Annotated in this window: 34 protein-coding genes, 2 tRNA genes and 1 pseudogene; 19 read left to right on the top strand and 18 right to left on the bottom strand. The window is 63.1% G+C overall.

Annotated elements, in window-relative coordinates; translation table 11 throughout:
• Positions 1 to 143: 143 nt before the first annotated feature.
• A complete protein-coding gene (locus tag NKJ67_RS33500) occupies positions 144 to 1,808 on the bottom strand; it encodes a type 2 periplasmic-binding domain-containing protein (RefSeq protein WP_352585621.1) in 1,665 nt (554 codons plus the stop codon).
• Between the two features lie 289 nt (positions 1,809 to 2,097).
• Here NKJ67_RS33500 and NKJ67_RS33495 point away from each other — a divergent pair, with 289 nt between their 5' ends.
• From NKJ67_RS33495 to rbsK, 3 genes are read left to right on the top strand one after another with little or no spacing between them, the layout of a single operon-like run.
• Positions 2,098 to 3,156, top strand: coding sequence for an ABC transporter ATP-binding protein (locus NKJ67_RS33495; RefSeq protein WP_127322988.1), 1,059 nt, complete (start codon positions 2,098 to 2,100; stop codon positions 3,154 to 3,156).
• A gap of 21 nt (positions 3,157 to 3,177) precedes the next feature.
• Positions 3,178 to 3,630, top strand: coding sequence for an RbsD/FucU family protein (locus NKJ67_RS33490; protein WP_127266590.1), 453 nt, complete (start codon positions 3,178 to 3,180; stop codon positions 3,628 to 3,630).
• A 4-nt stretch (positions 3,631 to 3,634) separates the two neighbouring features.
• A complete protein-coding gene (gene rbsK, locus NKJ67_RS33485; RefSeq protein ID WP_352585619.1) occupies positions 3,635 to 4,579 on the top strand; it encodes a ribokinase in 945 nt (314 codons plus the stop codon).
• Positions 4,580 to 4,708: 129 nt separating this feature from the next.
• Here the strand turns inward: rbsK and NKJ67_RS33480 are convergent.
• Positions 4,709 to 4,785: transfer RNA gene (locus NKJ67_RS33480), tRNA-Asp, on the bottom strand.
• A 216-nt stretch (positions 4,786 to 5,001) separates the two neighbouring features.
• Between NKJ67_RS33480 and NKJ67_RS33475 the strand changes: the two genes are divergently transcribed.
• A tRNA-Val gene (locus tag NKJ67_RS33475) sits at positions 5,002 to 5,077 on the top strand.
• 63 nt (positions 5,078 to 5,140) lie between these two features.
• Here NKJ67_RS33475 and NKJ67_RS33470 read toward each other — a convergent pair.
• The 5 genes from NKJ67_RS33470 to NKJ67_RS33450 all read right to left on the bottom strand — a co-directional run bounded on the left by NKJ67_RS33470 (position 5,141) and on the right by NKJ67_RS33450 (position 10,076).
• Positions 5,141 to 5,911, bottom strand: a complete 771-nt coding sequence (locus NKJ67_RS33470) for an SDR family NAD(P)-dependent oxidoreductase (RefSeq protein ID WP_352585617.1) — start codon at positions 5,909 to 5,911, stop codon at positions 5,141 to 5,143.
• 13 nt (positions 5,912 to 5,924) lie between these two features.
• Positions 5,925 to 6,920 (bottom strand): ABC transporter permease, encoded by a 996-nt coding sequence (locus NKJ67_RS33465; RefSeq protein WP_164898763.1) that lies wholly within the window; start codon positions 6,918 to 6,920, stop codon positions 5,925 to 5,927.
• 148 nt (positions 6,921 to 7,068) lie between these two features.
• Positions 7,069 to 8,109 (bottom strand): sugar ABC transporter substrate-binding protein, encoded by a 1,041-nt coding sequence (locus tag NKJ67_RS33460; protein ID WP_127381265.1) that lies wholly within the window; start codon positions 8,107 to 8,109, stop codon positions 7,069 to 7,071.
• A 39-nt stretch (positions 8,110 to 8,148) separates the two neighbouring features.
• On the bottom strand, positions 8,149 to 8,913 hold the full coding sequence (locus tag NKJ67_RS33455) for an ATP-binding cassette domain-containing protein (protein ID WP_127268132.1): 765 nt from the start codon (positions 8,911 to 8,913) through the stop codon (positions 8,149 to 8,151).
• Positions 8,910 to 10,076, bottom strand: coding sequence for an ROK family transcriptional regulator (locus NKJ67_RS33450; RefSeq protein WP_352585614.1), 1,167 nt, complete (start codon positions 10,074 to 10,076; stop codon positions 8,910 to 8,912). The genes NKJ67_RS33455 and NKJ67_RS33450 overlap by 4 nt, the downstream gene beginning before the upstream one ends.
• A 218-nt stretch (positions 10,077 to 10,294) precedes the next feature.
• Between NKJ67_RS33450 and NKJ67_RS33445 the strand changes: the two genes are divergently transcribed.
• Together NKJ67_RS33445 and NKJ67_RS33440 are read left to right on the top strand one after the other, a co-directional pair.
• Positions 10,295 to 11,473, top strand: coding sequence for a M24 family metallopeptidase (locus NKJ67_RS33445; RefSeq protein WP_352585612.1), 1,179 nt, complete (start codon positions 10,295 to 10,297; stop codon positions 11,471 to 11,473).
• The gene (locus NKJ67_RS33440; protein ID WP_352585610.1) at positions 11,460 to 12,689 is read left to right on the top strand and encodes a M20 metallopeptidase family protein; all 1,230 of its coding nucleotides are present in this window, start codon (positions 11,460 to 11,462) and stop codon (positions 12,687 to 12,689) included. The genes NKJ67_RS33445 and NKJ67_RS33440 overlap by 14 nt, the downstream gene beginning before the upstream one ends.
• 49 nt (positions 12,690 to 12,738) lie before the next feature.
• On the opposite strand, the gene NKJ67_RS33435 is transcribed toward NKJ67_RS33440, so the two are convergent.
• Positions 12,739 to 14,043 carry a M23 family metallopeptidase gene (locus NKJ67_RS33435; RefSeq protein ID WP_127268135.1) on the bottom strand — a complete coding sequence of 435 codons (1,305 nt, stop codon included), beginning with the start codon at positions 14,041 to 14,043 and terminating at the stop codon, positions 12,739 to 12,741.
• A gap of 151 nt (positions 14,044 to 14,194) precedes the next feature.
• Positions 14,195 to 14,662, bottom strand: coding sequence for a peroxiredoxin (locus NKJ67_RS33430; RefSeq protein ID WP_127258257.1), 468 nt, complete (start codon positions 14,660 to 14,662; stop codon positions 14,195 to 14,197).
• A gap of 95 nt (positions 14,663 to 14,757) precedes the next feature.
• Between NKJ67_RS33430 and NKJ67_RS33425 the strand changes: the two genes are divergently transcribed.
• Positions 14,758 to 18,138, top strand: a complete 3,381-nt coding sequence (locus NKJ67_RS33425) for a hypothetical protein (RefSeq protein WP_352585607.1) — start codon at positions 14,758 to 14,760, stop codon at positions 18,136 to 18,138.
• An 81-nt stretch (positions 18,139 to 18,219) separates the two neighbouring features.
• Here the strand turns inward: NKJ67_RS33425 and NKJ67_RS33420 are convergent, their stop codons facing one another.
• From NKJ67_RS33420 to tyrS, 4 genes are all read right to left on the bottom strand, one after another.
• Positions 18,220 to 19,521, bottom strand: coding sequence for a hypothetical protein (locus NKJ67_RS33420; RefSeq protein ID WP_352585605.1), 1,302 nt, complete (start codon positions 19,519 to 19,521; stop codon positions 18,220 to 18,222).
• 190 nt (positions 19,522 to 19,711) lie between these two features.
• A complete protein-coding gene (locus NKJ67_RS33415; RefSeq protein WP_352585603.1) occupies positions 19,712 to 19,861 on the bottom strand; it encodes a helix-turn-helix domain-containing protein in 150 nt (49 codons plus the stop codon).
• Between the two features lie 23 nt (positions 19,862 to 19,884).
• Positions 19,885 to 20,832, bottom strand: coding sequence for a PAS domain-containing protein (locus NKJ67_RS33410; RefSeq protein WP_352585601.1), 948 nt, complete (start codon positions 20,830 to 20,832; stop codon positions 19,885 to 19,887).
• A gap of 200 nt (positions 20,833 to 21,032) precedes the next feature.
• Positions 21,033 to 22,286, bottom strand: a complete 1,254-nt coding sequence (tyrS, locus tag NKJ67_RS33405; protein WP_352585599.1) for a tyrosine--tRNA ligase — start codon at positions 22,284 to 22,286, stop codon at positions 21,033 to 21,035.
• Between the two features lie 230 nt (positions 22,287 to 22,516).
• Here tyrS and NKJ67_RS33400 point away from each other — a divergent pair, with 230 nt between their 5' ends.
• Positions 22,517 to 24,160 (top strand): ArnT family glycosyltransferase, encoded by a 1,644-nt coding sequence (locus NKJ67_RS33400; RefSeq protein ID WP_352585597.1) that lies wholly within the window; start codon positions 22,517 to 22,519, stop codon positions 24,158 to 24,160.
• Between the two features lie 45 nt (positions 24,161 to 24,205).
• On the top strand, positions 24,206 to 25,036 hold the full coding sequence (locus NKJ67_RS33395) for a phosphatase PAP2 family protein (protein WP_352585595.1): 831 nt from the start codon (positions 24,206 to 24,208) through the stop codon (positions 25,034 to 25,036).
• Positions 25,037 to 25,047: 11 nt separating this feature from the next.
• On the opposite strand, the gene NKJ67_RS33390 is transcribed toward NKJ67_RS33395, so the two are convergent.
• On the bottom strand, positions 25,048 to 25,698 hold the full coding sequence (locus NKJ67_RS33390) for an FMN-binding negative transcriptional regulator (protein WP_352585593.1): 651 nt from the start codon (positions 25,696 to 25,698) through the stop codon (positions 25,048 to 25,050).
• Positions 25,699 to 25,719: 21 nt separating this feature from the next.
• Positions 25,720 to 26,394, bottom strand: a complete 675-nt coding sequence (locus NKJ67_RS33385; RefSeq protein WP_023669128.1) for an alpha/beta hydrolase — start codon at positions 26,392 to 26,394, stop codon at positions 25,720 to 25,722.
• A 236-nt stretch (positions 26,395 to 26,630) separates the two neighbouring features.
• Between NKJ67_RS33385 and NKJ67_RS33380 the strand changes: the two are divergent.
• The 7 genes and pseudogenes from NKJ67_RS33380 to sufA all read left to right on the top strand — a co-directional run bounded on the left by NKJ67_RS33380 (position 26,631) and on the right by sufA (position 33,713).
• A pseudogene (locus tag NKJ67_RS33380) lies at positions 26,631 to 27,793 on the top strand (cysteine desulfurase family protein).
• Between the two features lie 187 nt (positions 27,794 to 27,980).
• Positions 27,981 to 29,498, top strand: coding sequence for a Fe-S cluster assembly protein SufB (gene sufB / locus NKJ67_RS33375; protein ID WP_027037002.1), 1,518 nt, complete (start codon positions 27,981 to 27,983; stop codon positions 29,496 to 29,498).
• Positions 29,499 to 29,525: 27 nt separating this feature from the next.
• Entirely contained in the window at positions 29,526 to 30,281 is a 756-nt protein-coding gene (sufC, locus tag NKJ67_RS33370) for a Fe-S cluster assembly ATPase SufC (RefSeq protein WP_023810312.1), read from the top strand.
• A 19-nt stretch (positions 30,282 to 30,300) separates the two neighbouring features.
• Entirely contained in the window at positions 30,301 to 31,569 is a 1,269-nt protein-coding gene (gene sufD / locus NKJ67_RS33365) for a Fe-S cluster assembly protein SufD (RefSeq protein ID WP_352585591.1), read from the top strand.
• Positions 31,570 to 31,573: 4 nt separating this feature from the next.
• Positions 31,574 to 32,818 carry a cysteine desulfurase gene (locus NKJ67_RS33360; protein WP_352585589.1) on the top strand — a complete coding sequence of 415 codons (1,245 nt, stop codon included), beginning with the start codon at positions 31,574 to 31,576 and terminating at the stop codon, positions 32,816 to 32,818.
• A gap of 21 nt (positions 32,819 to 32,839) precedes the next feature.
• Positions 32,840 to 33,232 (top strand): SUF system Fe-S cluster assembly protein, encoded by a 393-nt coding sequence (locus NKJ67_RS33355; protein WP_127329623.1) that lies wholly within the window; start codon positions 32,840 to 32,842, stop codon positions 33,230 to 33,232.
• A 103-nt stretch (positions 33,233 to 33,335) separates the two neighbouring features.
• A complete protein-coding gene (gene sufA, locus NKJ67_RS33350) occupies positions 33,336 to 33,713 on the top strand; it encodes a Fe-S cluster assembly scaffold SufA (RefSeq protein WP_127329621.1) in 378 nt (125 codons plus the stop codon).
• Between the two features lie 185 nt (positions 33,714 to 33,898).
• Here sufA and NKJ67_RS33345 read toward each other — a convergent pair whose 3' ends face one another.
• On the bottom strand, positions 33,899 to 34,396 hold the full coding sequence (locus NKJ67_RS33345) for a GFA family protein (protein WP_127329619.1): 498 nt from the start codon (positions 34,394 to 34,396) through the stop codon (positions 33,899 to 33,901).
• A gap of 91 nt (positions 34,397 to 34,487) precedes the next feature.
• Between NKJ67_RS33345 and NKJ67_RS33340 the strand changes: the two genes are divergently transcribed.
• Positions 34,488 to 34,811, top strand: a complete 324-nt coding sequence (locus NKJ67_RS33340) for a TfoX/Sxy family protein (RefSeq protein WP_024504570.1) — start codon at positions 34,488 to 34,490, stop codon at positions 34,809 to 34,811.
• Between the two features lie 187 nt (positions 34,812 to 34,998).
• Here the strand turns inward: NKJ67_RS33340 and NKJ67_RS33335 are convergent, their stop codons facing one another.
• Positions 34,999 to 35,916, bottom strand: coding sequence for a pseudouridine-5'-phosphate glycosidase (locus tag NKJ67_RS33335; RefSeq protein WP_352585586.1), 918 nt, complete (start codon positions 35,914 to 35,916; stop codon positions 34,999 to 35,001).
• A gap of 75 nt (positions 35,917 to 35,991) precedes the next feature.
• Positions 35,992 to 36,936 (bottom strand): carbohydrate kinase family protein, encoded by a 945-nt coding sequence (locus NKJ67_RS33330; RefSeq protein ID WP_352585584.1) that lies wholly within the window; start codon positions 36,934 to 36,936, stop codon positions 35,992 to 35,994.
• A 277-nt stretch (positions 36,937 to 37,213) separates the two neighbouring features.
• On the opposite strand from NKJ67_RS33330, the gene recA reads away from it, so the two are divergent.
• Positions 37,214 to 38,314, top strand: coding sequence for a recombinase RecA (gene recA, locus NKJ67_RS33325; protein WP_027036993.1), 1,101 nt, complete (start codon positions 37,214 to 37,216; stop codon positions 38,312 to 38,314).
• 297 nt (positions 38,315 to 38,611) lie between these two features.
• Entirely contained in the window at positions 38,612 to 41,278 is a 2,667-nt protein-coding gene (gene alaS, locus NKJ67_RS33320) for an alanine--tRNA ligase (protein WP_352585581.1), read from the top strand.
• Positions 41,279 to 41,540: the final 262 nt, after the last annotated feature.

Genomic DNA, 41,540 nt, shown 5'->3' with positions numbered 1-41,540 from the left:
CGCCCGGGCGGCCCCCGGCGGCCCTGTTTTTCGGGGTCCTTCGCGGTCCTCCATATACACGCGGAGGTTGGGCGGCAGCCTCTGCGGGGTCGCCGCGAAATGTGGGTCCGGGTGCGGGGGGGCCCCACGGTTCATAGGCCAGCCTACATGCCGAGCGAAGCTTTGTAGAGCTTGATCTGGTTGTCGCGGCCGATCTGATCGGTCAGCTTCTCCCAGGCCGCCGCGATGGCGTCGGCGCCTTCTTGCGCCTTCATCTTGCCGGCGAAAGTGTTGGCCAGGATGTCCTCGGCGGCGCTGTAGTACTGGAAGATGCCGGGGATGCGTGGCTCGATCGCCGCGTTCGGATGGTTGTAGCTGTCTGATTCCGACTTGAGGTAGGAGGTGATGAAGGCCTCGTCGTAGCCGGCCGCCACCCATTCGGGAATGTCGAAATGCGAGTTGCGGTAGGGCTGGAAGCCCGACGGATACATCGCCGTCCAGATCGACAGGTCCTTGCCGCCGAGATGGGCGGCGGCGGACCATGCCGCCTTCTTCCTCTTTTCGTCGGCATCGACGCGGGCCATGACATAGACGCCCCAGCCGAGATAGGCGCAGTTGGGCGCATAGTTCGGGCCGCTGGCGAGCTTGTCCCAGGCGCCGGTCTTCGCATTATAGACATCGTCGGAGCCCGGCAGGATCGAGAAGCCGGTGACGTCGCCGACGACGGAAGAGTCGTTGGTCTTGACGTTGGAGCCGACGTCGCCCCACCAAGTGACCATCGAGCCGGTGCCGGCCAGGAACTGCTGGAAGGCGGTCGTGTTCGGATCGGCATTGATCTGGTCGGCGGGCTCGGACGGCAGCGCGTCGATGACGTCCTGGATGGCGCGCACCCAGGCCGGATTGTTGACGCGCGGCTTCATCGTGTCGGCGTCGAACAGCCAGGCCTTGTCGTCGGGGTGCTTGGCATAAGCGGTGGCGCGACTGCCGAGGAAATAGAAGCCGAAGCCGCCCCAGGGCTTTGGCGCGTCGAGATAGCCATAGACGTCCTGGTCCTTGAGCTTCTTGCCCTTGAGGAACTTGGTCACCGCCTGAACCTGCTGCCAGGTCTTCGGTACGCCCCATTCACCTTCGCCGCCGCCATCCTTCCAGGCCTTGGCGAGGTCGGCATCGGCGAACACGTCGGTGCGGTAGTTGAAGTTGTGCGCGTCGCCGTCGACGGTCACGCGGTATTGCTTGCCGTCCCAGGTGCCGACCGGCGGCTTCAGATAGCTGACGAGGTCGTCGAAATCGATCTGGGTCTTGACCCAGTCGGGCATTTCCGACGTCAGGCCCTTGCCGCAGACATCGCCTTCGAACGGCGCGCCCATTTCGATGATGTCGAAGTCGACGGTGCCGGTCGCGATCGACTGCTGCAGGCGGGCGTTGTAGTCGGCCTGCGCCAGGTCGATCCAGTTGATCTTGGCGCCGGTGTAGGTCTCCCATGGCTTCAGGAAGCCGCGGAACAGCACATTGTGCAGGTTCTGGTTGTTGAGACCCATGAAGGTCAACTCGACGCCGGCGAATTCGCCTTCCTTGACATTGGCCTTGGTCGCTTCGAGGCAGAGTTCACCGACCTTCTGGAAGTCGGCGTCCGTCGGCTGGCCTTTGCCGACGCCGGGGATCTGCAGGATTTTTGTGCGCAATTCGCTTGCCGCGGAAGCCGGGCGCGTCAAGGCGCCAAGTCCGGCGCTGGATGCGGCTGCGATCGCGGCCATGCTGGCCGCGCCCTTCAATATGTCGCGCCTTGTGGCGCCGGCTCGAACCAGTTTGTCGTAAAGACCCGTTCTCATCGCCTATTCCTCCCAGAACATCAGTTTGAATAAATCGGCCAACTGTCGGACGCCGGAGCGCCAACGATGCTCCCGTTTCGGAAACGAATTAGGCAGGACCCCACCCTGCGTCGATTGAGGTTCCGATTGCGGATCGGATACCGACATTTTGACCAACGCCTGCCACTATTCTCACAACCCAACGCCGTGTCAACGAGAGCGGGTTTTTATCTATAAGGGACCGACTTGCCCTGACAGGTCGCGTTGGTTAGCTTCTGCGCCTACGGCTAATGGAGCCGATGGGGGAGATATGGCGCAAGTCGCGATCAGCAAGGTGGCCAAGGCCTTTGGAACGGTCAAGGTTCTGCACGAAGTCAGCGTCGATATCGCAGACGGACAGTTCGTGGTGCTGGTTGGCCCTTCGGGTTGCGGTAAGTCCACATTGCTCAGGATGGTGGCTGGGTTGGAGACCGTCTCCGCCGGTACGATCGCCATCGGCGACCGCGTCGTCAATCATCTGCCGCCGGCCAAGCGCGACATCGCCATGGTGTTCCAGAACTATGCGCTCTATCCGCACAAAACGGTCGAGCAGAACATGGCCTTCGCGCTCAAGCTCAGGAAAACCGATCCGGCCGTGGTCGCAGAGCGGGTCAAGCGCGCCGCCGATATCCTCGACCTCAATCCCTATCTGAAGCGCTATCCCCGCCAGCTTTCCGGCGGCCAGCGACAGCGCGTGGCCATGGGCCGTGCCATCGTGCGCAATCCGCAGGTCTTCCTGTTCGACGAGCCGCTGTCCAACCTAGACGCCAAGCTGCGCGTGCAGATGCGCACCGAGATCAAGGAACTGCACCAGAGGCTGAAGACCACCACCATCTATGTCACCCACGACCAGATCGAGGCCATGACCATGGCCGACAAGATAGTCGTCATGCGCGACGGCCGCATCGAGCAGGTCGGCGCGCCGCTGGAGCTGTTCGACAGACCGGCCAACCTGTTTGTCGCCGGCTTCATCGGCTCGCCGTCGATGAACCTGCTCAAGGGCACCATGCGCAAAGGCGACAAGCCCGGTGTCGACATCGCGGGCACGCTGTTCCCGATCGCATCGGGCAACGCCGCACAGGACGGGCAAGCCGTCGTCTATGGCGTGCGACCGGAGCATCTCGAAATCCATCCCGATGGCGTGCCGGCGAAGATTTCGGTGGTCGAGCCGACCGGCTCGGAAACGCTGGTGTTCCTGCGCTTCGGCGAAGGCGAGATGGTGGCGCTGTTTCGCGAGCGTCACGACTTCAAGCCGGGCGATACGTTGAAGCTGAAGCCACGGCTCGACCAGATCCATCTTTTCGACGCAGAGACCGGCAAGCGTCTCTGATCCCAACTCACGAGGAATACCATGCTCAAAGGCATCAACCCGCTGCTCAATGCCGACGTGCTGCAGGCATTGCGGGCAATGGGGCATGGCGATGATCTGATCATCGCCGACACCAATTTTCCGTCCGATTCCGTGGCGCGCCAGACGGCGCTCGGCCGCGTGCTGCGCATCGATGCCTCGGCGGCGCAAGTGGTCAAGGCGGTGCTGTCGCTCTACCCACTGGATACATTCGTCGACGACTCGGCCGCGCGCATGGAAATTGTGGGCAAGCCCGACGAAATTCCGCCCGTACAAAGCGAAGTGCAAAGGGAGGTCGACAAGGCCGAGGGCAAGTCGTGGCCGATGATCGCGGTCGAGCGCTATGCCTTCTACGAGCGCGCCAAACAGGCCTATTGCGTCATCCAGACAGGTGAGCGCCGCTTCTACGGCTGCTTCGCCTTTCGCAAGGGCGTCGTGCCGCCGGATGCGCAGTAGCGGCATGGCTTCGGGCAAGCCGGTCGTCATGAAGGCTGTCGTCATATTGGGTGTGTTCGTCGCCGACACCGCCTACAGGGCGCAGCGGCAGCCGCGCATGGGCGAAACCATCCTCGGCACATCCTTCACGCTGGGGCCGGGCGGCAAGGGTTCTAACCAGGCGGTTGCCGCCGGCAAGCTCGGCGCCGACGTCACCTTCCTCACCCGCCTCGGCGTCGATCCCTTCGCCGACATGGCGAGGCAGACCTGGGCGCAGGCGGGCGTGAAAAATGCCGTCATCAATACGCCGGAAAGCTACACCGGTGCGGCCTACATCTTCGTCGAGGAGACCACCGGCAACAACGCCATCATCGTCAGCCCCGGTGCTGCCATGCTGATCTCTCCAGCCGATATCGAAGCCAATGCCACGCTGATCGGCGGTGCCGGCGTCTTCGTCACCCAACTCGAACAGCCGATCGAAGCCGCCATGCGGGCGCTGGAGATCGCGCGTGGGGCAGGGGTGACGACGATCCTCAACCCGGCCCCCGCGGCAAAGCTTCCCGACCGCATCTACACGCTCTGCGACTACCTTACGCCCAACGAGACCGAGACGGAGGAACTGACCGGGATGAAGGTGTCCTCGGTCGACGAGGCGCGGCGCGCCGCGGACAGTCTGCTGAAAAAGCGGGTCGGCACGGTCATCGTCACGCTCGGCGACAAGGGCGCGCTTTTGCACTCGAAGGAGCGCTCCGACCATGTTCCAGCCGTCAGCGCCGGCCCGGTGGTCGAAACCACGGGGGCAGGCGATGCCTTCAATGGCGGGCTTGCCGCAGCACTTTCGAGGGGCGTGGAGCCGCTGCAAGCGGTGCGCTTCGCCTGCGCCGTCGCCGGTATCTCCGTGACGCGACCGGGGACTGCACCGTCGATGCCGACGTTGCAGGAGGTCGAGGCACTGCTGGCGAGGGGGTGATCTTGCAGGGCCAAGCGTAGGCAAGGGCTGAAAGGACCTGAGTGACCTCAGGTCTCTTGCAAGACAATATTTTTGACAATCAATGTCGACATTTCTCTGAAGCCAAGAGCTTGATACCCTTGAGAGAAATGGCGCGAGTGACGGGGCTCGAACCCGCGACCTCCGGCGTGACAGGCCGGCACTCTAACCAACTGAGCTACACCCGCGCATGGCGAACACGTGTCAGCCGTGTTCGTCGTTGGGGCGCTGGATAAGGGGTTCGCCACCGGGTGTCAAGCGTGACAGGACAGCATAACAGCAAACAGGAGAAGGTTTTTTGACAGCCGGCGTTTTGTTGGCAAAACCGGCATCCAACCAGGGCGTCCTGCGCTCATTTGGCCTTGCGAAGCGGACCCTGACCGCTTAAAGGTCCGGCCCGGAGCGGGCGATTAGCTCAGTTGGTAGAGCGCTTCGTTTACACCGAAGATGTCGGCGGTTCGAGCCCGTCATCGCCCACCATTCCATTAGTCCATTCAAACTGTTGCCAAGACACGGAACCGAGTCGTTCGGTGGGTGCTGCAATCACGGCGGCAACAGTCGAAAATCATTGCCTTCCGGCAGCAACTGCCCGCCATCGACGACGATGGTCGTGCCGGTGATGTAGCTGGCATCGTCGGAGGCGAGGAACAGGAAGGCGTTGGCGACGTCGCGCGGGTTGCCGAGGCGGCCGAGCGGAATGGAGTCCTCCATGTTCTTGATGTAGGCCGCGCCGCGATGCAGCTCGATGGCTTCGGTCAGGATGTTGCCGGGCTCGACGCCGTTGACGGTGATGCCGTAGCCGGAGAATTCCAGTGCCGCGGCGCGGATGAAGCCGTTGATGCCGGCCTTGCTGGCCGAATAGTGGCCGTGGCCGGGGCTGGTGACATGCGGGCCGGTGATGGAGGAGGTGTAGAGCATGCGGCCGAAGCCTTGCGCCTTCATCGGCACCAGGGCCGCGCGGCTGGCGTTGAAGGTGCCGCGCAGGTTGACCGCCATGACGCGGTCCCAGTCGTCGGCGCTGGTGTTCTCGATCAGTTGCCAGGGATAGATGCCGGCATTCTGCACGATGATGTCGAGGCGGCCATGCTGCTTCAGCGCCAGCGCCACGGCGGCCTCGGCGTCGCTCATTTGCGAGATGTCGGTGCGGATGAAGGGGACGCCCAACTCGTCAGCGGTGGCTTGCCCGGCATCGGCCTCGGTGTCGGCGAGCACCAGCCTTGCGCCTTCCTCGGCAAAGCGTAGCGCGATGCCCTTGCCGATGCCGCGGGCGCTGCCGATGATCAGCGCTACCTTGCCTTGTAACCGATTGGTCATGCGAGCCGTCCTGTCATGCGAGTCTTTGGCGAATGGTTTGCTTGAAGGCGTCGAGCAGCACGGCCGCCAGCACCAGCAGGCCGTGGATCACCTGGGTAAAATTGGCCGGCAGGCCCATCAAATTGATCGCCGTGTTGATGGCCGAGAGCAGCAGCACGCCGGCATAGACGCCGGGCAGGGTGCCGACGCCGCCTTTGAGGCTGACGCCGCCGATGACGACCGCGGCGAAGGCGTTGAACAGCAGGCCGACGCCGAGATTGGCGGTGGCGCCCGACGTGCGGATCGCCAGCAGCCAGCCGGCAAGGCCGGCAATCGCGCCGGCAAGCACGAAGGCGATGATGAGATTGCGGTTCACCCGGATGCCGGCGCGGAAGGTCGCCGTCTCGTTGCCGCCGATCATGATGAGATGCCGGCCGAACGGCGTCTTCGCCATGATCAGCGAAAAGACGACGAAACAGCCAACCGCGATCCAGGCGGTAAGTGGCAGGCCGACAAGGCGCTGGATGCCGAACCAGCGGATGGCCGGTGCAAGATCCTGCGCCGAGCGGCCGCCCGACACGACCAGCACGAGGCCGCGCACCCAGATGTAGGACGCCAGCGTGATGATGAAGGCGCTCATCTTCACCTTGACCACCAGATAGCCGTTGAAGGCGCCGATGAGACCGCCGACGGCCAGCGCCAGCAGCAGCGAAACCGGGACCATCAGCCATTCGGGATGCAGTTGCACGCCCATGCCGATGCCCGACGAGCAGAACAGGATGCCGACCGCCATGGCGCTAAGCGCTGCGACGGATTCGACCGACAGATCCATGTGGCCGGCGATGATCACCAGCGCCAGGCCGATCGACATGACGCCGAGCACGCTGGAAGCCTCGATGATGTTGGCGAAGATGCCGAGCTGAAAGTAGTTCGGGACGAAGATGGAGAAGACCACCAGCACGAACAGCAGCATGAACCAGACGAGGTTGTCGAGTACGAACTCCAGGGCTTTGCGTGTGCGCGGGTTCATGGGCTGATCCGGTTGGCGCATGCCCCGCGAAATCAATTCGATTTCGTCGGGTTCGGGCGCGGATTCAAATTCGCCACGGCGTCTTTTTGGACGCGGCGTTGTGAAGGGGCAGGCTCCGGGCCGTTACGGCCCGGAGCGCTTTCAATGACTATTCGACCGATTTGACGGTGTCCGTCGGCGGCTTCTGGTTGCCCCAGAAGGCCGGGTTGTCGACGTTTTCCTTGGTGATGGCGGCACCGGGGATCTTGATGTTCGGACCCCAGGCTTCCTTGGTCACGGTCGATTTCAAGCCGAGCACGTCGTATTCGCCGGGCTTGATCTCTTGCTTCTTGACGATCTTGTCCATGAACATGGCGACAGCCGCGGCCTGCGCGTAGAGCGGCTGCTCGATTTCGGCATTGAGCCAACCCTTGCGGATCAGGTCGAGGCCGACCGGAGCGCCGTTCGAGCTCATCAGCATGACGTCGCCCGGCTTCTTGCCGGCTGCCTCGAGCGAGGCGACGGCGGCGACCGAAAGGTGCGCGGCATGGCTGAAGATCAGGTCGATGTCCGGGTTCGCCAGCATCTGGTCGGCAACGATTGTGCCGGCATTGCTGGCTTCCCATTGCATGGCCGGAAGCGAGATGATCTTGACGTCGGGAAACGCCTTCATCTTCTCCTCGAAGCCCTTCTGGATGTCGAGCGTATAGGGGTCGCCGGGGTCGCCGAGGACCTGCAGCACCTTGCCCTTCACCGAACCGTGCTTTGCCTTCAGCAGCTTCTCGGCCTGGTCGGCGGCGACGTAGCCGATCTCGACCGTTCCGGCGACAGAGGTGAAGTCGGATGGCGTCGAGGTGATCTGGCGGTCGAACTCGACCACCGGGATGCCGGCGGCCCGGGCCGCCTCGATCGACGGTTTCAGGGCATTGAAGTCGACTGCCGCCAGGATGATGGCCGCCGGCTTCAGCGCGATGACATCGTTCATCTGCGATTGCTGGGCGTCGGTCTTGTTGTCGGCGTTCAGCGTCTTCATCTCGTAGCCGGTCTGCTTCAGGAACAGTTCCAGCGCGCTCACCGAGCCGGTCTGGAACTCGTCCAGCAGCGTCGGCACCATATAGTAGACGATACCCTTGGACTGGGCGAATGCCGGCGTGAGCGTGGCAAAGGCCAGTGCAAGGATACCGAAGACAGCAAGAAGTATTCGCTTCATGTCGTTCGCTCCTCTTAAGCCGGACCCCTCTTTTGTCCCTCAGCCTGTCGGTCCGGCACCGGCAAGCGTCTCACCGGTGATCATGTTGATCACCGCATCGGGACTTGTTTTATTGCGTGCGACATCGCCGGCCACGACGCCCTGGCGGATCACCACGATCCGGTCGGCGACCTGAAAAGCCTGCTGCATGATATGGGTGATGATGACGACGCCGATGCCCTGGTTCGCCACCTGGCGGATCATGTCGAGGCCGCGCCGTGTCTGTTCGACGCCGAGGGCGGCGAACGGTTCATCGAGCAGCACCAGCTTGCCGCCCCAGTGCACGAAACGGTTGAGCTCGATGGCTTGCCGTTGGCCGCCCGAGAGATGCTCGACATTGGCCCGCAGCGAGGGAATGCGGGTGCCGGCATTGGCCAGCGCCCTTCCGACGACGGCTTCCATGGCGCGCTCGTCGAGCACGGGAATGCCGAGAAACTTGCGTGTGATCTCACGGCCCATGAAGAAATTGGCGACCACGTCGACATTGGTGCACAGCGAGAGATCCTGGTAGACGGTCTCGATGCCGGCCGCCTTGGCCTCGGCTGGTGATTTGGCAAGGAATTCCTTGCCCTCGAACAGCATGCGCCCGGAGGTCGGCTCCAGTCCGCCCGATATGATCTTCACCAGTGTCGATTTGCCGGCGCCGTTGTCGCCCAGCAGCGCCACGACCTCGCCCTTGCCGATCGAGAAGCTGATCCCCTTGAGCGCTTCGATCGCGCCATAGTTCTTGGTGACGTTGTCGAGCACCAGCAGGGGTTCACTCATGCCGCAATCTCCCTGCCTTTGAGAAGGTCGCGCTCGCGTTCGCGTTCGGCCGCGAACATCTGCCCGAAGCGAGGTGACAGCACCCCGGAAACCGCAAGGGCGGCGGCGCCGCGCAGCACGGAATGCTGTCCGCCGCGCGCGACCACAACCCTGGGCGTCGTGCGGTCCTTGCGGGCCGAGACGGAGTTGTGCAGGCCTCCGGCCGAACCAGCCAGCATTTCGAGCAGGTCGGTGGACGCCAGCCCGCCGAGGATGACCGTCTCCGGGTCGAACAGGTTCTCGATGACGGCGACGGCGTTGTGAAAGATCGGTGCGACTTCGGCGACCCAATCCGCCTCGCTGCCGTTCCAGCGCCGGAGTGCCTCGAGCGACAAATATCTTTCGAGACAGCCGCTGTTGCCGCACGGGCAGGCCTCGCCGCCCGGAATAACGGGAATGTGCCCGATCTCGCCGGCATTTCCCCAGGCGCCGCGCAAGGCGCTGCCGTCATGAACCATGACGCCGCCAAGGCCAACGCCGAAATAGAGATAGTAATATTCGGAAAACTGGGCGCCGAGGCCGTAGAGGCGCTCGCCCATGGCGGCCGCTGCCATATCGGTTTCAAAGAAGGCCGGTAATCCGGTGGAGGCCGCCAGCCGTTCGCGCAGCGCCACATTCTTCCAGCCGGTCATGGTGGTTGGCCCCACGAAACTCATGGACTCCACGTCGAATGGGCCGGGCAGGGCCATGCCGACGCCCAGCACCCGCCCGCCAGCCCGTAGTCTGGTCAATTCCACCACCATCGCCCCGATCAGCTCGAAGGCGTGGTCCGGCGCCGCGTTCGGCGCCTCGCGGTAGATGCTCTCGATCACGTCGCCGCTCAGATTGATCAAGGCGGCGCTGATACCAAGCGGAGTGATGTGGATGCCGACGGCATAGCCGCCATCGGGGTTGATCCGGAGCGTTGCCGGCGGCAGGCCGCGCCCCTTCGGCTCTTCGCGCAGCGACAGGATGTAGCCTTGATCTTCCAGTTCGCGAACGATGGTCGACACCGTCTGCACGGTGAGGCCGACGCGCCGGGCGATCTCGCCGCGGGCGATCGGTCCATGAAGGCGGATGGACTCAAGCACGATGCGCCGGTTGTACGGCCGCCCGAACTCCTGATTGGTCCCCCGCAGTGCCATGCCTTGCGCCCCTTAGGAGAGCGTAACTTGGCACCGCTTATTTATTCAGTCAAATGGAATTCAAAAATAGTCAGATAACGAAGCCCGGGTCGAAAGCAGGAGGACGTATTCGGTTCAGGACCTGCTCACACGCCGCCCTGGCTGATTGCCGCCTGATCGAAACCCCTTCAATGGTGAGCGAACCCCGCGACCGTTGATCTGACAAAGATGGAGCAAAGATGATCGAATTGCCGTTTGCCCGCGACGAGTACCAACAGCGGCTTCGCAAGATACGCACCGAGATGGCGAAGCGCGGTCTCGAACTCCTTGTCGTCAACGACGTTGCCAACCAGCATTACATCACCGGCTATGACGGCTGGTCGTTCTACACGCCGCAGGTGGTGCTGGTTCCAATCGAGGAGGTCGAGCCGGTCTGGATCGGGCGCGCCATGGATGCGGCCGGCGGTCTTCTGACAGCCTGGATGAAACCGGAAAACGTGATCGGCTTTCCGGAAGATCATGTTCAGCGCGTCGATCGCCATCCCATGGACTGGATCGCGAGCTGGATCGTCGCCAGGGGCTGGGGTGTCAGACATATCGGCATCGAACTCGAAGCCTATTATTTCTCTCCCAAGGCGCACGCCCGGCTTGTCGCGGGACTTCCAAATGCAAAATGGCATGATGCCGACCTGCTGGTGAACTGGATCCGCGCGGTCAAATCGGCGCCCGAGATCGCCTATTTGCGCAAGGCGTCCACCTTGGCCGAAGCGGCCGTCACGCGGGCCTTCGAGGTGATCGCACCGGGTGTTCGCGAGTGCGATGCCATCGCCGCCATCCAGGCGGCGCAGATCGCAGGCAGCCCGGATTTTGCCGGCGACATCACCGCTCTTCCACCGACAATCCTCGGTGGCGAGAATGCCTCGGCGCCGCACATCATGTGGAGCGACAGGCGGTTCGGAGACAACGAGACGATTGCGCTGGAACTTGCCGGCGTTTGCCGCCGCTATGCCGCAGGCCTCGCCAGGACCATGCAGCTTGGCAAGACGCCGACAAATGTTTCGGACACGGCAAAAGCGGTGATCGAGGGCATGGATGCGGTGCTCGACGCGGTCCGGCCAGGAACGACTGCCGAAGCTGTTGAAGCAGCCTGGCGCAAGGTCATCCAGCGCTACGGACTGAAGAAGGAATCGCGCATCGGCTACTCCATCGGGGTCGCCTATCCGCCGGATTGGGGCGAGCACACGATCAGCCTCAGGCCGGGCGACAAGACCGTGCTTGAACCGGGCAACGTCGTTCATTCCATCCTCGGCATGTGGATGGACGGCTGGGGCATCGAGATCAGCGAGACCATCCTGGTCACCGAAACCGGCCATGAGACCCTGACGAAGTTCCCGCGAGAGATCCATGTCAAATCCTGAGGGTTCGGCCACGGCGGATGGTGTTGCGACAACCGTGACGACCGATATCGCCGCCGGAATTCTCGATCGGATGATCGAGGTCCGCCGCCATCTGCACCGCAATCCCGAGCTTTCGAACCAGGAGGCCGGCACGCAGCGCTATCTCAGGCAGATGCTGGTGGATCAGGGAATTGCCGACATTCGCGACGTTGCCGGCTTTGGCCTTGCCGTCGATATTGTCGGCACCGGCAAGCCGTCAAATCGAAAGATCGCCATTCGCGCCGACATCGATGCCTTGCCGATCGAGGAGGAGTCCGGCGTCGATTATGCATCGACGAATCCAGGCGTGATGCATGCCTGCGGTCACGACGCCCATGCATCGATGGCTTTCGCGGTGGCCGCGCATCTTCACCGGTCGCGGGACAGTTTTGGCGGCACCGTTCGCCTGATCTTCCAGCCGGCCGAGGAAGACGAACCGTCGGGCGGCAGGCGGGTGGTGGAAGAGGGGCTTCTGGACGACATCGACGCCGCGATCTGCGTCCATGTCGATCCCTACACGCAGTCCGGCAAGATCGCCGTCGGCTCCGGTCCATACACTCTGGCCTGTGACACGTTCGATGTGGTCGTCATCGGCTCGGCCGCGCACGCGGCAAAACCGCATGAAGGTGTCGATGCGTTGGCCGTGGCCTGCTCCCTGGTGAGCGAATTGCAGAAGATCGTTTCGCGCGAGATCGACCCGTACGACCCGCTGGTGATTTCCGTGACGGCCATCAATGGCGGCAACGCCTATAATGTCACCGCCGGCAAGGTCACGTTGAAAGGCACCATCCGCAGCGGCAGCGATGCAACCCGCGAGCGGGCCTGGCGCCGTGTTCGTACGATAGCCGAGGGTATGGCGACGAGCCACGGGGCGCGTGTCGAGGTCGACATCCACAAGGGCGAACCGGGTGTCGTCAACGATGTCGAGATGACTGAGCTGATTGCCGCCAGCGCCAAGGCCTGCATCGGCGCCGACAACGTCCTCAACACGCCCGGATGGACCATCGCTGACGATTTTGGCTACTACAGCGAGAAACGCCCGTCGGTCTACTTCCGGCTCGGCATCCGCAACGAAGCGGTCGGATCGGTGTTTCCGCTCCACCACGCCCGGTTTCGTGTCGACGAGGCCGCGTTGAAGGTCGGCGCGGCCACCCTGGTTTCGGCAGCGACGGCGTTTCTGTCGACGGGAGCGCCTTAGTCAGCCATCATGATGGTCATCGGCGCATGGGGCAGGAGCCCAGCATCTCTTACAGATATTGGGCGACCTTCTTGCCGACCGTGAGGAAGCGCAAGGGATCGATCGCTTCGCCATTGTGGCGCACTTCGTAGTGCAGATGCGGGCCGGTCGAGCGGCCGCTGCTGCCGGTCTTGCCGATGACGGCGCCGGCGTCCAGTTTCTCGCCGACGGTCACGTCGATCTCGCTGAGATGCCCGTAACGTGTCGCAAAACCATTGCCGTGGTCGACTTCCACCATGCGGCCATAGCCGCCGTTCCAGCCGGCCTTGGTGACGGTGCCGGGTGCGGTGACCTTGGCGGCCATGCCGATCGGGGCCCTGAAATCCATGCCGGAATGCAATGCCGCGGTGCCGAGGATCGGGTCGGTGCGCACGCCGAACGGGCTGGTGACGGAGTGGCCCGGTGCGGGGTTGGTCAGCGGCAACTGGCGCGCTTCCTTCTTGAGATGGTCGAGGGCGTCAAGCGCTTCGTCCAACTCTTTGACCTTGCTGTCGAACATCATCGAACTGTCGAGCGGGATCAGCGGTCCGCCGACATCGCTGTCGCCCTTGCCAAAGTCGCTGTCGACGGGCAGTCCGGCCGCCTCGAGCGCCTGGGTAATGGCATCGGCGCTCTTGTAGGCATTGTCGGCAAGCGTGCTGATGCGGGTCAACTGGTCGCTCTCGATGGATTTCAGCGACTGGTTGATCGAGACGAAGAGCTTGTCGGCACGATCGGCGGCTGAATCGTTGGGCAGCGGATCGGAGCGGGTCGACCACAGCGAGAACGGCCTTGTGTCGCCGGCGCCGGGATCGGCGCTCAGGCTGGCGACCGCATAGTTCCGCGCGGGCTCCTTGATGCTGCCGGTCACTTCGGCGCGTTTGTCCGGCTTCGCGACCGCTGCCGGATCTTCGGCCGGCGCTGCGCCGACCTCGCTCTCGGCGCGTTCGAGCAGCGGGCCAAGGCGACCGTGACGCTGGCTCAGCTGGCTCTGCCGTTCAAGCAGTTCGCTGACCTTGGTTTCCATCAGCTGCTGGTCGAGCAACTGCCGGCTGGTGATGCGGTCGACCTGGGCGCGAAGCGCCGAAATGCGATCTTCATAAGCTTGCTGCATGCGCGCCTGACGCGCCGTGGTGGCGCCGATCAAATCGTCGCGCAGAACGAGATAGGAGGTGGCCATGAGGTAGCCGACGGCAATGGCGGCGAGCGCCGAGCCGATAAAGGCCGCCAGCCACGGTCGGATCGTGAAATGCCTGATCTCGTTGCCACGGGCGATGATGACCGTATGGGGCTCCTTACGCCTGCCGAATACTGCGGACTGACCGGTTGCGTTCACGGGACCAAGCTTTCGTTTACGACACCACGACAGCTTGACTACACATTATTAAGGTTAACAAAGGCTTGCAGCGTCGGCTTGCCCGCAGCGAACGCCCGCCAGGCGTGCATATGGTTGTAAGGGAAACCGGGCCAACCTCGCCGGCAAAACCTCAAAGCGCGCGAACGGCCTCGAGCACCTCTTCCGCATGGCCCTTGACGCGGACCTTGCGCCAAATCCTGGCGATCCGCCCGTCGCGGCCGATCAGGAACGTCGCGCGCTCGACGCCCATATACTTGCGGCCATACATCGATTTCTCGACCCACAGATGGTAGGCTTCGATCACCTTGCGCTCCTCATCGGCGGCGAGGTCGATGGTGAGATTGTATTTCGACTTGAACTTGTCGTGCTTCTTGACGGGGTCGGGCGACAGGCCGATCACCACGGCGCCGGCCTTCTCGAAGTCCGGCTTCAGCTGCGAGAAGCTGATCGCCTCCTGTGTGCAGCTTGTTGTGTCGTCCTGCGGATAGAAATAGAGCACGATGGGCTTGCCGGACGATGCGGCAAGGCTGACTGATCCGCCGCCGTCCCGCGGCAGGTCGAATTGCGGCGCGAGATCGCCTACGTCGAGGTCAGCCATACCGATGCCCTTGTTTGAGGTTACGCGCGAAGCCACACCGATATAGTGTCGGACGGGGATTCGTCCACGATCGAGTTCGTACAACGGAAAATTGCGTGGATCAGGAGCGACCGCAGCACGAGAAGATCCGGTTCAGGCGTGATGAGATCACCGACCTGGGGACCTTTCCGTCCGCCTGCCGTGTGCCGCCGCTCGGTCAGGCTTCGATCGGACGCGGTTTTCGCATCCTGTCGCGACTGTTCGCCGGTCTGGTCGCTTTCGTGCTGCTGGCCGCCGTGCTCGTTTATCTGGTTGGCGCCTCCGGCATCGGAGCCGACCGGCTTCGCACCGAGGCGGAAACGGCGCTCGAGAAACTGGCGGGCGTCGATGTCAATGTCGCGGTCGGGCCTGCCCGCATCACGCTCGACGGTTCGAGTTTCATCGCGCTTCAGGTCAGCGACGTCAGCTTGAAGACATCGGACGGCAAGCCGATGGCCGATGCCGGCCGCGTGCGCTTCGGCGTGCGTCTGTTCCCGCTGCTGTGGGGAGACGTGCGGCTGACCAGCGCCAGGATCTCGGATGCCCGCATCGTCGTGGCTGCGATGCCGTCCGGCGGCGACTGGACCGCCGGCCTGCGCAATGCGGACGGCCTCATCGATCCGGAGAAGCTGTCCGCCGCGGTGTTCGGAAACATCAACCACGCACTCGATGCCGTGCGGGAGGATTCGCTGCGCCGGATCGATCTTCGCAATGTCGAATTCGTGCTGCCCGAAACCGGAGCGATCAAGCTCGTCAAGATCACCGACGCCACCGTCGTGCAGTCGGGCCCGGGCGGCATGCAGTTCTCGTCCACGGCTGACATCGACGGCAGGACGCTTACCGTTGCCGCGACCGCCACCCGTGATATCGCGGCGCACCGGGTCACGGCGCTGGATGCAAGCATCGATCTGGCCGATACCGGCGACGCGGCGGCCGCTGCCGGCAAGTTGGGAACAGTCGCGCTGAAGCTGACGGGATCGGAAGGGTTCGGCGTGAACGCATCGCAGCTGACGGCCGCTTTGTCGTCGACGGGTTCTGTCCTCGATCTCGGCACGCGAGGACTGCTGCCGGCGGACGTCGATATCAATGCGACGCTGGTTGCGGGCAGCAACAAGGTCCAGGTCGACAGATTGCTGCTGAAGACCGGCCGCTCGATATTCGATTTCGCCGGGTCGATCGGGCCGAAGCCGGCAAGCGGAGCGGTGGGTGAAGAGCCCTCCTATCGCTACGACCTGACCAGCGACGGGTCGTCGCTTGCGCCTTCGGAGTCGCCCGAGCCGGCGCTCACCTTCCTCGCCCGGATTGCCGGCGTCTACAACACTGTGAGCCACAAATTGGTCGCCGAGCAGATCGCGCTCCGGTCCGCCGGCTCCGGCGAGATGCTTGGTACCGCCGCCGTGGCGTTCGTCGACGGCAAAGTGCCGGGGATCAATCTGGCGTTCAACATCCACGACATGCAGGTCTCTCACGTCAAGCAGCTATGGCCGTGGTTTTCGGCGCGCAATGCCCGGCTGTGGGTGCTGGCCAATCTGTTCGGCGGCCGTGTCGTCGACGCCAACCTTCAGTTCCAGGTGGTGCCGGGCCGCCTCGGCAACGGCGTGCCGCTTTCGGCCGATGAAGTGTTCGGCCGCTTCCAGATCGAGGGATCGCGATTCGACACCGCCGGCCGCATCCCACCGATACGCGACGCGGTCGGCGTCGTTGGTTTCCACGGCAACGATGTCGATATCTCGCTCTCCTCGGGCACCGTCTACATGCCCAGCGGCCGCACCGTGGCGGCCAGCAACGGCACGCTGACAGTCAAGGCGGCCAACCGCCCGCCGGTCGTCGGTGCGCTCGACATCGATGTTGAAGGCGACGCATCCGCCGTTGCCGAACTCGCATCCTACGAGCCGATCAACGCCATGCGCCATGTCGGCATCCTGCCGGAAGACCTGTCGGGCAGCGTCACCGGCCACGTCAAGGCGGATATTCCGCTGCAGTCCGGCGTCGACTCCTCGAAGCTCGATTGGCTGGTGTCGCTCGACTACAGCGGCATGTCCTTGGCCAAGCCCTTCGAGGGCCAGATCGTGACGGATGCCGACGGTTCGATCACAGTCGATCCGGAGAAGGCGGTGATCTCCGCCAAGGCGTTGCTGAACGGCATTCCGGCCGAACTCGATCTGGTAGAGCCGCTCAGGGATGACGGGCCGGCACGCAGCCGCAAGGTGGCCCTGGTGCTCGACGACAAGATCCGCGCTGCCGCCATGCCCGGCCTGAAGCCGCTGCTTGCCGGAACGGTGAAGGTGGCGATCGACAAGAACGGCGGCGGCGACCAGAACGTCTCGGCCGATCTGACCAACGCCAGGCTGGACATTCCCTGGGCCGGCTGGAGCAAGGGGGCGGGGGTCCCCGCCAATGTCACCTTCGTCATGACCAGGTCCGGCGACACCATGACGCTGTCTGATTTCGACCTCGACGGAAAGACGTTCTCCGTCGACGGCAGCATCGTGCTGGTCAATGGCGCCTTGTCGTCGGCGCGGTTCAGCAAGGTCACCTTGAACAGGGGCGACGACGTTGCCGTGTCGGTGAAGCGATCCGGCAAGGGCTATGCGGTCGACATAACGGGCAACGCGCTCGATGCCCGCTCGCTCATCAAGCAGTTCACCTCGGACGTCGACACGGCTACCAAGACCACCGGTTCCGACGCCATTTCCGTCAGCGCCGATGTCGACCGGCTGACCGGTTTCCACGACGAGCAATTGTCCAACCTGAAGCTCGACTACAGCGCGGCCGGCTCGCGGGTGAACGGGCTGAAGGTCAGCGCCACGGCCAGTTCAGGTGCGGCCATATCGATCAGCAACACCACCGGCGCCGGCCGGCGCACGCTCAACATGCAGTCCGCGGACGCCGGCGCCATCCTGAGATTCCTCAACATCTACGAGCATATGGAAGGCGGAACGATCACCCTGGCGCTTGCGGGGCCGAGCGACGGATCGCTGAGGGGCAAGGTCGACACCAGCAACTTTTTCGTGGTCAACGAACCGAAATTGGCCTCCATCGTCTCGACCACGCCGGCCGGCGACAACCGCAGCCTCAATCAGGCGGTCAAAGGCAAGCTGGATACGTCGCGGGTGAAGTTCGAACGCGGTTACGCTGAGATCGACAAGGGCAGCGGCTATCTGAAACTGGCCAATGGCGTGCTGCGCGGACCGCGCATCGGCACGACGTTCCAGGGCACGCTCTACGACCAGGACAACAACATGGACATGACCGGCACATTCATGCCGGTCTATGGCCTCAATCGCATCTTCGGCGAATTGCCCATCGTTGGCGCGCTGCTCGGCAATGGCCGTGACCGTGGCCTGATCGGCGTCACCTACCGGCTCAAAGGCAATGCCAACAAGCCGCTGCTGGACATCAATCCGCTGTCGGTGATCGCGCCCGGAATATTCAGGTCGATTTTTGAGTATAGGTGAGTGGCGCGGATCATGGTCGCCGCGCGCAAAGTGTCAAATCAACCGGTCCGTCGCTTCGGCACCGCAAGGCGGCGGGGATGGTCAGTTGATTGCCTGTTGGAAGTTGCTTGAGCCGGAATTAGCCGAGTACAGGATACCGTTCTTGCCGAGCCAGTATGTGCCGCTGGCAACGTTCTCCCAGTAGAAACCCGTAGTGCCGACGCCGATGGTCGTTCCGCCGACAAACCCTTCGAAGGCGCTCGCCGATGACGAATATTGGTATTGGCCAAGATTGTTGTACACGGCGGCGTTGCCGACGCTGTCGAACCTGACATATCCGAGATCGTCGGAGCCGTTGCCGTATCTGTTGTAGTGAGGATCGTCCGCAAGGGTGATCCGGTTTCCGTTCGCCATGAAGAACGTGCATCCGGGCGTTGGCTCGACACTCTGGCATGGCACGTCGAACACAGTCTTGAACGGGGAATTGATCTCGGTGGAAACCGCCGCGCGGGCCGTCTTGGGAACGCCCGGCATCGTCATTTCAGCATATTGCATCTGGCGGTCGAGGCGGTTGATGAGGCCACCGCTTTCCTGCGAAGCGTGCGGTCCAAACTCCATCGACAGTTTCGCGCCCAGATAGGCGCCTTGCGTCATCCCGTCACGATAGCCGGCGTAGACGCTTGCCGTCATGTCGTTGTCGAAGGCATAGCCCAATCCGATCTGCGCGCCCGCGCCGAAATTGGGCGAGGTCCAGGCCGTTCCCTCGATCGAGGTCTTGCCGAACGCCTTGCTGAAATCAACCTTTGCGAACAGCCCGTCATCGCCATTGTCGATGGCACGCTCGTAGCCGATCCTGGCGCCTAATCTCAGGGTCGGATCGAGATAGGTTTCGAAGCCGGGCGCAACCCGAACGCCGCTCGCGCCGTCGAAGCGCGTCTTCGCGAAGGGCTCGTCAATCAACATGGCGGACGGGCTGTTCCAGCCATCGACACCGAGAGAAACCGTGGTCGCCGCGCTCAGGCGCAGGTCGAGCGAGCTGGCAAGGCTCCAGGTTTCGACACTCTTGTCTGTCGTCAGGCCGAACAGCTGATCGGCATCCTCGCGGACGAATTGTCCGGTAACCTGCACGGCGAGCAGTTCGCCCAGGTTCGCCGCACCGCCAACCATCAGCCGCGCGACGCCGTTTCCCTTCTCCGCGGCCATGCCGAAGGCTACCGGAAGGTCGGAGAATGCAGCGACGATCCTGGCATTCAGCCGCTGCTGGTTGTCGTCTTCCGAAACCTGCCCGTTTACGATCAGGCGGACCGATTTCTGCGAGGGCTCCGGCGTTTGCTCCTGGGCGCCGGCCGGGAAGGCTCCCGCGATCCAGGCCACGGACGCCGCCATCATCTTGCCTGTTCTCATTTTCGTCCCCAAGCCTGCGTCGGGCTTCCCCAGAGCCAACGTTGCAACGTTGGTCAGATCGCCTGTTTCGACGACTTATGCTCGGTGGACGGATTCCTCGCATCACCCATTTGGGCTATGCGGCCGCAGGAACGGCCTGAAAATCAAAGTCTTAGCTAGAGCTTGCTTCGAGGCGGCGGTGCCTGTCGCTCTAGTGGCGCAGGATCAGGGCGGCGAGCTGGCTTTGGCGACGGGTCTCGGTCTTGGCAAAGACGGACTTCAACTGCGCCCTGACCGTGTGAATGCTGACGTCGCGGCTGTCCGCATGGTCGCGCAGCGAGATGCCTTGGGCGATGGCCACGGCCAGCTCCGATTCAGCCGGTGTCAGCCCATAGCCTGGCAATGCAGCGACGGAAGGCTGCGGCGTCGGCTGGTTGCGCAGGACCAGCATTGCAATCGGAAGGTCCTCGAAAATCTGATCGAACATTGTTTGCGTGTTCTGTGGGCGAGCGGCACGATCATCGCGCGCATCGGCGAACCGGCCGCCCGACGAACGGGGAAGCTGCCTGGAATTGCGGGAAAATCCGCTCTCGCTATCGCGGCCAGGGCAATCCGTAGGGTCGCATCGGCCCTCGGATCCTTGAGGTGCAGGTGCCCGTCGCGGTCGACGGCGAGCAAAGACGCGTCCTTGCGCATCGCCGTTCCGGCACGGTTGCAGTGGGTGATACGCCCGGCTCTGTCGATGAACAGCACAGCGTCGGTCGATGTCTCAAGAGTGGCGCGATAGTCTTCTCCCTCCACCTGGTGCGGGATGTGCCGCATCAACTCGAACGAGCGGGTGATATGCGGCCCAAGCAGGTCAAACGTCCTGTTTACCCGCGCCCGCACGAGATCATGGTTGCGCAGGCGAATATTGCCCGAAAGGAAGAGCATCCTGTCCGATGAGCGATGCAGCGCAACGGCGCTCGCGGACACCAGACTCTGGCTACGCAGACAGTCATTGTAGAACTCGGTTTTGAGAAGCTTGTCCGGGTCGTATATTTCTTCCGATTGAACAAGCTTGCCGATCGGGGCGATAGCCATTCCGTTCGCCCAGACGTTGATCGCCGCATAGTCTCGCACATAGGAATCAATAAATTCCGGCGCAGCCCCGGACGCGAGCAAGCCCAGGCTTGCTCGGGCGACGGTATCATGCGCATGCAGGCAAATGAGCGTGTCGTCCAGATGGCCTGACAGGTCCCCGACGAACGCGGACCATTTGTGCGGGTCGATGCCTGCCTCGTAGACCGTGTGGATAAGGCTGTTGAAGTCGTCGAGCGTGATCTCAGGCAAGGTCGGTGCTCCGCAAACCATAGCTGGCGGCGGGAGCGGACGCATCGCCTGGGCGTGCTCGTGCGTGATGCTTGCGTGGATTGATCTTCACAGGCGGCCCCCCGGCGCATGGACGATGCATTCAACGCAATTTATGCGCCCAAGACGGAGCCGTCAAACGCTGATCCTGACACGCGGTTGGCTCGGTCCCACCGTGCGGATCAGGCAGGCCGTACCAGGATGTGTTTTTTCTTTCCCAGAGAAAGCTTTACGACGTTTTCCGGACTCAAATCCTGAGGAGTCACCAAGCGGCGCTCGTCGCTCACCGGCTCGTCGTTCAGGCGCACGGCACCGCCCTGCACATGCCGCCGCGCTTCGCCGTTCGATGCCGCCAGTCCGGCGGTGACCAGCAGCGACAGGATGCCGACGCCGGTTTCAAGCGCCGTTTTGTCGACCTCGACGGTCGGCAGCGACTCCGCGAGCGCGCCCTCCTCGAACGTCTTGCGTGCCGTATCGCTGGCTTGCTCGGCGGCTGCACGGCCGTGCAGCAGGGCGGTGATCTCGGTGGCGAGGATCTTCTTGGCCTCATTGATCTCGGATCCGCCGAGCCGCTCGAGCCGCGCCACCTCGTCCAGCGGCAGCGTCGTGTAGAGCTTGAGGAAGCGGGCGACGTCGGCATCCTCGGTGTTGCGCCAGTACTGCCAGAATTCGTAGGGGCTCAGCATCTCCGCGTCGAGCCAGACCGCGCCCGAAGCCGACTTACCCATCTTGGCGCCCGACGAGGTGGTGAGCAGTGGCGTGGTCAGCGCATAGAGCTGCGCGTCCTCCATGCGGCGGCCGAGATCGATGCCGTTGATGATGTTGCCCCACTGGTCGGAGCCGCCCATCTGCAGGCGGCAGCCGAGACGCTTGTAGAGCTCGACGAAATCATAGGCCTGCAGGATCATGTAGTTGAATTCGAGGAACGACAGCGACTGCTCGCGATCAAGCCGCAGCTTGACGGAATCGAACGCCAGCATGCGGTTGACGGAAAAGTGACGGCCGACATCGCGCAGGAAATTGACGTAGTTGATCTCCATCAGCCAATCGGCGTTGTTGACCATGATGGCGTCGTTGGGACCGCTGCCGAATTTGAGGTAGGGCATGAAGTTGCGGCGGATGCCGGCCAGATTGTCTTCGATGTCCTGCGGGGTCAAAAGCTTGCGCGCCTCGTCCTTGAAGGACGGGTCGCCGATCATCGAGGTGCCGCCGCCCATCAGCGCGATCGGCCGATGACCGGTTTGCTGCAGCCAGTGCAGCATCATGATCTGGATCAGCGAGCCGGCGTGCAGGCTCTTGGCGGTGGCGTCGAAGCCGATATAGGCGGTCACCGTCTCCTTGGCGAAGATAGCGTCGAGGCCGGCATCATCCGAAGTCTGGTGGATGAAACCGCGCTCGCTCATCGTGCGCAGGAAATCGGATTTGAAGGCGGACATTGTTTCTTTCCCGAAAGCGCCCGGCCAGCGTGGCGCGGACGTGTATCAACGCGCGCGTTTAGCATCCAAGCGCGGTCAGCAAAAGTGGTTTCCGATTTTGCGGCCCGCGCGGATCGTCAGGCCACTTCTTGCCTCATGCTTTTGGCTGGCGTATTGAGGCGCCGCGCAGGGGCAGGGCCCGAGGCGCCGCGACGGGGCCATCCCGCAGATCAGATCCGGAAAGCTTCGCGATGAACAGGAACTATCTCATCCTCTTTCTGTTCAGCGTGCTGATGACATTCAGCGGACTGGCGAGCCTTCCACCCATCGACCGCGACGAATCCCGTTTTGTCCAGGCCACCAAGCAGATGGTCGAAACCTCCGACTATGTCGACATCCGTTTTCAGGATGCCTCGCGCTACAAGAAGCCGATCGGCATCTACTGGCTGCAATCGGCGGCCGTGGCGCTGAGCGGCGAGGGGGCCGCGGCGCCGATCTGGGTCTACCGCCTGGTCTCCATGCTTGGCATTGCCTTGGCGGTGGTCGGCATCGCCTGGACGGGCACCAAGCTGTTCGGGGCCAATGCCGGTCTCGCCGCCGGCCTGATGATGGCGGCCATCTTCGCCACCGCCTTCGAGGGTCGTGACGCCAAGACCGACGCCATGCTGCTGGCCTGCTGCGTGGCGGCGCAAGGCGCGCTCGCCCAGATCTATCTGGCAGCGCGCCGCAACGAACCGGTAGCCGCCCATCTGCCGTGGATTTTCTGGACCGCTCAAGGCCTTGGAATCCTTATCAAGGGGCCGGTGGCTCCGCTGTTGTCGGTGCTGACGGTCGCCGCCCTGTTTGCCTTCGAGCGCGACTGGCGCTGGCTCCTGAAGCTGAAGCTCGTGCGCGGTGCCGCCCTGGTGCTGCTCATCGTGTTGCCTTGGGTCGCCCTCATCACCTGGAAGAGCGGCGGAGCCTTCCTCAGTGATGCCGTCGGCAAGGACATGATGGCCAAGGTCGCCTCGGGCGAGGAATCGCACGGCCTGCCGCCGGGCTTCTACATGCTGACCTATTCCTTGTTCATGTGGCCGTTCGGTCTGATCGCGGTTGGCGCCGGGCTGCAGGCCCTCAACCGTCTGCGCGACGATCCCCGGCTGCGTTTCTGCCTCGCCTGGTACATTCCGTTCTGGCTGGTGTTCGAACTGATCCCGACCAAGCTGCCGCACTATGTCCTGCCGGCCTATCCCGGCATGGCGCTGCTGATCGGCTGGCTGCTGACTTTGCCGCCGCAGGAGGCGAATGCGCCGCTCAGGCGCTGGCAGGATTGGTTGTGGTGGTCGACCGCATTCGGTCTTGCCGTGGTCAGCCTTGGCCTGGCGGTGGTCTGCGTCGGAGCGCCGATCTATCTCACCGGCGCCTTCTCCTGGTGGAGCATCCCGGCCGCCGCGGCGGCGCTGGCGGCAGGCTATTTCGCTTTTTCGCGGCAGCTGCAAGTGCCGCTCTTGCGCATCGGCGCCATCGCCGTCTGCGCGGGCATCACCTATGGGCTGTTGTTCGGCGTCATCGCGCCTTCGCTGAAACCGATCTGGCTGAGCCCGGCGATCGAGGCGGCGTTCCAGGCCAACAGGCCTTGCGACACCACGGTGCTCGCTTCGGCGGAATATCACGAGCCGAGCCTGGTGTTCCTGGTCGGCACCAAGACCATCCTGACCGATGTCGATGGCGTCGCCAAGCATCTGCTCGGCGACCCCGCCTGCGCTCTGGCGCTGGCGCAGGTCGGCGACGAGCAGAAACTGAATGGGTTGCTGGCGGCGCAAGGCAAGTCGGCGAACCGCGTTGCCGAGGTCGACGGCCTCAACTATTCGTCGGGAGACAAGCTGTCGCTCGGCCTCTATCGTGTGACCCAGTGACGGCTCGCCGATGCCCATGACGGCAACAATGGGGTCGAATTTCCTATGCTGGTGAAATCACGCCCGCCCGTTTCGAGCCTGCTCCTTGGGGTAGGGCGCCGGTCGCTCGACAATTTTCGCGATACGATGCAGATCGCCAAAAGCCGTTTTGCCACCCGTCCGGCCAGATACCCGAACGTTTTGTGGTCGGTCTGGGTGCTGGTCTGGATTTTGCTGACGGCGGTTGCGTTTGTTCGTCTCGACACCCCGGCCGGAATGCTTCACGGCAAATGGTCGGCGGGATTTGCCCGGACTGCCGACTTTTTCACCCAGTTCGGCCTGGGTGGCTGGTATCTCATTCCCTCAGTGCTTCTGCTTGTCGCCGCGAACCTGACGGATTGGCGAAGCCTCTCGCGGCGCTCGCTGATGCTGCTCTACAACTGGACCTGCCTGGCTTTTCTGGTGCTGTGCGCCACCGGTCTGTCGGGGCTTGCCGTCAATGTGCTGAAATATGCCATTGGCCGGGCTCGCCCCCTCTATTACGAGGACTTTGGCGTGCTGACCCTGCACCCCTTCGCTTTCGATGCGCGCTTCGCCGGCTTTCCGTCCGGCCATGGTACGACGATGGGCGCGGTGTTCGGGGTCGCTTTGCTGTTGTTTCCGCGGCGCTGGTACATCGCCCTGGCGATCACTGCTTGTATCGCCTCGACCCGTATCTTCGTTGGCGCGCACTATCCCAGCGACACCGTCGCCGGCTTCGGCCTTGGCTGCGGCTTCGCGCTTGCCTGCGGGCTGGTCTTTGCCCGGCTCGGCTTCATCTTCCGGCCGATGCCGTCGGGACTGCCGGTCCGCAAGAAGACGTTTCGGCTGATTGCACCGACAAGGAAGGCTGGCTGAGCATTCGAAGTTCAGTTGCCGTCCAGTCCGCCATAGGATCTGACCAGGCCGGCCATGCCGGGCGACTGGTTGTCTTCGCTTTCCAGCCCCTGTGCAACGCCGACGCGATCGGCGACCGGCCGGTTCTGGCTGACCTTCCACTTGCCGTGGATTTCGCTGATCTCGATTTCCAGCCCGATAATGCCCTTGATCTGCGACTGGATGAAGGGCTCCGGCGCATCGGTCACCGCCCAGGGCGCGGCGCGGGCGCCTTCCTGAGAGACGGTCAGATCGGCGATCTGCTGCGCCAGCCAGTCCTGATCATCCATCACCTTGACGGTGCCGCGAACCTGCACGATGGCGTAATTCCAGGTCGGCACCACCTTGCCGGTCTCGCGCTTGGTCTCATACCAGGACGGCGTCACATAGGCATCGCTGCCCTGGAAGACGATCAGCACGGGTGACGCCGGATTGTCGGCCAACAGGCGCCATTGCGGGTTGGCCCGCGCCAGATGGGCGCGCAGCCTGCCGTTCGGCCCGATTTTCGCGTCAAGCAGGAACGGGACAGCGTTGGCGACCGGCCCATCGGGCCCGTTGGAAACCAACAGGCCCAGCGGATGCGCCCGGATCAGCCCGTGCAGGATTTCCGGCCGCGTTTCCCTGAAATGAGGAGGCTCGTACATCGCCGTCCGTTCTTTCCTTGTCTATCTCAGCCGCTTCGGGCGCGGATCCGACAATTCGCCGGCCAGCCGGCGGTCGAGATAGTCGGCGCATTCCTCGAGCAGCAGGTCGGCATCGTTGGCGAAGAAATGGTTGGCGCCGGGCAAGGTCTTTTGCGTGATGGTGATGCCCTTTTGCGTGTGCAGCTTGTCGACAAGGCCCTGCACATCCTTCGGCGGCGCCACCTTGTCGGCATCGCCATGGATGATCAGGCCCGATGACGGGCAGGGCGCCAGGAACGAGAAGTCATAGGTGTTGGGCTGCGGCGCGATCGAGATGAAGCCTTCGATCTCCGGCCGGCGCATCAGAAGCTGCATGCCGATCCAGGAGCCGAAGGAGTAGCCGGCGACCCAGCAGCTCTTGGAATCGGGATGCAGCGACTGCACCCAATCCAGCGCCGCGGCGGCATCCGACAACTCGCCGGTGCCGTGGTCGAACTCGCCCTGGCTGCGGCCGATGCCGCGGAAATTGAAGCGAAGCGTGGTGAAATCCCGCTTCTGGAACATGTAGAAGAGGTCGTAGACGATCTTGTTGTTCATCGTGCCGCCGAATTGCGGATGCGGGTGCAGGACGATGGCAATCGGCGCGCTCTTTTCCTTGGAAGGCTGATAGCGACCCTCCAGGCGGCCGGCAGGACCGGTGAAAATGACCTCAGGCATAAAATACTCCACTGGGTAATACGAATGCGCGGTGCCTGGAACGTTTCCTCTGGCCTTGACGCAGGGCGAGCGTCTTCTTAGAAGCTAGTTTAGAATTGTTCAAAACTGGGTGGCAAGACATCGAGCCCGGCCACCCGCGCCGCAAGCCGCGTAAATAGGACGGCTCGCCTTGGAATTTCAAGGAAATAACGCCATACGACAGCGGAATGGCTTCTGACGGGACTTGACGGACGAAAATGGCCGCAAAACGCGCCTATCTCGATTATAATGCCAGTGCGCCGCTGCTTGCCGCGGCCCGCGAAGCTATGGTCGCGGCTCTTGACGTCGCCGCCAATCCGTCATCGGTTCACGCCGAAGGGCGCGCCGCCCGCCGTCTGATCGAAACCGCCAGGCGTGACGTGGCGGCGCTCGTCAACGCCAAGCCCGAGCATGTCGTGTTCACCTCCGGCGCCACGGAAGCAGCCTCGACGCTGCTGTCACCCGACTGGCGGATGGGGCGCGGCACGGTGCGTATGAGCCGGCTTTACGTGTCGGAGGCCGATCATCCCTGCCTGTTGAACGGCGGACACTTCCCGGCAGCGCAGGTTACCCGGATCGGTGTCGACGCCAACGGCATCGCCGATCTCGGCGCCTTGGCGTCGGCGCTCGGCGGTCACGACAAGAGCGAGGGCCTGCCGCTGGTCGCCATCCACGCCGCCAACAACGAGACCGGCGTCATCCAGCCGATCGATCGCATCGCCGCGATCGTCAAGGCGGCGGGCGGCATCCTCATTGTCGACGCCGTGCAGGCCGCAGGGCGTGTTTCGACCGATCTATCAATGGGTTACGCCGATTATCTGATTCTGTCCTCGCACAAGATCGGTGGTCCCAAGGGCGTCGGCGCCATCGTCGCGGCTTCCGATTTGATGATGCCGAAGCCGTTGATCAATGGCGGCGGCCAGGAAAAGGGCCATCGCGGCGGCACTGAAAACCTGGCTGCCATTGCCGGTTTTGGCGCGGCCGCCCGCGAGGCCCTGGCCGGATTGCCGGCCATGGATGCGGTGCGCCGGCGCCGCGACGAGATCGAAGCCATCGTGAAAACGCTCGTGCCGGACGCGGAAATCTTTGGAACCGGTGCGCCAAGGCTTGCCAACACGGCATTCTTCGCTATTGCGGGCGTCAAAGCCGAAACCGCGCAGATCGCCTTCGATCTGGCCGGTGTAGCGCTGTCGGCCGGCTCCGCCTGTTCGTCGGGCAAGGTCGGACCGAGCCATGTGCTGAAAGCAATGGGCTGCGGTGACAGTCTCGGCGCCTTGCGGGTGTCGATCGGACCGGCGACCGGCGCGGAAGACGTTGAGCTTTTCCGCACCGCGCTTGCGGCTATGCCGCACGTAGGGCGGATAGAGAACGGGCCGCGTAGCGGTTGGACGAATTTGGGCCTTTCGGCCTGGTAGAGCCGTGCGTTTCATACTGGCCGGGTGAATTTCCGGTCGAAGCGCACTATATGAAACTTACGCTGCCGCGAGCGCCTTTTTGGGGTTCGTTTTTGGCGGTGCCATAGTTTGAAAACTGTCGGGCCTTGACCCCGGCGTGGATGGAGAACGCATATGCCTGCTGTGCAGGACACGATCGATCGGGTCCGAAAGATCGACGTCGACCAATACAAATACGGATTCCAGACCGAAATCGCTGTCGATAAGGCCCCCAAGGGCCTCAGCGAAGATATCATCCGTTTCATTTCGGCCAAGAAGGACGAACCGTCCTGGATGCTGGAATGGCGTCTGGAAGCGTATCGCCGCTGGCTGACGCTTGACGAGCCGACCTGGGCGCGCGTCCACTATCCCAAGATCGATTTCCAGGACATCTACTTCTACGCGGCGCCCAAGAGCACGCCCGGCCCGACTTCGCTGAGCGATGTCGATCCCGAACTCTTGAAGGTCTACGAGAAGCTCGGCATTCCGCTGCGCGAGCAGGAAATCCTTGCCGGCGTGCAGAAGACCGACGCCTCGGAACTCGAGGAAGTCAGCGACAATGTCTACAAATCGGGCCGCGTCGCCGTCGATGCCGTGTTCGATTCCGTCTCCGTCGTCACCACCTTCAAGAAGGAGCTGGCGCAGGCCGGCGTCATCTTCTGCTCGATCTCGGAAGCTATCCGCGAGCATCCGGAGCTGGTGAAGAAATATCTCGGCTCGGTCGTGCCGACCTCCGACAATTATTACGCCACGCTGAATTCCGCTGTCTTCACCGACGGCTCGTTCGTCTTCGTGCCCAAGGGCGTGCGCTGCCCGATGGAGCTGTCGACCTATTTCCGCATGAACGAGAAGAACACCGGCCAGTTCGAGCGCACGCTGATCATTGCCGAGGAGGGGGCTTACGTCTCCTATCTCGAGGGCTGCACGGCGCCGCAGCGCGACGAGAACCAGTTGCATGCCGCCGTCGTCGAACTGGTGGCGCTCGACGATGCCGAGATCAAATATTCGACGGTGCAGAACTGGTACCCCGGCGACGCCGAGGGCAAGGGCGGCATCTACAATTTCGTCACCAAGCGCGGCGACTGCCGTGGCGACCGCTCCAAGATTTCATGGACGCAGGTCGAGACCGGTTCGGCGATCACCTGGAAATATCCGAGCTGCATCCTGCGCGGTGACGATTCCCAAGGTGAGTTCTATTCGATCGCGGTGTCGAACGGCTATCAGCAGGTCGACAGCGGTACCAAGATGATCCATCTCGGCAAGAACACGTCGAGCCGCATCATCTCCAAGGGCATCGCCGCCGGCTTCTCGCAGAACACCTATCGCGGCCAGGTCTCGGCGCACCGCAAGGCGACCAACGCCCGCAACTTCACCAACTGCGACAGTCTGCTGATCGGCGACCAGTGCGGCGCGCACACCGTGCCCTACATGGAAGCCAAGAACTCGACGGCGCAGTTCGAGCACGAAGCGACGACGTCGAAGATTTCCGAGGACCAGAAATTCTATGTCATGCAGCGCGGTATCCCTGAAGAGGAAGCGATCGCGCTGATCGTCAACGGCTTCGTCAAGGACGTCATCCAGCAGCTGCCGATGGAGTTCGCGGTCGAGGCGCAGAAGCTGATCGGGATTAGCCTTGAGGGCTCGGTCGGCTGACCGGATATATATTCAGGAAACGAAAAAATGCTTGAAATCAGAAATTTGCACGCCCGCATCGTCGACGATGGCACCGAAATCATCCGCGGCCTGAACCTGACGGTGAAAGCCGGCGAGGTCGCCGCGATCATGGGGCCGAACGGCTCGGGAAAATCGACGCTGTCCTACATCCTCGCCGGCCGCGAGGACTATGAGGTGACCGAAGGCGACATCCTCTACAACGGCCAGTCGATCCTCGAAATGGATCCGGCCGAGCGCGCCACGTCAGGCATTTTCCTCGCCTTCCAGTACCCGATGGAGATACCGGGCGTTGCGACCATGGAATTCCTGAAGGTGGCGATGAACGAGCAGCGCAAGGCGCGTGGCGAGGAGCCGCTGAAGATCCCGGAATTTTTGAAGCGCGTGAAGGAAGCCGCCGCCTCGCTCAGCATGGATATGGCGATGCTCAAGCGGCCGCTCAATGTCGGCTTCTCCGGTGGCGAGAAGAAGCGGGCGGAGATCCTGCAGATGAAGCTGCTGGAGCCGAAACTGTGCGTGCTCGACGAGACCGATTCCGGCCTCGACATCGATGCGCTGAAGATCGTGTCCGACGGCGTCAACGCGCTGCGCGCGCCGGACCGGGCGTTCCTGGTCATCACCCACTACCAGCGCCTGCTTGAGCACATCGTGCCCGACACCGTGCACGTGCTCTACAAGGGTCAGGTCATCAAGTCAGGCGACAAGTCGCTGGCGCTCGACCTGGAAGCCAATGGCTATGCCGGCGTGATCGGCGAAGCAGCGTGAGATGCCAGAGGGCAGTTTGATGAATATGCACGCACAACCGCAGCGGACACCGGCCGAAACAGCGTTGATCGATGCCTTCGGCGACCGGTTGTCGCTGCTGCCGGGCGACGGCGCGGTGATGCTGAAGCGCGACGACGCCATCGAGACGATCAAGCACGGCCTGCCGACGCGGCGCGTCGAATCCTGGCACTACACCGACCTGCGCCGGTTGCTGAATACCGTGCCGGACTTCGACCCGGCAGCCATGGCCAAAGCCATCGCCCCGATCGTCGACGGTTCCACCGTGGTGTCGATCCTGAACGGCAAGTCCGACGCCAAAGTGCCGGTTCTTGAAGGCGTCTCTTTCCAGCGCCTGTCGGAAAAGCTGGTCGACGGCAGCGCAGCACCTGGGCTCGACCCCTATGGCAGCGACGATGCCATTGGCGCGCTGAACACGGCTTTTGTCGCCGACGGGTATTTTGTCGACATCGCCGATGGTGTGGAACTTGAAAAGCCGGTCGAGCTGCAGAACCTGCAGGCCGGCGGCCAGACCCATGTGCGCCTGACCGTTCGCGTCGGCGCCGGCGCAAAGGCCGTCATCGTCGAACGGCAGACGGGTGATGGCGCTGCCTTGGGCAGCTCGGTCAGCCAGATCGTGCTCGACGAGGGCGCCGAGGTGACGTGGCTGATCGTCCAGGAGCAGCCGGAAACGGCGACGCATCTGGCGCAGTTCAAGGCCCATATCGGCAAGAATGCGAAACTTACGCTGTTCGTCATGAACGCCGGCGGCAAGCTCGTGCGCCAGGAAATCATGGTCAGGACGACTGGCGAAGGCGCCGATTTCAAGCTTCGCGGCATCAACCTCCTGGCCGGCGACACCCACACCGACGTGACCATGGTTCTCGACCATGCCGTGCCGCACACGACCTCGACGGAGATCATCCGCAATGTGGTGACGGGCAAGGCGCGCGGTGTGTTCCAGGGCCGCATCAACGTCCATCAATATGCGCAGAAGACCAACGCCAAGATGGCCTGCAACACGCTGTTGCTGTCGGACGACGGCGAGTTCTCGACCAAGCCCGAGCTTGAAATCTTCGCCGACGACGTGATTTGCGGCCACGGCGCGACGGTCACCGAAATCGACCACAACCATCTGTTCTACCTGATGGCGCGTGGCGTCGACGAGAAAAGCGCGCGGGGGTTGCTGGTGAAGGCCTTCGTCGCGGAGGTGATCGAGGAACTGGACGACGAGGCGATCGTCGAGGCGCTGGAAGCACGGCTCGACGGCTGGTTCGCGGCACACGGGTGATCTGATGAACGCACCGGGCAAGATCGGAGATTTCTACGACGTCGAAGCGATCCGCCGCGATTTCCCGATCCTGTCGCGGGAAGTCTATGGCAAGAAGCTGGTCTATCTCGACAATGGCGCTTCGGCACAGAAGCCGCAGGCGGTGCTGGACACAATCCAGCATGCCTATTCCCAGGAATACGCCAACGTCCACCGCGGCCTGCATTTTCTCTCGAACGCCGCGACCGACGCCTACGAAAAGGCCCGAGAGACGGTGCGCCGCTTCCTAAACGCGCCGAGCACCGACAATATCGTCTTCACCTCGAACACGACCTCGGCCATCAACACGGTCGCCTATGGCTATGGCATGCCCAACATCGGCGAGGACGACGAGATTGTGCTGTCGATCATGGAGCACCATTCCAACATCGTGCCGTGGCATTTCATCCGCGAGCGGCAGGGCGCCAAACTGGTCTGGGTGCCGGTCGACGATCTCGGCGTCTTCCACATCGAGGAATTCGAGAAGCGGTTGACCGATCGCACCAAGCTGGTCGCCATCACGCAGATGTCGAATGCGCTGGGTACGGTGACGCCGATCAAGGAAATCGTGCGCATTGCGCATGCGCGTGGAATTCCCGTGCTGGTCGACGGCAGCCAGAGCGCCGTGCATATGCCTATCGACGTGCAGGATCTCGACTGCGACTTTTTCGTCTTCACCGGGCACAAGGTTTATGGCCCGTCGGGCATCGGCGTGCTCTACGGCAAGAAGGACATTCTCGCTGGCATGCGGCCCTTCATGGGCGGCGGCGAGATGATCGAGGAGGTGACGGAAGACATCGTCACCTACAACGAGCCGCCGCACCGCTTCGAGGCCGGCACGCCGCCGATCGTCCAGGCGATCGGGCTGGGTGCTGCCCTCGACTACATGGAATCGGTCGGTCGCGAGCGCATTGCAGCCCATGAGGAAGACCTCAAGAACTACGCGCATGAGCGGCTGCGCTCCATCAATTCGCTGCGCATCTTCGGTGATGCGCCCGGCAAGGGCGCCATCATCTCGTTCGAACTGCAAGGCATTCATGCGCATGACGTGTCGATGGTGATAGACAGGCAGGGCGTTGCTGTCCGCGCCGGCACCCATTGCGCCCAGCCGCTGTTGAAACGGTTCGGCGTAACCTCCACATGCAGGGCATCGTTCGGCATGTATAATACCAGGGCCGAAGTCGACGCTTTGGCCGAGGCGCTTGAAAAAGCGCGCAAATTCTTCGGATGACGAGTTTTTTGGGTGACGACCATGGATGATGCAAGCATCGCTGCCGAGACCACTCCGGAAACCGCGCCCAATGCGCTGGTTTCGGGATCGGCCATCCCCGCCGACGAGCTGGCGCGGCTGACCGACGACATCGTCTCGGCGCTGAAGACGGTCTACGATCCGGAAATCCCGGCCGATATCTACGAGCTCGGCCTGATCTACAAGATCGACATCGAGGACGACCGCTCGGTCAAGATCGACATGACGCTGACCGCTCCCGGCTGCCCTGTCGCCGGCGAAATGCCCGGCTGGGTGGAGAATGCCGTCGGCGCCGTCGAAGGCGTGTCCGGCGTCGAGGTCAACATGACCTTCGACCCGCCCTGGTCGGCCGACCGCATGTCGGAAGAGGCGCAGGTGGCGGTGGGTTGGTACTAGCCCGACAGAGGCTGGTGCACTTGCGCCAGAGATAAAACTTCACCATTTTAGGTGAGGAATCATTCGGCAGGCCTTGAACCTGCATGGAATGGAAGGAAAAAGAATGGGACGCTTCGCCGTCATCACCATGACCGAAAAGGCCGCCGACCGGGTGCGCGAGATTGTCGCCACCCGTGAGAATGCGCACGGCATCCGCCTCGGCATCAAGAAGGGCGGCTGCGCCGGCATGGAATACACGGTCGATCTGGTGACCGAGCCCAACACCAAGGACGACCATATCGAGCGCGATGGCGCCCATGTCTATGTCGCACCGGAAGCAGCACTTTTCCTGTTCGGCACCGAGATGGATTTCGAGCAGACGACGCTGCGCACCGGTTTCACCTTCCACAATCCGAACCAGAGCTCGGCCTGCGGTTGCGGCGAATCCGTCGAACTCAAGCCGGCCGACCTGAAGGCACTGGCAGAAGCCCGCGCTTCCTGAGTTTTTCCTTCGCCCCGTTTACGGGGAGAAGGTGTCACGAAGTGACGGATGATAGGCAGCGCCGGCCTCTCCAAAGTTAGCGCCGCTCCTCATCTGCCGGCGTTCGTCGTTCGAAGGCCAAGCAATTGGCTTTTCGTCCGCTGCGCGGATCACTCCTCACCTCCCCGTAAACGGCGCGAAGAAATTCACTCCACCCACATGCCCGTCCGCTTGTGCCAGTCGGCGATCGATTCCTCGGGATAGATGTCGAAGACCTTGTCATGCTTGCCAACCACCGGCTCCACCCAGTTCGCCTTGTATTTCAGCATGAGGTGCACCTTGCTTGGCGGAATGGGTAAATCGCTGTCGATCGCCGAAGCGAAGGGATGCACCAGCTCCGGCCATGTCGGGTCGTAGAGCCAAAGGGCTGAGCCGCATTTCTTGCAGAAATTGCGCTCGCCGGTTGAGATTTCGCAATGCGGATGCTCGTCGTCCTCGATCTCCGCCCGAAAGACGCCGAGGCTGCGCTTGCCCCTGATGTTCAGTGTTTCGTTGTCGGCACCGAGATTGATGGCAAACCCGCCGCCGCCCTGCTGCTTGCGGCAGATCGAGCAGTAGCACAGCATGAATGGCGCCGGCGTGTGGCTCTCCACCTCGAAACGGACGGCATTGCAGCGGCAGGAGCCTTTGAGCAGCACGGGCATAGCGGGAAACTCCGATCGACCTCACACAACCTGTCAGCATGATTTTGGTTGCGGCGATGACAAGGCCAAACGCCGGTGACATGATCGCGGCATGGACAATGAGCGCATCGCCGAACTGTTCGAGGGCCTCGGTCCTGTCAGCATCCGAAAACTGTTCGGCGGCAAGGGCATCTATTTCGACGGTGTCATCGTCGCCATCGTGCTGCGCGGCGAATTGCTGCTGAAGGCCGACGAGCAAAGCGCGCCCGAGTTCGAGGCCGCCGGCTGTACGCAATGGACCTATACCGGCTCGCGCCACGGCAAGCTGGTCGCCATGCCCTACTGGAGCGTTCCAGACAGCGCTTTCGATGATCCCGACGAGATGACGGTCTGGGCACGGCGGGCGTATGAGGCGGGGCGTCGGGCGGGGAAGTAGATTCCCGCAAACTCGAGGCCACCCCCTCATCCGTCCGCTTCGCGGCCACCTTCTCCCCGAGGGGAGAAGAGGTCGACGTCGGCGCTGTAAGCTCCTCTCCCCTCGGGGAGAGGTCGGATTGCCCCGAATTGTACTTTGCAATTCGGTCTTGGCAATCCGGGTGAGGGGGAACCTTCGCTGCGTGACCCTAAAGCGCCTTGGCAATCCTCGCCGCCAGCCGCGCATTATTCTCGACCAGCGCGATGTTCGTCTTCAGGCTCCTGCCGCCAGTCAGTTCGAGAATCTTTCCCAGCAGGAACGGCGTCACCGCCTTGCCGGTCACGTTGAGCGCCTCGGCGGCCTTCTGCGCGGCCTCGATATAGCCCGCCATCTCCTCAGCCGGGATTTCATGGTTTTCCGGCACAGGATTGGCAATCAGCATGCCGCCGGCGAGCCCCAGCGCTGCCCTCGTCTGGTAGAAATGCGCGATCTCTTCCGGCTCGTGCAAGGTCAGCGGCGCGCGGAACGGCGAATGCCTGGACCAGAAGGCCGGCATCGTCTCGCAGCCAAGGCCGACCACCGGCACGCCGCGCGTCTCCAGCACCTCCAGCGTCTTTTCGATGTCGAGGATGGCCTTGGCGCCGGCCGAGACGACGATGACCGGGGTGCGCGCCAACTCGTCGAGATCGGCGGAAATGTCAAAACTCTTTTCGGCGCCCTTGTGCACGCCGCCGATGCCGCCGGTGGCGAACACTTTTATGCCGACCATATGCGCCGCGATCATCGTGGCGGCGACCGTGGTGCCACCGGTGCGCCCTTGCGCCAAGGCAAAACCGAGATCGGCGCGCGACAGCTTCATGGCGTCGCCCGTCATCGCCAGCGATTCGCGCTCGCCGTCCGAAAGCCCGATCTTGATGCGTCCGCCAACCACGGCGATCGTCGCCGGCACGGCGCCGCCATCGGTGATGATCTTTTCGACGTCGGCCGCCATGGCGCCATTGTCGGGGTAGGGCATGCCATGGGTGATGATGGTGCTTTCCAGCGCCACCACCGGCCGGCCGGCAGCCAGAGCCTGCGCCACCGGCGCGTGGATGTCGATGAGGGGGCGGGCGGTCTCAGGGGTCATCAGGGTCTCCAATCCGGAATGCGGCGCGTCCGTCGGGACACCAGGCAACATCGCGGCACTATGAATTCGCCGGTCTCATGCCACTTCCCTGGCATCCGGCACAAGAGCCAGCGCTTCCGCGAAGCTTGAGGCGGTGAACTCGGGAACGGCGTTGGCGCTTTCGATGGCAAGCGTCGCCCCGGCAATGCCTTCGCGCAGTGCTGACCGCAGCGGCAGTCCGCGCAGCAAGGCAGCGACCGTTGCGCCCGCCAGCGCATCACCGGCCCCGGTGACGTCAGCGACCTTTCGGGGATTGGGCGGCATGATCGAAAAGGCGCCTGTTTCATCGAACCCCAGCACGGGCGCCCCGCCTGCCGTGACCACGCCACTGACGAGGCCGCTGCATCGCAACCCGTCGACGACCTCGCGCTCCCTGGCATTCGCGGCGACGCCGGCCAGCACCATGGCCTCGCGCCGGTTCATGAAGACCAGCGAGAGCTCCTTCAGCACCGGTATCAGCCGCACCGCCTTGGCCGGCGAGATGGCAATGGCGAAAACCGGCTTGCCCGCGGCGAGCGCGACCAGCCGTTCCAGCGCCGCCGTCGGCAGGTTGGCGTCGCAGAACACGGCATCGGCGGCCGCGATTGCTTCGCGCACCCTGGAGCGGCGAATCTGTTTGGGAAAGGCCAACTCATAGAGCGCCATGTCGGCGAAGCCGACGATCAGCTCGCCCTCGCTGTCGATCAGCGCCGTGTAACTCGGCGTCGTGCGGTCGAGGAAGACCGCCGACAGGTCGGTAATGCCTGTCTCGGCGATGGCTCGCGAAACGGTATCGGCAGCGGCATCGCCGCCGCGAACCGACATCAGCGACGCGGAGACGCCGCGCCGCACGGCGCTGCGCAAAGCATTGAAGACGCCGCCGCCGACATCCTCGCGCATTGTGCCCGGATTGGAGGCGGCAGGCACGTAAGCGCCGGACACCTGGCCGCGTCGGTCGATATGGGCGCCGCCTATGGCCAGTATTTTCGCGGATTTCAGCATGCCGGCGATATGACCTTTGTTATTCCAGCCGCACAAGCGCTAGGTGCGACGGAGCTTCGCATGCGAGGCGGCGATTCGGCAGGTCGAAACAACCGAGCCGTCTGGCCCAACGTGCGGTGCATTCCTGATCGAATCCCTGGACAAAAAAAGAACAAATCCGGATATTGCTTGTTTTTCAGTTATTTGACCCCTCTTGCCAAATGAGAACAAAAAAGGTACAAATAGGCAGGGATTACGGATTGTCCGGCCTTCATTGACGACCAAGGGGTGATGTATCATGGCTCAGAATTCTTTGCGGCTGGTAGAGGACAAGGCAGTGGACAAATCAAAGGCTCTGGATGCGGCGCTGTCGCAGATCGAGCGGGCTTTCGGCAAGGGCTCGATCATGCGGCTCGGCGCCAACGATCAGGTCGTCGAGATTGAAACGGTGCCGACCGGCTCGCTTGGCCTCGACATCGCGCTTGGCGTCGGTGGCCTGCCGCGCGGCCGCATCATCGAGATCTACGGGCCGGAAAGCTCGGGCAAGACGACGTTGGCGCTGCACACCGTGGCCGAAGCCCAGAAGAAGGGCGGCATCTGCGCCTTCGTCGATGCCGAGCACGCGCTTGACCCGGTCTATGCCCGCAAGCTCGGCGTCGATCTCGAAAACCTTCTGATCTCGCAGCCCGACACCGGGGAGCAGGCGCTGGAAATCTGCGACACGCTGGTGCGCTCCGGCGCCATCGACGTGCTGGTGGTCGATTCGGTCGCGGCGCTGACGCCACGCGCCGAAATCGAAGGTGAGATGGGCGATTCGCTGCCCGGCCTGCAGGCCCGCCTGATGAGCCAGGCGCTGCGCAAGCTGACCGCGTCGATCTCGCGCTCCAACACCATGGTCATCTTCATCAACCAGATCCGCATGAAGATCGGCGTCATGTTCGGCTCGCCTGAAACCACCACCGGCGGCAATGCGCTGAAATTCTACGCTTCGGTGCGCCTCGACATCCGCCGCATCGGCTCGATCAAGGACCGCGACGAGGTTGTCGGCAACCAGACCCGCGTCAAGGTGGTCAAGAACAAGCTGGCGCCGCCCTTCAAGGTGGTCGAATTCGACATCATGTTTGGTGAGGGCGTCTCCAAAACCGGCGAACTGGTCGATCTCGGCGTCAAGGCCGGTATTGTCGAGAAGTCTGGCGCCTGGTTTTCCTATAACTCGCAGCGTCTCGGCCAGGGCCGCGAAAATGCCAAGCTGTTCCTGCGTGACAATCCCGACACGGCACGCGAGATCGAGTTGTCGATCAGGCAGAATGCTGGGCTGATCGCCGAGAAATTCCTCGAGAATGGCGGCCCTGAGCGCGGCGATGATGACGGTTTCGAGGAAGAGTCCGGCGCGATGTAACAGCTTCGCACGCCAGGCCGGCCGGAGTTCGGCCATAATCGCGTTCTATTATCTCAGGCTTATGTAATCGAGTTCCGTGTTATTGCGTTTCGAAACCGCCGGCCCAGTGCCGGCGGTTTTGCGTTTTGGCGGCGAAATAGGGCCGGTTCGAATGACGGGAAAAGGCCGTGGATTGGACCAATTCCGTGTTTCTGGACAGGGTGAAGCGCGGCGGCTAAAAGGCCAAGTCTTAATCTTCTAAAACGCAGAGCCCATTTCCGCCGGTTTGCCGGCGGCTCTTCCGAAAAGGCAGCATTCATGAGTGGCGTGAACGAAATCCGGTCGACATTTCTCGACTACTTTCGCAAGGAGGGTCACGAGATCGTCGCGTCGAGCCCGCTGGTGCCGCGCAACGACCCGACGCTCATGTTCACCAACGCCGGCATGGTGCAGTTCAAGAACGTCTTCACCGGTTTGGAGAAGCGGCCCTATTCGCGCGCTTCGACCGCCCAGAAGAGCGTGCGCGCCGGCGGCAAGCACAACGATCTCGACAATGTCGGCTACACCGCACGCCATCTGACCTTCTTCGAGATGCTCGGCAATTTCTCCTTCGGCGACTATTTCAAGGAACGCGCCATCGAGCTTGCCTGGAACCTGATTACCAGGGAATTCGGGCTGAACAAGGACAAGCTGCTGGTCACCGTCTATCACACGGATGACGAGGCGGCCGGCTTCTGGAAGAAGATCGCCGGTTTTTCGGACGACCGCATCATTCGCATCGCGACCTCGGACAATTTCTGGGCGATGGGCGATACCGGCCCGTGCGGGCCGTGTTCTGAAATCTTCATCGACCGCGGCGAACACATCTGGGGCGGCCCTCCCGGCAGCCCGGAGGAGGATGGCGACCGTTTCCTGGAATTCTGGAACCTGGTGTTCATGCAGTATGAACAGGTGACGAAGGAGGAGCGCATCGACCTGCCGCGCCCCTCGATCGACACCGGCATGGGCCTGGAGCGCATGGCATCCATCCTGCAAGGGGTGGAAAGCGTCTTCGAGACCGATCTGTTCCGTCACCTGATCGACGCGGCCTCGTCCGCGATCGGGCATGGTCCCGACAAGGAGACGGTCGCGTCCTACCGGGTCATTGCCGATCATCTGCGTTCGTCCTCCTTCCTGGTGGCGGACGGCGTGCTGCCTTCGAATGAAGGCCGGGGCTATGTCCTGCGCCGCATCATGCGCCGCGCCATGCGCCATGCGCAGCTGCTGGGTGCCAACGAACCGCTGATGTGGAAGCTGGTGCCGGCGCTGGTGCGCGAAATGGGCCAGGCCTATCCGGAGCTGCTGCGCGGCGAACAGTTGATCACCGAGACGCTGAAGCTCGAGGAGACCAGGTTTCGCAAGACGCTGGTGCGCGGCCTCGGCCTGCTCTCCGAGGCGACGGAGACGCTGCATGCCGGCGACATGCTGGACGGCGAAACGGCCTTCAAGCTCTACGACACTTACGGCTTCCCACTTGATCTGACGCAGGACGCGCTGCGCCAGCGCAGTATCTCGGTCGATCTTGCGGGCTTCACCAATGCGATGGAGCAGCAGAAGGCCGAGGCGCGAAAGCATTGGGCAGGCTCCGGCGACGCGGCGACCGAGACCATCTGGTTCTCCGTGAGCGAGAAGGCGGGCGCCACCGAGTTCCTCGGCTATGAGACTGAAGCTGCCGAAGGCATCATCCAGGCGCTTGTCCGGGACGGCAAGGCTGTCGACAGCGCCGGCAAGGGTGTCGCGGTGGCGATCGTCGTCAACCAGACCCCGTTCTATGCCGAGTCCGGCGGCCAGATGGGCGACACCGGCGTTATTTCAGGCGAGGGCTTCTCGATCGAGGTTTCCGATACGCAGAAGAAGGCCGACGGGCTGTTCGTGCATATCGGCAGGGTGGCCAGCGGCACGGTCAAGACCGGTGCCGCCGTCGAGCTGAAGGTCGACCATGCCAGACGCTCGAGGCTGCGCGCCAACCATTCCGCGACGCATCTGATCCATGAGGCGCTGCGCGAGGTGCTGGGCAGCCATGTCGCGCAGAAGGGCTCGCTGGTCGCGCCCGAGCGCCTGCGCTTCGACATCTCGCACAACAAGCCGATTTCACCGGAGGATCTCGAATTGGTCGAGCGCATGGCCAACGAGATCGTCGTCCAGAACGGCCCGGTGACCACGCGCCTGATGTCGGTCGACGATGCCATTGCCGAAGGCGCCATGGCGCTGTTTGGCGAGAAGTACGGTGACGAAGTGCGCGTCGTGTCCATGGGCACCGGTGTGCACGGCGCCAAGGCCAACCGGCCCTATTCGGTCGAGCTTTGCGGCGGAACGCATGTCCGGGCGACTGGCGATATCGGCCTGGTGCGTGTCGTGTCGGACAGCGCGGTCGCCGCCGGCGTGCGCCGCATCGAGGCGCTGACCGGCGAAGCCGCGCGCAAACATCTCGACGAGCAGGATAGGCGGCTGAAGGCGACGGCGGCCGTGCTGAAGATTTCACCGGCCGACGTGCCGGCGCGCGTCGAGACGCTGCTCGAAGAGCGCAAGAAGCTCGAGAAGGAACTGACCGAGGCGCGCAAGAAGCTGGCGCTGGGCGGGGGATCGTCAGCCGATGCTCCAGCCGCCAATGAGACGGTCGCCGGTGTCGGCTTCCTCGGCAAGACGGTCTCCGGTGTCTCGCCGAAGGATTTGAAGCCGCTGGCCGATGCCGGCAAGAGCTCGCTCGGCTCCGGCGTCGTCGTCTTCGTCGGCGCCGGTGAAGACAACAAGGCAAGCGTCGTGGTGGCCGTCACCGACGACCTCGTCGGCCGCTTCAGCGCCGTCGACCTTGTCCGCGTGGCCTCCGCCGCATTGGGCGGGCAGGGCGGCGGCGGGCGGCCCGACATGGCCCAGGCCGGTGGCCCCGACGCTTCCAAGGCCGACGATGCGATTGCAGCGGTGAGGGCGGCACTCGAAGCGGCATGAGCCAGCGGGCAGTTCAGGGGTAGCCCTACCTTCCCATGTAGCGCTGCCCCTCATCTGGCTGCCGCCATCTTCTCCCCGTAAACGGGGAGAAGGGCGCTTTCGTCGCGGCTTTCGCCAATCGCCAGCCTTGCAAAAAAAGAGGCGCCGGCGTTGCGGCCAGCCTCTTTCTCCCCGTTTTACGGGGAGAAATGCCCGGCAGGGCAATGAGCGACTATCTGTGGTGTCAAGTTGCATTGGCGAACTCCATGCGCGCATCGCGTGC

The organism is Mesorhizobium sp. M0088 (assembly GCF_040322895.1).
GTDB lineage: Bacteria > Pseudomonadota > Alphaproteobacteria > Rhizobiales > Rhizobiaceae > Mesorhizobium.
This window is presented reverse-complemented; position numbering and strand designations above follow the sequence as displayed.

Coding starts and splice junctions, on each gene's coding strand:
- NKJ67_RS33460 (WP_127381265.1), bottom strand. CDS start 8,109: ATGAAGCGAATACTTCTTGCTGTCTTCGGTATCCTTGCACTGGCCTTT.
- NKJ67_RS33390 (WP_352585593.1), bottom strand. CDS start 25,698: ATGTACGAGCCTCCTCATTTCAGGGAAACGCGGCCGGAAATCCTGCAC.
- sufC (WP_023810312.1), top strand. CDS start 29,526: ATGCTTGAAATCAGAAATTTGCACGCCCGCATCGTCGACGATGGCACC.
- sufA (WP_127329621.1), top strand. CDS start 33,336: ATGGGACGCTTCGCCGTCATCACCATGACCGAAAAGGCCGCCGACCGG.
- NKJ67_RS33445 (WP_352585612.1), top strand. CDS start 10,295: ATGATCGAATTGCCGTTTGCCCGCGACGAGTACCAACAGCGGCTTCGC.
- NKJ67_RS33500 (WP_352585621.1), bottom strand. CDS start 1,808: ATGAGAACGGGTCTTTACGACAAACTGGTTCGAGCCGGCGCCACAAGG.
- NKJ67_RS33400 (WP_352585597.1), top strand. CDS start 22,517: ATGAACAGGAACTATCTCATCCTCTTTCTGTTCAGCGTGCTGATGACA.
- sufB (WP_027037002.1), top strand. CDS start 27,981: ATGCCTGCTGTGCAGGACACGATCGATCGGGTCCGAAAGATCGACGTC.
- NKJ67_RS33465 (WP_164898763.1), bottom strand. CDS start 6,920: ATGAACCCGCGCACACGCAAAGCCCTGGAGTTCGTACTCGACAACCTC.
- NKJ67_RS33330 (WP_352585584.1), bottom strand. CDS start 36,936: ATGCTGAAATCCGCGAAAATACTGGCCATAGGCGGCGCCCATATCGAC.
- NKJ67_RS33360 (WP_352585589.1), top strand. CDS start 31,574: ATGAACGCACCGGGCAAGATCGGAGATTTCTACGACGTCGAAGCGATC.
- NKJ67_RS33440 (WP_352585610.1), top strand. CDS start 11,460: ATGTCAAATCCTGAGGGTTCGGCCACGGCGGATGGTGTTGCGACAACC.
- NKJ67_RS33420 (WP_352585605.1), bottom strand. CDS start 19,521: ATGAGAACAGGCAAGATGATGGCGGCGTCCGTGGCCTGGATCGCGGGA.
- NKJ67_RS33490 (WP_127266590.1), top strand. CDS start 3,178: ATGCTCAAAGGCATCAACCCGCTGCTCAATGCCGACGTGCTGCAGGCA.
- NKJ67_RS33430 (WP_127258257.1), bottom strand. CDS start 14,662: ATGGCTGACCTCGACGTAGGCGATCTCGCGCCGCAATTCGACCTGCCG.
- NKJ67_RS33355 (WP_127329623.1), top strand. CDS start 32,840: ATGGATGATGCAAGCATCGCTGCCGAGACCACTCCGGAAACCGCGCCC.
- NKJ67_RS33455 (WP_127268132.1), bottom strand. CDS start 8,913: ATGAGTGAACCCCTGCTGGTGCTCGACAACGTCACCAAGAACTATGGC.
- NKJ67_RS33345 (WP_127329619.1), bottom strand. CDS start 34,396: ATGCCCGTGCTGCTCAAAGGCTCCTGCCGCTGCAATGCCGTCCGTTTC.
- NKJ67_RS33395 (WP_352585595.1), top strand. CDS start 24,206: ATGCTGGTGAAATCACGCCCGCCCGTTTCGAGCCTGCTCCTTGGGGTA.
- alaS (WP_352585581.1), top strand. CDS start 38,612: ATGAGTGGCGTGAACGAAATCCGGTCGACATTTCTCGACTACTTTCGC.
- NKJ67_RS33340 (WP_024504570.1), top strand. CDS start 34,488: ATGGACAATGAGCGCATCGCCGAACTGTTCGAGGGCCTCGGTCCTGTC.
- recA (WP_027036993.1), top strand. CDS start 37,214: ATGGCTCAGAATTCTTTGCGGCTGGTAGAGGACAAGGCAGTGGACAAA.
- NKJ67_RS33495 (WP_127322988.1), top strand. CDS start 2,098: ATGGCGCAAGTCGCGATCAGCAAGGTGGCCAAGGCCTTTGGAACGGTC.
- NKJ67_RS33470 (WP_352585617.1), bottom strand. CDS start 5,911: ATGACCAATCGGTTACAAGGCAAGGTAGCGCTGATCATCGGCAGCGCC.
- NKJ67_RS33335 (WP_352585586.1), bottom strand. CDS start 35,916: ATGACCCCTGAGACCGCCCGCCCCCTCATCGACATCCACGCGCCGGTG.
- NKJ67_RS33385 (WP_023669128.1), bottom strand. CDS start 26,394: ATGCCTGAGGTCATTTTCACCGGTCCTGCCGGCCGCCTGGAGGGTCGC.
- sufD (WP_352585591.1), top strand. CDS start 30,301: ATGAATATGCACGCACAACCGCAGCGGACACCGGCCGAAACAGCGTTG.
- NKJ67_RS33450 (WP_352585614.1), bottom strand. CDS start 10,076: ATGGCACTGCGGGGGACCAATCAGGAGTTCGGGCGGCCGTACAACCGG.
- tyrS (WP_352585599.1), bottom strand. CDS start 22,286: ATGTCCGCCTTCAAATCCGATTTCCTGCGCACGATGAGCGAGCGCGGT.
- rbsK (WP_352585619.1), top strand. CDS start 3,635: ATGGCTTCGGGCAAGCCGGTCGTCATGAAGGCTGTCGTCATATTGGGT.